The organism is Rhizobium hidalgonense (genome assembly GCF_002914525.1).
In the GTDB taxonomy this organism is placed as follows: Bacteria; Pseudomonadota; Alphaproteobacteria; order Rhizobiales; family Rhizobiaceae; genus Rhizobium; species Rhizobium hidalgonense.
This window is the reverse complement of the sequence record NZ_LODW01000033.1, coordinates 1-55,545: the sequence shown is the minus strand read 5'-3', so window position 1 is coordinate 55,545 and position 55,545 is coordinate 1. Positions and strand designations below refer to the sequence as shown.

The following is a 55,545-nucleotide window of genomic DNA, read 5'->3' as shown; positions in this document are numbered from 1 at the left end:
ATTTCCTGAACGGGTTAAACTGTTCAAGGACTTGGCAAATCAGCAGAACCCGCGGGCTCTGTTCATTTCCTGCTCCGACAGCCGCCTGGTGCCTGAACTGGTTACCCAGCGCGAGCCGGGCGACCTCTTCGTCATCCGAAACGCCGGCAACATCGTCCCGTCCTACGGCCCCGAGCCGGGTGGCGTTTCCGCCTCGGTCGAGTATGCCGTCGCGGCGTTGCAGGTCTCCGACATCGTGATCTGCGGCCACTCCGATTGCGGCGCGATGACCGCCATCGCGACGTGCAAGTGCTTGGACCACATGCCCGCCGTGGGCAGTTGGTTGCGTTACGCAGACTCTGCCCGCGTCGTGAACGAAGCCCGCCAGCACAAGGACCAGCCCGCAAAGGTCGCATCCATGGTGCGCGAGAACGTCATCGCCCAGCTCGCCAATATCCAGACCCACCCATCGGTGCGGTTGGCCCTCGAAGAGGGGCGCGTCGCGCTGCATGGCTGGATTTACGACATCGCGAGCGGCCTTATCGAAGCTTTTGATGGCAGCAGGGGCGCCTTCGTCTCCCTTGCGGACAATCCCGACGTCCAGGCCATCAAATATCAAGCCAGGCGCGTTGCCTGAACCCTGCATCCCAGGAGACAATACCAATGCTACAGTCCCAAGCCACACAGACCACTCGCCAGGACCTGACGGAAGTCATCCTCGCATCGAAGCTCAAGAAAGACCTGACCTACGCCCAGATCACTGAGGGCACCGGCCTGTCGGAGGCCTTCGTCACCGCCGCCCTGCTCGGCCAGCATCCGCTTCCGGCGGACGCCGCCAAAACCGTGGGCAAGAAACTCGGCCTTGACAACGACGCCATCGCCCTGCTGCAGACAGTTCCGGTCCGCGGCAGCATCGGGAACGGTCTGCCGACCGATCCGACCATCTACCGCTTCTACGAAATCGTGCAGGTCTATGGGACCACGCTGAAGGCCCTGGTCCACGAGAAGTTCGGCGACGGCATCATCAGCGCCATCAACTTCAAGCTGAACATCGAGAAGGTTGAAGATCCGGAAGGCGGTTCGCGCGCCGTGATCACGCTGGACGGCAAGTACCTTCCGACCAAGCCGTTTTGACCGCGCTATGAGGCAGCCCGGCGCCTTGGAGCCTGTGGGCTACCCCTTCCAATTCTCGAAGCCATATGCCCCAACCCACCCCTTCTGTACCAATCGGTACGGATCGATTGTTTGACAGGCAGACTCGTATGAACCGCCGCACTTTCATTGCCGCCCTCCCCGCTGTGGCCCTTGCGGGCTCAGCGCTTGCCGAAACCACTCAATTCACGAAAGGAAAAACCATGACACGTCCCCCTCTCCCCCCGTTCACCCGCGAGACTGCCATCGAAAAGGTCCGCTTGGCCGAAGATGGCTGGAACAGCCGCGATGCCGCCAAGGTCGCCCTCGCCTACACCGTCGACACCCGCTGGCGGAACCGCGTCGAATTCGCGAACAACCGCGAAGAAGCCCAGGCATTTCTGGAGCGCAAGTGGAACAAGGAGCATGAATACCGCCTCATCAAGGAGCTCTGGGCTTTCACCGGCAACCGCATCGCTGTACGGTACGCTTACGAATATCGCGACGACAACGGGCAGTGGTTCCGCGCGTATGGTAACGAGAACTGGGAATTCGCAGAGGACGGCCTGATGGCACACCGCCACGCATCCATCAACGAAATGCCGATTGCTGAAAGCGATCGGCTGTACCATTGGCCCCTCGGCCGCCGTCCGGATGACCATCCCGGTCTCAGCGATCTGGGTCTCTAATCATGGCCCGCATGGTCGCTGAAAGATCCGACGCCATCGCCTCCTTGGCCGAAGTATTTCGCGAACATGGATACGGAGGTGCAAGCCTTGCCTTGATCGGCAAGGCCACCGCCTTGGCAAGGGCAGTCTGTACCACTTCTTCCCGAATGGGAAGGAGGAGATGGTGCAGGCTGTGCTCGCCGAGATTGAGCAATGGTTCGAGGATTCCGTCTATTCCCCCCTGCGAGACGGGACCAGTGCGGATGCCGCCATCGCTGCAATGCTCGATGAAATTGCGAAATACTTCAGGTCGGGCAGGCGTGTCTGTCTCGTCGGGGTGTTGGCCGTCGCCAACACCCGAGACCTCTTCGCGCAGCACATCCGGGGTTACTTCGTAGCCTGGGTGGACGCGTTGCAATCAGCGCTCGTCCGGCAAGGCCGTGACGCTGAGCAGGCGCGCCTCCTCTCGGAAGACGCCGTTCTCGCCATCCAGGGAGCGATTGTTCTGTCTCGGGCATTGGACGATCCGGCAGTCTTCCAGCGTGCCATCGACCAACTCCGTGCGCGATTGTTCGTCGAAGGATAGGCGAACCACAACGAGCGCTCCACGCGCGAGTTGCCTTGAAACCGCGTCACCCCGTGGCCCGACCGAGACGAAATCGCCTCGCGACTTCCGACGCTTGGTGGCAGTTGCTACCGAATTTCGCAAAGACGGTTGCACCATGACCGTCCTCCAAGGAACTTGGACGTAAAATATGGTTTTGCGACCGATGGGACACAACGTTGTTCGCAGTACGATCTCGTGGCCGCGCGCGAACGGCGAGCCATATTCCTCGCATTTTACCGATCCGGTTACCGGCCCTGAAAGGTACAATGTCGTATGGACGTCCCGAAAGGGGACACTCCGCATGGCCGACATCGATGCAAAGGCGCAGGCGCTTTCCGCCGCCCGGAACCGCATTCTGCAGCTTCAGGAGCAGATGACCGACAAGGTTCTGCAAATGGCTGCCGAGGTCGAGAAGCTGATGGACGTCGTCCCCATGTCCGAAGCGAAAGCCTTCCTCAAGGCCCGGTGCAATTTTCCCGCAACCGAACTGTCGACCTACGTGGGATTCGCAATGACGTTGAAGGGATCCGAGGATGTCCTGCGGGAAGCTCGCGTATCCTTTCCGGTCGTGAAGGCCCTCGTCGGCGCGAATGCCTACGCCAGGAAGGAAATCATCGAGCGGATGGAGATCGGCGCCCAGATTGACACGAAGGACGTCGCCTCGATCCGCAGGAGGCTTGCCGCAGCGAAGCTGACGGCGGCCGAGGCGTTGACGGCGGAGAACAAGAGGATCGTGGCCGCTGCCGCACGCAGGCAGGCGAAGAAGGCGATCTCCGAATACGAAGCGAAGATGTCGGCTTTCAGCGACGAACTGAGGCTTCATTTCCGGAAAGGACAGGAGGACCATATCGTAGCGCAGGCCGGTCTTCGTCACCGGGCGGGACGTCTTCTCGAAGAGTTCGAATCCTTGTTCGGCGGCGAGCATCCTCCCCTCACGACCTTACGACGGATGTCTCCACAGTACCGGATCGCGCACGCACACAAGGTTCTGGGCGACCTCGTTTCCGGCCGGCTTTCGGAAATCGGCCCGGTGCAAACGAGCGCGCTGCAGGCGTTCGCAGGCAGGGCCAGGATTTCGTTCGACCCCGGCCGACCGAAGCCACTCGCCGACTTGGCTTCTCTTTCATTCCGGCCGCGGGTTCTCGAACTGTGCGCAGGTGCCGGAGGTCTCGCTCTTGGTCTTGAACGCGCAGGATTCGAGCATGTCGCGCTCATCGAGTTCAACAAGCACGCGGCGGCCACATTAAGAAGGAACCGGCCTGACTGGAACGTCGTCGAAGAGGACATCCGGAAGGTCGATTTCACCGAGTACCGCAACAGAGTCGATCTCTTGGCGGGCGGCCTGCCCTGCACGCCGTTCACGACGGTTGGCGAGAAGAAAGGCAAGCGGGACGAGAACGACCTGCTGATGGAAGGCGTGCGTGCTGTGCGCGAAGTCGAACCCAAGGCATTCGTCTTCGAAAATGTGGAAGGCCTGCTTCACGCGCGGCATGCCGACTACTTGGCGACCCTGCTGCGCAAGCTGTCGAGCGCCGGATATCAGACGGAAATCCATCGCATCAACACCAGGGACTACGGGGTCGCCCAGGACCGGTCACGCATCATGATCGTCGGGTTTCGCAAGGACACGGCGGGCATCTTCCGGATACCGCCAAAGTTCCCGGAGATGGCCAGGAACATGGGCGACGTCCTCGCGGACTTGATGGGCGCAAACGGCTGGAGTGGGGTGGACGACTGGGTCCGGACGATGCGCGAGCGACCGGAGTTCGACAGGTCGGGAGCGCAGATCGCCGTCGGGGCGTTGTCCGACACGATCAGAGGATATCAGGGCAGCGCTCAGCAAGGGGAAGCTCGCCGCGCATTGAAGAACGGCGTCTCCTATGCGCCTCCGGCGAAGGCCGCCCCGACGAACGAGGAAGCTTCGAGGGAAGGATTCGTGCCCGGCCTCACGAACCGGATGCGCGCCCGGCTGCAGGACTTCCCGGATGTTTGGGAATTCGTCGGTGGCCTGGGGAGCGTCGCCGATCAAATCGGGAATGCAGTCGCGCCGGCTGTCGGGCAGGCGATGGGACTGGCGTTGCTGGCGGCCTTGAAGGAGTGGGAGATCGACTGGAAGGCGATGATGGTAAGCCCCAACGGTCGTGTACGACGTCGGATTGTCTCCCCACCCCCAATCATGCCAGAGATGGCGTATCCCGCTGAGTTCGAAGACGCGGACTGAACGGAAAATAAGCGAATGACGACGATCTGCGAAGATGGCACCCGGTAGCGACGAGAAGGCCGTCATAGCGCTTTACCGAAAGCCTCCCAAGAGCCACCGTGGCATCGCCATCCCCAATAGGCAGGCTAAAGCCGGAAATCTTCCGGAAGTCGTCGCACGGAATACTCCTCGTCAAGCTCGAGCTCCATCACGACCACCTCTGGGACGAGGGTCTGCGCCGGCCTGAAAAGCTGCTCGGACCGGACTGACCGGAACCATCGTCACTCACCGAGTGTTTTCTAGAGCACGCTGTTTTCATACGGAAGCATAGCCTGAGTTTGTGAGATAGTTGGCGCATTCGGCCGGCGAGAATGCGTCGAGCAATTCACCGGCCTTGCGCCATGTTGCTTCAACGGTCCGGGGGGCTGCTTTCCTGATGAGATGTTTGAGCTTGGCAAAAACCTGCTCGATAGGATTGAGATCGGGGCTGTAGGGCGGCAGGAAGAAGAGATGTGCACCTGCGGCCCTGACGGCACGGCGCACAGCTTGTCCCTTGTGACTGCCGAGATTGTCGAGAATCACGATGTCGCCTTTGGCGAGGGTGGGCACGAGGACTTTCTTGACATAGAGGGTGAAGAGCTCGCCATTGATCGGCCCATCGATGACCCAGCGCGCATCGATCCGGTCGCAGCGCAAGGCGGCGATGAAGGTCAGGGTTTTCCAGTAGCCGTGCGGGACGGGCGCAGCGAGCCGCTGGCCGCGCGGCGCCCAGCCCCTGAGCGCCGCCATATTCGTCTTGATCCAGGTTTCATCGAGAAAGACCAGCCGACGAGCTTCAATCCGCGGCTGATGGGTCTTCCAGCGCAGCCGCTTGCGGGCAATGTCGGCTCGCGTTTGCTCAGCCGGCAGAACCGTTTTTTTTTGAAGCTCAGGCCTTCGGCCCGAACAAAAACCCAAACTGCTCGGCGGTCGGTCTTGATGCCACGTTCGGCCAATTCCGCCACCAATCCTCGTGTCGTGAACGGGCCGGATCGGCAGCGTTCACGCAACCAGTCGGCCCGCTCGCCCGACAAGGTTCGCTTCTTGCCTCCGCCGACGCGGCCAGGCTCAAACGAGCCGGTCTCAGCAAGACGTCGCTTCCACTTCGAAACGCAGGAGGGAGCAATTGAAAGTGCGGCCGCGATCGACCGCGTCGTCTCCCCGGCACTCAATCGGACCAACGCACGCTCGCGAAGGTCTGCGGAATAGGGTCGCGTCATCCATGCCGGCCATCCTTTCCCGGCATGCACAGGGAATCACATTTCCGCTGATTTGCGAATCCCCGATTCCGGAAAATTGCAGCACGCTCTAATGCCGATCGCGCAGAGGGCCAAGCCCCTGCCACCCCTGCACCATCCTCAACAAGGCGGCTGCGGAGGTTCTGTTTTTGCAAGTGCTGGACGAAGACGAATTCACCGTCCTTTTCACAAAACGGATTTGGGAACTGTCGGCTGAGAAAGGCTTGCCGTTTGGCAAGGAACCCTCCGAATATGCACGGGCCGTTGCGCGGGCTTACTGGCTATCGCTCCATGCAGAAGGCTTGAGCCCTGAAGAGTGTGCCGACGAGGACGCCTCGTATTGGCCCTGAAGCACTTTCATCGTCCGTAAGGTGCCGATCTGCGCCCCTAGGATCCTAAGCTTTCTTCCGCAGGGGGCACGTAATCATCCGAAAGCGTACAGGAACCTAACGGACCGTCTATCGTTATGGCATCGGGACCGCGCGCGAGAGTCCTGCGCCCGCAAGCCTCTCTACATCGCCCGCCCCCGCGCGGTCTCGTCCTTTCCCTCTTTCAGACAATTTTCCCCGTTTCGGCGGGGCTATTTTTGTTGCGGTAAGAATCTGCGGCGCGGGAACATCTGGCGATGAATCAACCAACTTCGGCGGCTTTCCCGAACATCAAGCTTTGGCTATGTGCCGCGCAGCGACGGACGCGCGATCCCGGATCACCTCCGGTTCCGGCCGAAAACTTAATGTACTGTAGCTGACGGAGGGCTGTTGACCCTAGTCGACCAGAGGCCGAAACGGAACGGGTCTTCCAATCAGCAACTCTGTCGAATGGTGTCGATCTTTTGAGATCGGAACGGCGGTGAGGAGCAAGATGGTCGGCCGGGCGGCGGAATTTTTAGGCAACCGACGCCGACAAAAAACATTGGGCCCTTGTCGAGAGCTGATCTCCTCGTAGGTCTATTACAAGTGAGGGCGCCGAACACCATCTGGCACGCCCTTCAACTTCCGAAGGTGGCCGAAACTGGTCGGATAGCGAAACGGTCGTAATGGATTCAGGGAGCAAGCACATGGACATGAGCGAATTGAAACCTGCGAAGGAACTAGCCACGAAACGTGTGAGCAGGTTCATGAACGAAACTGCGGACTACGCCGAGGCGAGGACGGCCCTGCTGGCGGAGGAGATCGAGGTCCGACGACATCTCGCCAGACTTGCGGAGCAACGCCGACGCCTGCCTCCCGGCCCGCTCGTACAAAAGGATTATCGCTTCAAAGACGAAAACGGTGAGGAGCTCGGTCTGGCAGACCTTTTCGGGCATCATGATACCCTCGTAACGTACTTCTGGATGTTCGGCCCGCAGCGGGAACGGCCCTGTCCGATGTGCACGAACTTCCTCAGTGGAGCGAACGGCAATGGCGCCGACGTCAAACAGAGGGTCGCATTCAAGATTATCGGTCGCAGCGCGGTGGAGCAGCAACGTGCGTTCGCTCTCGAACGCGGCTGGCGTGACCTTGATTTCGTCCAGGCCGTGGGCGACGACTACGCCCGAGACTTGGGCGTGCTCGACGACGAGGGATCAGAGTATCCGGGATTCACGGTCTACCAGAAGGATGGGGACGACGTTCGCGTCTTCTACAATGGCGAGATGCCGGCCGAAGCGGCGGATCCCGGCCAGGATCCAAGGGGGGCGGTAGATATCGCCCCGCTCTGGAACATTCTGGACATGACGCCGACCGGCCGCGGCACGGATTGGTATCCCAAGCTCAATTACTGAACTCGATCGCGGTTCGGGGCCGACGCCGCTGTCTGCTGTGGAATGCTCTCATCGTAGGTGCTCCTAGTCGGGATCGGAAGTGCGCCTTTGGGCACCGCGGGATCAGGGGCCAGCCGATCGAACAGGAACCCAGACCCGAGCCGCTGCTGGATGGCCTGATGACAGGACCAGGCTGCCGACGATGGCGACCATGGCAATCAGGATGACGATGATGGGAAACGCGAGGCCGGACGGCTTATCTTCATGATAGATCATTGATTGCTCCTGCGGCCCGGCGGCGCATAGGACGCCGCCGGGAAAAACGCGTGTTAGGCCTCGATGATGTAGACGATCGTGAGAGCATCGGGATCGACGATGACGATCCTGCCATCCGCGAGGATGAAGAAGCGGTAGCCTTCATACTGCGGAACGATCTTCACGATGCGCGTCGGCAGCCGTTCCAGCCGGACCTTCTTCGGGATTTTCGTTCCGACAGAGACGGTGAAGTCGACCTCCTTCACAGGAGCAACGTGAACCTCCTTCACCACCGTTCGAATTTCGGTCTGCTGCTCGACCGAGATGCTGACGTTGGTCTTGATGTTAGTCTGGTTGTTCGTCGTGGTGTTGTTGTTGGTTTCGGACGAACTTTTGTTTGTGGTCGTCGTATTTTGATCGGTGGACTGCTTGGACGCATCGCCGCTTTCCGTAGTGCTCTTCGTGCCTGTGGTGGATGAGCCGGTGTTATCCGTGGTGCCGGACTTGGCGGCGGGTTTCTGTTCTGTCTTGGTGCCACCGCTGGCGTCCTTCGATGCAGGCGTGGTTTCTGTCGAAGTCTTGCCGGACGCACTTCCGCTCGTCGCGCCATCGGTCGAAGGCTGCTCGGCACTCTTTTTCATGTCCGAGCCCTGACCGGATTTCTGCTGCGATGACTGGCCCTTGCCTGGGCAGGCTCCCGAAGCGTCGGGGGTGCAGTCGGTGCCAGTCTTGGCGGAGCCCGCCTGCGAGCCGGCGTCCGTGCCGGACTGGGCCTGGCCATTGCTCTTGGTGTCCTGCTGGGCTTCGGCAGGGAGTGTGGCAAGCGGCGACACGCTCAGGGACAGAGCTGCCACGAGCACGGCGAAATGGTTGCTTTTCATGATCGATCTCCGAGGTTTGGGCATTATACGACGCCCGCGCATCTATGCGGTGCGAGCATGCCCTCATGGCTAGAAGAGGCGGCTAGAGCCGCCCGTCGGTCATTGGATGACCTGGATGACCTTCCGCGAGGAAGGTTCGACGATCACACGCTGATCGTTGACGATCGCATATGCATATTTCGGATCATCGGGAATTGGCGTCACGACGACGGTCTCCGGCAGGGGCTGGCCGACGACGACCTTCTCCTTGACGACGACGCGTTCGGTGGGGGCCGGGGCCTGCTGAACATAGGTGACAACCTGCTGCGGCGGCGGATCGATGACGCTGCCTGCCACGCCGCCGACGATGCCGCCGACAGCCGCGCCGACCGGGCCACCGACGATCGCACCCGTTGCAGCGCCACCAACGGCGCCTGTCACAGTCGACTGCTGGGCAAAAGCGGATGTCGATGCCAACAGGACACCCGCAGCAATACCTACAACTTTGATAATCATATGTTTTCCTCCTTGGATGCGGTTGGTTCCGCTGCAGAGCGAAACCGTCGAGTGGAGGAAGTGTTCCAGTACCGGGACTTCGTACCGGGCCTGCGCCGGACCTTGGTCCTAGCCTCTGAATTGCCTCTCGCTACTGCGTGGGGAAGCGGCTTAGCATCCGATCCTGGACGTTCTCGTGGCCGACGATCATCCCCGCAAGCGAGATGGCTTTCTCGCGGTCTGCGGCGTTCGTTATATAGCCTTCGAGCAGGATCACTGGGCCGAGCATCCTGATCTCGATGGCACTGCTGTCGATATTCTGATCAGCGGAAAGCGCCGCTTTGATCGTCGCGATGGTCGAGGCTGAACTATGGCCTTCGGAGCAGCGCTCCTCATGGCTGGCGTTGTCGGGGCCGAATTTCATGTCGTCCTCCTGTTCCGTCCCTCCACGGAGCTTCAAGCCTCATATGAGAAGCAGGTACCGGGGCGGCCAGTCCGACTTAGGTCCGTCTTCCCCTCGGCGCTATCTGGCTTAAATTTTCCTCTTCCTTGTTGAAAGGACACCGGGGAGGTTTTAGCAATGTCGCTGTATCCAGTCAGAACCTCCCCGGCGAAGCGCTGTCGATCAATGTCCGGCGTCGTCGTCACTTACGAATAAAGGGCGGCTATTTTTGCGAGCGGGCGGTATAGTGGATTGGCACAGAAGCGAAGATTTCGCTCCTCTGGTGCTTATGGTGAGCGGTCAAGAAAAGCATAGGCTGATCCGATCGCTCCGCGAGGTTGCCGAGGCTCTTGTCGCCGTATGGCCGACCAACGATGGCAAGGAATACATCGCGGCCGTAAAAACCTGCCTGGATGCCATTCAAGATATCCCCGCAAAGACAGCGCGTGCCGCGCTCATTCGCGCGGCGGAGGAAGCCGGAATTCCCGTGATTGCCGCCGTCAACTGACAGAATGCCCTACCCGCTTCAAACAGTGAATGTTCGCTTCCCAGTTCCGTTGAACAAATCGATCATGGCCGCGCGGGCAAGAGGCCGGGAGATCAGGAAACCTTGGAGGCTGTCGCACCCAAGGGCCACTAAAGCGTCGCTCTGTTCGTCCGTTTCCACTCCTTCAGCCGTGGTCTTAAGACCTTTCGCTCGGGCCATATTGATCATCGCCTCGATCAGCGGCTTGCTGTCTCCTTGCACTGCATCGATGAACGACTTGTCGATCTTGATCCTGTCGATCATGACATTCTGCACTCTCGAGAAGGATGAGTAACCCGTTCCGAAGTCGTCGATCGCAATACGCACCCCCGCATTTCGGAGCATGGCAATGTTCCGATCGCTGTGTGCTTCTCCACCAAAAGCCAAGGACTCGGTGATTTCTATCTCCAGCCTCTTTGGATCGATGTTCCATTTCGCCAATCTGGACAAGACACGAAGAGGATAACCGTCTGAACAGAGTTCCAATGCAGAGGCGTTGATCGCCATAGAGATTAAAGGAAGGTCTGCCATGACACTGCAGGCATCCTCGAGCACTTTGGCGCCGAGTTCGTGGATAAGGCCTATTTCCTCGGCAATGGGGATGAAGATGTCGGGAGCGATGAAGCCTTCTTCGGGATGCTTCCAACGAGCGAGCGCTTCCATAGACGACAGGCCCTTGTGCTCCGCTGAATATACCGGCTGATAAAAGGCCTCGATCTGAGATCTCGTCTCGAGCGCCAGCCGAAGGTCGTGTTCAAGCTTGCGACGCCTGCGCAGTAGCTCGTCCATATGCCCGCCGAAGATCGCAAAAGTGTTCCGACCCGCAGCCTTTGCGTGGTAGAGAGCTATATCGGCCTGACGGGTGAGTTCCGACGGATCCGCACGGCCGGCGGCAACCGCAGCTCCGACACTTGCACCAATGACGATGTGGGCGCCATCTATCTCGAAAGGCTGCCGGAGACGCTGCACGATCTGTTGGCAAACGGCGGTGGCCACTTCACCGTCCGCTTCTTCGAGAAAGACGGTAAATTCGTCACCTCCGATGCGACCGATGAGCGCCGCGGGCATGATCTCATTCATGCGCTGGCCCACGAGCGAGATGACCCTATCTCCAGTCGGGTGCCCGAAAGTATCGTTAACCGCTTTGAACCGGTCGAGGTCGATGAACAGCACGCAGTGGCTCTGGTTCTGCGAGGCCGCGCCGAGGCGGGCGGCGAGTTCGTTGCTGAAATGAGCGCGGTTGGAAAGGCCGGTCAGAGGATCGCGCGAGGCGAGATGCTGGAGTTCCTCACGATTTGAAGCGAGCCGAGTCGAACGTCTCCAGATCGCATGCCCGCACAGACTAGCCGCGACGAAGATGGCAACGGCGGCCAGGCCGACCGCCGGCAGGGTCGCTTCCATCACGTTCGCACCAGGACGAAATGGGCGCCAGGTGAAGTAGCCGATAGCGGCGCCCGCACGAGACTTCAACGGAACGAATGAGTGCTCAGCGTCCGTAGGAGCGTCATCCGAAAACTTCATTTCGGCAAACTGGTAGTCCGCTCCGATCTCGGATACGAAACTTCGATCGAGGAACCTCACAGCGACATGGAGATTTTGCTGCCCCGGCGGTTGCTCGATGTCGCCCGTGTCCGAGACGATTGGCTTGACGCTCACAATCGCCGGTCGCCGCCCTACATATGCAAGGTCGCTTTCGCCGATCGAGAGCACCCGGTCCGTAATCCCTTGAGCGTCGCCAGCAGCAAGTCGTTTCTGCAAAGCATCCGCCAACGGCTCATAAGCGAGGCGGAGATCACCCAGCGTCAAAGCGTTGTCCGAGGGCGCAATGAACTCGTAGATCGGGCTATGGTCGGCCGAAAGTACGATGGCCGCGTCATGCCCGAAGTAGGTTTGCATCCATTCGCCGAGGTTCGAGCGAAGCCATTCCAGATCCCGCGCGTCGGTTTTTCGAACAGCGTCGTCCCAGACTGTCGCGCTTTCCTGATCATGAGCAACGCTAGCCTGCATCTTCGAGACGATCAGTTTGACGAGATCCCGCTGGCGAGCCTCCGCAACCATATCGGTCTGCCCTGCGGCCCATTGGAGGGTACCAAAAAGAACGCACCCTATGATCAATGACGCGGCTGCCGGGAGAACCCATTTTAAAACCCACTGCGACCGCGCCTGCCAGTTCATCTGCGTTACGTCCTTCTATGTTCGCAGACCGTAAAACAGCGATCGTTAAAGCACGCGGAAGGGGATTGGTTAGCACTTCCTTTCTGTCTTTCGGCGGCGGCTGACATACCTCCCCATCCTACGAAAGGAGAGGGTCTACCTCAGACCAAAGTCCGTTTGCGCCCGCACGACGAAGTTAGAATGTAGGCATGTTGAAGGAGATCTTCCAACATTGTCGGCGGCTGGGCTTTGCCCGCTTCGAACTGAATGTAGGAGAACGGCAGAAAGCACTAACGCAGTCCCTTCCATCTGGTTGACGTGGCGAGAGATCTGCAATGATTTCAGTTACAGATGACGATCGACGAAGAGCCCTTAATTCTGACCAGCCTTTGGTCTCAGTGGTCATCCCGGCCTTCAACGCTTCCACCTATATTGAGCGCACGCTTCGGTCCGCTATGCGCCAGACTTACACCGCCTTGGAGATTATCGTCGTCAATGACGGTTCCACGGACGACACGGCAAAACTCGTCGAGCAGACAGCGATGTCGGACTCGCGCATCAACCTCCTGTCTACGCCGAACCGCGGTGTCGCGGCCGCAAGGAATACTGGGATCGAAGCATCATCAGGTCGATTTGTGGCATTCCTCGACGCCGACGATCTCTGGCACCCCACGAAAATCGAAAAGCAGGTGAACGCTCTTAAGCGCTTGTCCTCGCGGTGGGTTGCGGTCTACGCGCTGCACTACGTCATTAACGAGGACGACGAGATCATTCGCCCTGGCAGTTCCGACGTCGCAAGAGGGTATATCTATGCCCGGCATCTGAACCTTAAATATATCGGCAATGGAAGCGCCCTTCTCGTCCGTCGGGACGTTGCGCTTAAGATCGGTGGGTTTGATAGCTCGTATGCAGCAGCCGGCATTGGAGGCTGCGAAGACCTCGATTTCGAACTCAAGCTGGCCGCTCGCTACTTCATTGAAGTCGTTCCGGAACGGCTGGTGGGATATCGAAAGCATCCCGGCAGCATGTCGTCCAATCACCTGCGAATGGGCAAAAGCGCCTTGGAGGTCGTCAGGCGTTCGTTGGCCGCAAACCCGGTTCTCCCCCGATACGTGATCGGAAGCGCAATTGACGCCACTCGCAAATACGCGTTTTGGGAATTCCGACAAGCTCGGCGAGCTTATTTGTCGCTTGTGACCATTTTGCCGATATTGCGAAGCGACCCGCAGTTCGTGGTTCGGCTTCTTCTCGAGAAGAGCCTGCGTTTGATGCAATACCTTCGTCCCGCGTCGGTCATAGCAATCGGTGAAGATTCACTGCGAATGAACAGTGTCAAGTTCGACGATCAGGTTGTGCCTTCGTTTCTGGACTGCCCCAGCGAGACACCTCGGTTTCGACGTCACCTGGTGCGACTGGCTGCGGTGGATGCAAGTCTGAATTCACTCTTGCACCCCGAGTGGAAGAGATTGTGATGAGGACGAAGGTGGAATGAGGAGGAACCGCGGGCCATGGACGCAGGCCCGCGATTCTTTCAAGCTATTGGACGACTTCGATTACCGCGCGGGTCTTCGGATTGACGAGGACACGCTTCTTGTTGACGACCACATAGCCGTAATCAGGTTGATCGGGGATGGTGTGGATCTCGACTGTGTCAGGAAGCGTGGTGCCGACTGCGACGTCGCCTTCGAACGTGACGGATGGCGTTTCCTGTTTCATGACGTAGGTTTTGACCTCGCCGGGAACGACGACCGTCGTCGTCTGCGCGACCGCCGCTCCGCCGAGTGCCAGAAACAGCGATGCCGCAGAGATGACCAGTATTTTCATGTTATCCTCCAGGATCTTGAGTGTCACGGCAAAACGCTACCGGCAGGATATGGTTCCTCCGTCGGAATGACTGCAGGGACGTTCGGACAGTCGGTAGGCGACCTTTGCCAGCATGATCTGCAGAATGTCCGATAGTTGGACGGAGACCGCGCTCAAGGGAACATCACGGCCTCGATGGCAATACGGCGATGTCAGGTATAGTATCGAGAACATCCGCTCGTGGCTTGATGGATCCGATGCAACATGGTCATGAACCCCTTTTCCAATTCCAGTCAGGCCAGGGAACGCTTCCTCGAAGCCATCCTCCAGAGCGCCATCGAATATGCGATCATCTCCGTCGATCTTGATCACAGGGTGACCACATGGAACGAGGGAGCGCGCCGGATCCTCGGATGGGACGAGAGTGAAATCATTGGCCAGCCCATCGGCGTAATCTTTACGCCGGCGGACCGCGAGACGGGGGTTCCCCAGCGGGAAATGACCGCTGCTTTGATCGAGGGCCACGGAGACGATGAGCGCTGGCACGTTCGAAAGGACGGCTCGTTATTCTGGGCGTCGGGACAGTTGATGGCGCTGAGGTCGGATGACGGCGAACTCGAAGGTTTCCTGAAGATACTCAGGGATCGAACCGAGCAGCGCGAGAATGAGCAGCGACAGCGCGTCCTGATGCACGAACTCTCGCACCGCGTAAAGAATACGCTGGCCGTCGTGCAGGCTATTGTCAGCCAGTCGTTGAGAAGCGCCGGCAGCATGAAGGATGCGGAGCAGTCGATATCGGCGCGCATCAACGCCTATGCCCACGCGCATGAAATTCTGCTGCAGAAGAAATGGCTGTCTGCGACCATGGACACGATCGTCGAGGCGGCCGCAGTCAATCTCGGACTTGGGTCGGACCGCCTCAGAGCAAGTGGCCCGCCAGTCACGCTCAACCCCCAGGCCGCGTTAACGTTCGCCCTGGTGCTACACGAGCTTGTCACCAATGCAACGAAGTACGGCGCCCTATCGGTGGCTTCCGGAGTGGTCGAAATCGATTGGAGCCTGCGTCGAGAAGCGGGCGACGACCGCCTCGACGTCCGTTGGCGAGAGCGCGGCGGCCCGGCTGTGGAAGCTCCGAAAAGGAGGGGCTTCGGCTCCCGGCTCATCTATTCCAGCCTGGCTGCTTTCGGAAATGTTTCTGTTGATTATGCCCCGACAGGACTCATACTCAGCCTAGATGCCTCGCTCCAAAACCTGCAAGATCAAAATTGCTCCGACTCTCCGACATAGAATAGTGCGGCCCCGGCCCTGCAGATACAGGTTCCGCGCAGGCGAGAACGATGACGCCGCCCCCTGCGGACTACCGATGGGAATTCTGCGGCGTAGTGTCTGGCAAGACCGTTCAGTGGAAGGTGGGCCCGCTCGCGACGCGATGCGTTCTTGCGCGGGCGTTTTTGGCTGCCATGGACAACGCGTCCGCTATTCTTTCGGGCTTCGTCGGCTTGGCGACGACAGGTCGCCCCTTAGGGTTCTCGATAAGGCCGGGGTTCACGGTGAAATACACCACCCCAAGTCCGAATCCAGAAAAGAGGGCACGGGCGATCGACGGCCCGGTGAGTCCATCCCCCAGCCGGACGTCGATGATGGCGATGTCTGCTTCCGCGCCGAGATCCAGAGCCTCAGACATGTTTCCCGCGATTCCTGCGATTTCGAATCCGGCGTCGATCGCGACATCCTCGATCGCCAGAGCAATTCCCAGTTCGTCTTCGACTATGAGCAGGCGCATGTTTCGTCTCCGAGGATGGCTCCAAAATCGGGCACGGCACCCTCTGGCGTCGCCAATCGAAAACACTTCCCCACCACATCCGGTTCCACGCGTAAGACTTGAGTCGCAGCCATCCCCCAACATAGGTCCGAGGTCGTCCGGGATCCCGCGACGACATGCAGGCGGCGCACCATGAGGCATGTTCATTTATAAGAATTCTGATATCTTCCGCGCTCGAACGGGAGTGAGCGTCATGTTTACCGCGAGTTTGATTCCGGAAGCCTTTTACTGGGCGCGTTCAGCGAAGCACTTCGACGGGAAGCTCACCGTAGTGCAAGTCTCGACTGTCTTCGGAGCAGATCCCAACTACTGGTCCCTTGCACTACTGGGCACAGACCAGCACGCAATGCCTTGCGATTTCGAGATCATCGGACCATTGGTGCTCCCGGACGAGAACCCCGTGCGGCAAGCCGCCGAGTAGTCCTGATGGTTGCCCGAGAGTCGCCGTCGTGCCAGACGAGCGCTTCATCCACGGCTTCGGTCGCTTCGATCGTCGTTCTTTGGGCAAGTCTGTTTGTCCCCTCCAGGAGATGTGCAGCAGGTGCATCGTTGTGGTGGACAGGCTTTGTCGCGGGCCCGTTCATCTAGTCCGGCGCAGCGCAGCCCGGAGAGCGCAACTAACGAAACGAGTCGCTTCAACGTCGCTTTAGCTTTTTCACGGTGTCGTCCGCGACGCGTACCGCGCCCAGAACCTACAAAGGCTAGAGGACGTCGTCGTCCTCCAAGGTTCCGGGGAGGATCGCCCATTCCGCGACCGAAATCTTCGCGCCCTTCTCAAAACGGACAATGAACCTGCCGTCATGTTCAAGGACCGTCTGCGGCGCCTCCCGAGCCTCATCGAGCAGAGCCGCGATGTCCGCTTCCGCTTCCTTACGGTTCCAGACCTTCTCCATCCGAATTCCTTGTATACCTCAACTCGAGCCGCCCACATTGACGCCAACGTCAATCTACTGTTTCTTCGGTCCGAGAGCAAATCTGGTTTTGAAATTACACATGTCCAGCCCAGGAAATAACATCTCCGCGGGAAGACCGCGGCTGTTGCTGGACACGAACATCGTCAGCGCCCGAGCGCGCCGGAGACCGCCAGAGGGACTTCAGGCCTGGCTGCAGGACGTCTCCGAGATTGCCGACTTCTGCCTCTGCTTTCCAGTCATGATCGAGATCAAGCGCGGCCTCAGAATGACGAGCGATCCGGCCGTGGCGGCAAGAGTCCGGGCCGTGGTCGAGGACCTTGACCGTGCCGACTTCATTTACTTTGGGATGGGCAAGGCCGTCGAGGACGTGCTCGCAGGCATGATGGCGAACCGAAAGCTGAAGAACTTCTGGCAACCGCAGCCCGACAGCCGCAGCGAACGGGTCAGCCACGACCTGATGATAGCCGCGACCTCGATCGCATACGACACGTGCATCGTCACGACTGATGGCGACTACGAGGTCATTGACCGCTATCACCCGCTTCCCGGCGTCTACAACCCGCTCAAGGGAAGATGGCTCGTCGAACCGGCGGCTTCCATCGAGCTTCCGCCAATCCGTCCGACCCTCCAAGCCTTCTGACCACCGCGCCGGGGTCCGGAGCCGGGCAGCGCCGAGCCGCTTCGGGCCGATTCAGTAAAATTGTAGCGAATCCCTTTCTGGTACGGAAATCAACGTCTGCTACGCGTGACCTACAGGGAGCGCGAAGATGGACCGTACGAAACTGCTGGACGAGAAACGGATATTGGAAGCCGCGGACGCGCTCGGCGACCTGGTCGAGACCATGGCCTCGGTCGTGGCGAAGTCGGCGCCGATCGTGGAGAAGCTGGACGCCCTGGGCGACCCGGAGTTCGTCAACTCTTTGCTTAGAACGCGAGCCAGCCTCGGCCACCATGAACTGGAGGCGTTCCGGGCCTTCGGTCGAATCCTTAAGGAAAGCCCCGAGCTTCTGGCACAGGGCGCGCTTCCGCCCGCCGCGGCCACGGCGCTGGCGGGCGCCCCCAACGAGGTCCGCCGGGCCGCGCAGGTCGTTCTCCAGAGCGGCCGTCAACTGGACCGCGACACGGTCGACCGCCTTGAATCCTTTGCGCGTTTCACTTCAAAAACCGAGTCCGAGCGGATGGAGGAAAGACGCTCGGCCTGCCTCGAATCCATGATAGCGAAGGCGTCGCCCACCGCGATCCGTGCGATCGAATCTTTGGTCGATGCCTTGCTCGAAGCGATCGAACAGTTCCGTTGGGACCACCTTCCGCGAGATCCGTCCGAGGCGTTCGAGCCTTTCGTCACCTGGAAGGAATTTGCCGCCGACCATGCCCACGTTGTCAGGCTCGCGCGGGCCGCGCTGCTCGAGTTCGAACGGTACCTGGGACCGGTCGAATCCTTCGATGAGGTCCAACCGGGATCGCACGAAGAGGCCGTGAAGCTAGCCGGGACTGCGCTCGAAAGGTTTGCGTCGGGCGCATTCGCGCATCGCGGCGGGTTCGCGTTCGAAGCCGACCCTCCCGCCATGCTGTCGACGGAACTGACCGACGCGCTTTTCTATCTCGCCACGAACGCACCCTCCGCTTCTGAGAACGGACCCCTTCCGACGCGGCCGTCGAGAGAGCTGCGCGCCCTGGAACTCTGTGCGGGCGCGGGTGGCCAGGCCATCGGACTGATGTCGGCCGGCTTCAGGCACGTCGCCCTGTATGAGAAGAGCTACAAGCGAGCACGGACGCTTAGGAAGAACTGGCCTGCATGGAAGGTGCGCCGGGCGGACGTCAGGAAGATCTCGGACGAGGAGCTCGCCAGATACCGAGACGTCGACCTTCTTGCCGGCGGGCCGCCATGTGAACCCTTTTCGCAGGCCGGCAAAGGACCCGGACGCCACCACGACAAGAACCTATTTCCGGAGATGATCAGGGCGGTCAGGATCGTCCGCCCACGCGCGTTCATGTTCGAGAACGTGCCGGGCATCGCGAACGATGCCCACGCGGCGTATTTAGCAAGCATCTGTGCGGAACTGGCGGAGCTGGACTACAAGGTCGACGTAGCCACCCTGAACGCGGTCGATTTCGGTCTTCCGCAGGAACGCAAGCGATTGGTGATCGTCGGAATTCGCAACGACGTCGAGGGGACGTTCGTTCCACCGGTGATGGCGCAGCCGATCCGCAGAGGCGTGGCAGAAACCCTGGGACCGCTGGTCATTCGCCATGAGACCCCGGCGCATCTCAAACATCTAGTCCCGCCGGACAGCGCCCAGGCGCGTTACGATCAATGGGCCGATTCCTGGCGCATCGCGCATGCCACGAGCTCGCTGCCGACGATCACGAAGACGTCGTCCGAGACCCGCTCCTCCCACCTCGACCGATGGCGTGTGGAAGGATTCGACCTGTCCTCGTTCGCCGACGAACCTCCTTCTGTAGCCGATGCCAGCCATTCGGACTTCAAGCCCCGGTTCACGCTCGAGATGCTGGCCTGCGCTCAAGGATTCCCCTCGAAATGGGGCTTCCACGCGGAGGGCGGGGGCAACTTCGACATGGTCGGCGACGCCTTCCCGCCGGTCATGGCGAAGGCGGTCGGCCTGGCGATATACACCGCCCTCACCGGCGTGCGCTTCGATCTCGACGCCGCGCTTGCCGAACCTCTTCTCGACGAAGGCATGATCGGCGTCAGGTCGTTGCGAGGCAGAACTCCGCGCTCGTGGCAGGAGACGGTCGGCGCCGATAAAGCCCACCGCATTCTTGCGGGAGAGGCGATAGAGGACGTCGAGCCGAACCCGAAGCGGCGCCCCCTGCTCCGTCAGGTCGTTGCGATCCTCGACGCGGAGGAGCAAAGACTCGTCGTGCCTACCGTCCTGTCGGAGGTCGGCCTGGCAGGTCCGATTTCCGAAGGTCATTTCCGGAGGAAGCGACTGTCATAGTTGCAGTCACGCAAGGCGAGAGCCATCCGGAGTATGTCATCTTCGAAATGCGTGTTGAATTCGACGACCTTTTCGCCGTCGACATGGGCTTCGCCTTTCCCGCTGTCACCAGAAAATCGAAGTCGGACTTCCCGACCCTGGGAATCCTCGAAGACGATACTTTCGACGAATCCTTTCTCCGTGAGCTGGCGATCGATGCCCAGTCCCTCGATGCGGGAATACTCGGGCAGCCCGTCAAGCTTGTTGAAAGCGTCTACGAGATGTTCGCTCTGAATCTCCGTTGGGTTCCTTTCCATGGTGATGAACGGCTGCTCTTGGAAGTTCTGCTCGATGAACGCCCACATCGTCTCCGGGTCGTCAGGAAGGTCGAGAAAAACCGCTCCCCAGAACCGGTGGTGAAACCATCCCGTGTCACCAACGGGTCGCGGGGCGTGCTGTTCGATGCGCAGGTATGCCCTGTCCCAGGCCGCTTCCTTCAGATTCGTCTCCTCCCGATCCTCGAACACGAGGGAAACGGAGCTGTGAGAGAGAAAAGGATCGGCCTTCTTGTCCCGGACGACAAAGTAGACCTCGATCCCGGCGTCGTTCTTCTGCGTGCAGGCCCGAAGGTTCAGTTCCTTCAGGAGCGGTGCCATGCGGTCGCGGAACTCAATCATCCGATTTCTGATGTACCTCATGCGCCTTCCTCCGGTGTCTCCGAAGGAAGGATTGCGGTCGGTCATGCATGCGACAAGCAACCGCCGCTCACGCGCTCCCATACGCGCGTGGGCGCCATTGGACGGCGCCGAGGGCAGCGGCGTCAATACCGTCGGTATTTAATAAAATCGTGGACAATTTTCGGTTCAGCGGATACCGAATCACTTCATCGGTCAGGTTCTTCTCGGTGGAGAGACGACATGCACATGCGCACCCGAATAGCCATACGGACGTTGCCGCTGTAAGCAGAGACCGTGGAGCTTTCCGCCGCCGTCCGGTCTCCTTTCACTCGTCGAAACCGGAGACCATCATGCGCGCAGATACCTTTCCAGCATCACGCTTATTTCGCTGCCAAGACAAAAAAACGAGTCGCCGGCCCCTCGCGATCGATTCCCCGCTGACCGCCGAATCGTTTTCGGTTATATGATCAAAAAACCGGAGACGAGACGCATGATAGACCAGCATGCGGCGCCCGCGATCCAGCGGCGCTGATCTAACTCACTGAAAAACCGAACGCTTCCGAGCCTGCGGCATCCGTCGCGGGATCGGAGACGCTCGTCCAGAACGGAAAATTTCAACGTGGCGACCTTCGCCGCGAACGCACGAACGCGCCCAGGAGACGCCAGATGGAAGACATCATCACGAGACTGAGCAGGACGCAGCCGCACTGCGCCCAATGGATGCGAAACCTGACAAACGACCCCCTCGGACTGGCCTTCCAGTTCGCCGTCGTCGACAAATGGCGACGGGCGCACGCCAGCGACGTCGACGCCTTGTACGTGCGGCTCTTCGAGGAGATCGCCGTGTGGGTGGCCCGCACCGGACGCCACCTGCCGATCCCGAGCAGGGAAGAATTCGCGGAGACCGTGAAGCTGTATCTTCCGATGGTCCTGGGCGTCTCCTGGCAGCGGCTCCGCAATCTTCCGTCGCCGCCCAGTCTCGAAGATATGCGCGCCCGGATCAAGCGCTCGCGGTAGCGCCGCCGCCGCCCCCTAAAGTGCCGCGGGGGCGGTCGACAGACATCGGTCGGAAATGAACGGCGAAGGCGGACCCGCGCGCTCCGTCGCCCCCGGCCCCGAGATCAACCACCGAGAAGGAGACCTCGATGAAGAGGAGAAAGACCATAAGCTTCAGATTGCCCGGCGACGATCCGGCGGAGATCGCGAGGTTCGAACGAGAAACGAGCGCCCTGCGGATCCCTCTCGATCCGGATCCGGAAACCGCCCGTGAAATGCGGCTCCTGTATCTGGTTACGCGCCTCGGGCACCCATCGGCAGATCCGACATCGTGGTCGTCACGCCCGAATCCTGGAGGCTGTCGGTGAGACTTCGACCGGCGACCATGCGCTCGATCCACTAGTCACCGCCTCGTCGCCAGCCGGCGGGGCGCTTCCAGTCCTCCCACATCAACAGGCCGCCGAGCCGCGTCGTGAACGCGGACGGCGAAGCCATGCCCGAATACAGGAGAAAGCCATGCAACCAGTAGTCCGAAAGCTTGCAAGCGTAGGCGCCGACGTCGCGTTTCTTGCCCGTGCTTTGTCATCGGTGCGATCCGAGAGCGACGACGAACAGACATGCACCAGGTCGCCCCACTGGCCCGACGATCACGTGCCCGACGTAGTGGAGTTCGTCGACGCCTCCCTCAAGTCTCCCGTGGACGAGGGAGGAGCAAATGCTTGAGCGTCGCCTGATCGCGCACATGATCCGCAAGGAGCGTGGCACCCGTCCGGCGGATGGAGGACACCATCAGGTATGCGGTCGCCGGCTACCATTTCGAGACCTCCATCCCCCGAACCGACGTCTCGGCGCCTGACATCCGTCTTTCCAGCCCCCTACCGCGGCCTCACGGCCTAAGCGGAGGCATTCCCGCGTCCAAGGAGAACAAATGACACGCATCAGACAGATCATCCGTTACATGAAAGAGGTGGAGTCGGGCTTCGACCGCACACTCCTGCCTCTGCCTAGTGAGACCTTCTTCCTCAAATCAGACGGCCCCATCTCCGGAAAATACCTGCCGCTGGAGGCGGATGCCGACGACGAGGAGGACTACTCAGGCCTCGCGGACCTTCCGTGGGTCTGGCAGCCCACCTTGGAGCCGACCCCGAGCAGGTGGTATCCGGCGCGGACAAAAGGCCATTCACGAGGCAGCATCGTGAACCCGAAGACGAGGAAGGGACTCACGCACTCGAGCACGTACGAGATGAACCTTGCCTATATGCTCTGCGCCTCGCGGCACATCTCGCTCGTCGAAGATCAGCCATCGGCCGTTCCCATCATTCAGGAAGACGGCACGCAGAAGCATACGATCGACTACCGTGCGACGATGGCTGAAACCGGCACCAGCATCGTCGTTGCCGTCCGCCCCACCTGGCTGTTGGACAAGGACGGTCTCCCCTACACCATCGACAGCATCAACCGCCATTCGCTCGAGGGCTTTGCCGACGAAGCGACCATCATGACCGAGCGCGAGATTACCCACGACCGAGGATGGAACGCTTACTCCATCCTCCGCGCCTTGAAGCACTCCGCGGCGGACGACAACGACAGGCTCCGCGATTACGCGTCGAAATTCCACGGCACCGTTTCCTTGCGCTCTCTGATCTCCGTGTTCGAGAACCCGGCCTGCGCCTGGAATGCGGTGTGGTGCCTGGTCCACGACGAGATTCTGCTGCCGATACGCCCGGATCTGAAGCTGGTCGACGCTCCGTTTGTCAAATTCAACCACAATCATTGAAGGTTCACTATATGCAGGATCATCTCCGCGCGGCACTCGCCCTCCAGCACGCCCCCGCTTCGCTTCCGTTCGTCCGGCTTCCCGAGGATGCCAAGGTCACCGATCTCGGCATCGTCTACACCGTCTTGTACTGCGACCGGCAAGGCGCGGTTCTCAAGCGGATGGACGAGACCAACGCGACCGTCAGCTTCACACAGGCCGAGCTCAACCAGAGCCTGAACCGCAGACCCCATCCGATGACAGTGGAGTTCGGCTTCTATTCGCAGCGTAAGGCGAAGGCCAGGCTTGGCGGGTCCGCCAGCCTCAGCGCACTGAGCCCTGCCGATCAGCAGGACGTGATCCAGAAGGAGTTCTTCGTCCGTAAGTATCTCGAATTGCGGGCTGACTACAAAGAGAAGCTTAGGCGCGCCCGTATCGACGGCCTGCCTCCGCCGCCACCCGTCAGCACATCCCCAGACGTCCTGCAGCGCGTCGTCCCGATGATCGCGCAGGCCTGGCGCGATCTCCAGCTCAGAGCACAGGGAAATTCGGCCGCCACCTACAAGACCAAAGCAAAGGTAGCTCTCTTCGAACCGAAGCCGTCAACCCTGAAGGGGTGGATCGCGAGGATGAAGGAGAACGACTTCGATCCGCTCTGCTTGAAGAACAACTACAGGCACGATCGGCCAGAGTACTTCACGCCAGAGGAGTTTTCCTACCTGAACGACGCCGTGCGCGCAGCCTGCTCCAGAACCGATCCCAACCTGGCCGCCATCCATCAGGACATGATGAGGAAGATGGAGGCGGCCAATAAAACGCGCGGGCTTGCAGACCAGCTCCGGATCCCAGTCGAAGAAACGCTTCGGAACCGATACAACGCGCTGCCCGAAATGTGGCGCGATCTCGGCCGCGACGGCAAGGAGGCCGCGCGACGCGAATGGCAACCGGAACATGGCGGCATCGACGTGATCCGCGCCCTCGAACGTGTCGAATTTGACGACCATGAGACCGATCTCCAGACGATCCTGGTAAAAATCGGGATCTGGAAGACACTTTCCCGAGCCGAAAGGCGGGGGATCAAGCGTATCCGGCTCTGGATCTCAGCAATGATCTGCGTCGCGTCAAGAAGCATCATCGCGTTGCACATCAGCGCGGAGCCGCCGTCGAAGAAGTCGGCGATGACCGCGCTCGAGATGGCGACACGCGACAAAAGCGACATGGCCCATCGTCTCGGATGCCTTTCACCATGGATCCAGGGCGGCACGATGGAAATCCTCGCCGTCGACAGCGCCGTCTACTTCGCGCACCGCCCGTTCCGTGTCGCCGTCAACGACGCTGGCGTGGATCTTTTCCTGCCCCCGGCCGGCGAGGCTTCGATGCGTGGCTTCATCGAACGGTGGTTCCTGACCTTCGCGACCCAGATGTTCAATTACTTCGACGGCAAGACTTGGGGATCCTCGGCCGAGAAGGGCGACTACGATTCCGAAGGTTACGCTGCGACCGTTGCCGACCAGGCGGCAGAATGCATGATCCGGTGGGTCGTTGATGGATACCACAACGCTCCGCATTCAGAGCTGAACGGCGCGACGCCCAATAGTCGGTGGCTGGAGCTCGCGAGGGACTACGGCGTCCAGCCCGGCCCCACGGGCTCCCTGAGAACGCACCTTTTCGGAACCTACGTCGAAAGGGTCATCAGCAAGAAGGGCTACCGCACCGCCGGTCTCTATTTTCAGAGCAAGCAGCTCCAGCAGCTTCGTCGGAAGACGAAGAAGGCCAAGGTCATCGGGCGCGTCAACAACCACAATCTGGGAGGCATCTCGGTTTTGACCGAGAACGGATGGATCGAAGTTCCGTGCGTGTTCAAAGAGCTGGAAGGCGTCAGCATCTGGCAGTGGCTGGCGGCGACCGAACGGCTGAAGCTGTTCAATTCGGAGAACGCCAAGGCCTCGCGCCAGATCCTCCTCGACACCTTCGCGTGGCTGAAGGAGCAGGCCGACATGGCGCGGCTGGAGGCCGGGCTCGTCAACCCAGTGCTGACCGACGACGACTATCAGCGCTTCGAGAAGAAAATGGACCGCGTCTTCGATCTCGTCGACAGCCCCGTGAAAGGCGAGCGCCGGCCGGAAGGCGAGTGGCACCCGTCCGACGAACTTTTCGCGGCGCTACGCATCGAGCCGATCGTCTACGCGAAGAAGAAGCAGAGTGTGAAGGCCGTCCGCGAGGAGGAGGACTCCTGGGGCCGTCCAGCGCTCGGCACTCCGCCGAAGTCCTCAAGCCATGAGGAGCCGGACCAAGAAAGGGAGGCCTCGGTCGTCCAGCGCATCAGCAACGACATTTTCGACAAGGATTAAGGAGTGACACCATGACCCAGTTCCAAAAAGACTACGACGCCAAGCGCAGCCAGGCCGCCATCGATCGTGTCCGTGGCCTGATCGGCGATAACCGTCTCGCGCTCGCCGATCGTATCGCAGAACTCTATGACAAATATATCCCGCTCGACCGCGACGTGTTGCTGAGGGAAGCGCTGATGGCATCTGTCGCGAGCTTGACGACGCCGATTACAGGAAAGCCCGATAAACGGCGCATCGTTGCGGTATGCGGTCGCTCGGGAGCCGGCAAGACGACCGCAGTCGCGAAACACGTCGAGAATATCAAGGCAATGCAGTCGTACATCGACGACGACGGCGTGGAGGTCCACCCAGTGATCTTCATCGACAATCCCTCCCCGAGCACTCCTCGTCTGGCGGCCATCGCAGGTTTGGAGGCACTCGGCCATGAGCCCCGCGACGAGATTCGCGAAAACGAAGCCTGGCGGCTGTTTCGCCGACTGCTAAAGGTTCACAAAGTCAGGTGGGTCGTCATCGACGAGGCCCAGCATGCGATCGAGGAGGCGACGATCCGTGAGGCGAAGGTAATCGGGAACGCATTTAAAACGTTGACGCAGATGCGGGATTGGCCCGTGCGACTGATCCTCATTGGTGTTCCGCCCCTCGCGAGTTTTCTTGCGCGCAAGCAGCTCTACAATCGTCGAACCGTCGTGCCATTCGACTCCATCGACGCCGATGGTAGCACGGAGGTCATCCGTAGCGTGCTCGAGACGATCGTCCGCGAGCACGCGCGAATGGAAATCCGCATCGACTTGGAAGAACCCGGCGCCTCGCGTGCGGAGGACGATGATGATCCCGACCCGAAGAAAAAGTACGAATTTCTAAAACGGCTGATGCATGCATGCGACGCTGAATTTGGTTCGGTCGTCCAGATGATCCGGGCAGCGGTCGAGGTCGCGATTCTCGCCGAGAGGGAGCATGTGACTGTCGAAGACTTCATGAAGACCTATGCCTCCTTTTCTGGATGCAGGCCGAGCAAGAACGTGTTCAAGGCGGACAACTGGGAGGAACTCGAGCCCTCGACCGCGCTGCTGCGCGACGACGACAGGGCTTGGGAGGAAGCCCGTCTGAAATCCAAGGGCAAGAGCGCAACGAAGTACGGAGTGCGCCCGCAATGAACAGGCTTGCAGAACTCCTACCGTTCAACGCTGGCGAGACGATCGCCAGCTATTGCTCCCGCCTCGCCGCTGCATGCGGCTATCGCCACGCACGGTCGTTCGGCGCTGATCTTGGATTTCGCTTCCATGGTCTGGTGGTCGGGGATGAAGCCGACGTTCAAACGTTCGCTGGGATGCTCGGAACATCCGTCGCATCACTGTCCCCCGGTACGGTCGTGACCCGAAATCGCATGACCACCGTTTTAGGGCAGCAGCTCAGCAAGACTCTCGTAGAGCGCCAGAGACTTAGGTTCTGCCCGTTCTGCGTCCAGGAAGACGAGAAGCATTTGGAGGGACGACGTGGCTTCAGAGCTTACGGCCGCGTTCTGTGGCTGGTAACGCCCATCCGTATGTGCAAGCGCCATGGCGTCGGCCTAGTGACGTCCGGCCACAACCCTGCCTCAGCGTTCGTCCACGACTTCGCAGCCAATTTGTCGGTCGAGAAGAAAAATGTCCAAGAACTTCGATCCGACGCAGCACCGTGGGAATCCGACAACCTTCAAAACTATGCGGAGGCACGGTTCGCAGGCTTGAACACGGGCGCGGCCTGGCTTGATACCCTGCCTTTCTACGTCGCTGTCCGTTTGTGCGAAATGGTCGGCGCCGCCGAGAGGCACGGTGTTCGGTTTCGGATGGCGACAATCGACCGAAGGGAATGGTCGGCATGCGCAGGAACAGGATACGATCTGCTACGCGGCGGCGAAACCGGTTTGCGCGAACTCCTTGCGACCCAACTTCAGAGGTTTCATCATGGAAAAGGCCCTCCCGGCGGTCGCGCGCTCTTCGGCCGCATTTACGAGTGGCTGGCCCACGAAACCGATGACGAGGGCTATGAACCGATCCGGAAGATCATGCGGGACGTCGCGATCAGCAACCTTCCGCTCGGCCCCGGCGATGAATTCCTCGGCCCCGTCACCGAGCGGAGACTTCATTCGGTGTGGTCGGCCTCGGCGGAGTTTGGGATGCATGTGAAGCGCTTGCAAAAACTGGTGGTGAACGGCGATCTCGTCCCGGTCGAAGACCAAGCTAGGACACCCGACAGGATACTCCTCCCAGCCGACATCATGCAAAGACTTGCCGTAGAGGCACGTGAGAGCCTGGATATCCACGAGGCGCAGAATCATCTGGGCATCAACGAACGTCAACTCGCTGCACTCGTCAAACGCGGCATCCTGACGCCTCACGGAGGAAATTGCTTCGATGCCCAGGTTCCCGTCTACCGGCGGTTCATTCGGAGCGACTTGGACGCGTTCCTGGGTAGCCTCCAAGCGGTCGTCACCTGCGATGACGATACAAGGCTGAGTCACATCGGGGCGGTCTCCCGAAAATTCAACCGCGCCTTCGAGGAGATCGTCGAGCTGGTGCTAACAGGAGAGTTGAAGACTGTCGCATGGGCCGTCGATAACATCGGCACCGCCGCCGTTCGGATCGACTCCGAGGAGATAAAGGAAAGGCTGCTCCGCGAAGGACATAATTGCTTCACGTTCCGCGACCTCGAGAAAATGATCCCGGTATCATACAGGGTCATCCAGGCGTTGGTTGGAGACGGCCACCTCGCTACGGTCAGCCGACGCAGCCCCGTAAAGCGGACCTGGCACACCGTCGTGAAACCGGATGTCTTCTCCGCCTTCAGAAGAGAGTTTGTTCCCCTCTCGAATCTTTCAGTAATCCGGGGATGGAGCAGCAGAAAGCTGAGGCTCCATCTCGATCAGGCAGGATTCGAGCCGGCATTCACTTCGGGAAACATGCCGTTTTATCGGCGGCCAGAAGTCCTCCACCTCTTTCCATCAGAGTAACTGACGTCCCTTGGAGCCGGATTCCGATCCGGCTTTTACTTTGCCTCCGATCATTGGCCAGTTTTGACTTCAAGAATGGCCAGTTGTCGGTGGTTTTTCCGGAAGGTGGGTGGTGAATATCAATGAGTTGCGAGTGAGTTGGCCAACACTTCGGTGGTTTTCTCATCTGAAACATCGTGGAGGTCCGGGCAACCGGGCCTCTCATGCTTTTATGGGCGGAACGTACCTTCGATCCGCCACTCCGCGCATTGACCGAGGCCTGCCTCGGTGGGCCGCCCCATCGGACTTGCAAAACATTCCTGGCGATGTTCAATGAGGATCGTAAAGGCGGGGCGAATCGATGCGTTACATCGCGGCTGAGTTGTTGTTTCTATGCGCATTTCCTCTGTCTGCAGCAGAGATCACGCGACAGCCGTTGGAGAATGATACGGACCTGATCTCCGTCACGGGCATCTTGAACGACGGTGACGAAATCGCCTTCAGAAACCTGGCCGCAGCCTCCAGCAAGGCCCTTGTTTTTCTGAACAGCGAGGGCGGGGATCTCAAAGCCGGGATCGAGATCGGGCGTGCCATCCGCCTTCGAGGCTTTGCGACGGCCACTCCGCCGGGGACCTTGTGCGCGTCGGCTTGCGCCCTCACCTGGCTTGCCGGGTCGCAGAGGTTTCTTCAGCCCGAATCCAATATCGGCTTCCATGCCGCCTATCGAGTGGTAGACGGCAAGGCCAGCGAAAGCGGCGTCGCCAACGCACTGGTCGGAGCTTACCTCAACCAGCTGGGATTGTCTGACACTGCCATCGCCTACGTGACGTCGGCACCGCCTGAAGGCATCGCGTGGCTGACGGCCGCCAAGGCGCAGGCCGTCGGCATCACCTACGACGCGATTGACGAGGACGGACCTCCGGCATCCGAGGCGGGCAAGACGTTTCCGCACGATCCGATGGGCGCGGTGACGGCCTTTTACTCCGCGCTCGCCGCAGCCGATGGTGAAACCGCCTCGGCCCTGGTCATTCCGGAAAAGCGCGGGAAGGGCCCTTTCAACGAGGCGTCGATCCACGCCTTCTACGGCGCGATGTCGCAGCCGTTCAAGCTCACCGGCACGGCCCTGCGCGGCGATGACAACGTCCGGGTTTCCTACGAATACGTCACCAATGACGGCCGTCGCTGCAAGGGCCGAGCCGATGTCCAGACCACCTATGTGTTTGGCAAGACCCTGGTCTCGAGGATCAAGGTGCTTGATGGCTGCTAGCCAGATGCCTTCGCTTTGAAGCAGTCACAGCCCCCCGCTCTTTCCCTCGGGCAGACTGCGGCACCTGCGGTCGCTGCCTCCGGACCGGCGCTGCTTACTCGTCATATCTGCGGGAGTTGGCATCGCATTTGTGCCATTTCATCTCCATGCCGGCTTCGTCCTTATGGCCATAACACCAGTCGACGCGATCGAGTAGCGGACCGAGCTCGTCGCGCCTTTTGCACGCCCGTAGCGTCGCGGCGCCCTCGCGATCGGTGCTACCGCGGCAGATGTCGTCCAGCCCTATCCACTGATCAATCAATCGATCTGGCGCCTTGGCACCCTTGTCCGTGGCGATCACCTTTCCGGTCTCGGATTCGATCTGAAGGGAGGCCGTGTTCCACACGTAAGAGAATTCCGCCATCCCGGCGGACGTCTTACCCGTGTCCTTGTTTCGGGCAAACCACTCGACAATTCCCGACATTTCGCATTTTCCGGCACAGCTCGCAGTCACCGAGCCTGGCTTGACGCTGTAGATGCGCTCCGGCCAGCGTTGGGCGAAGGCTGCCTTTTCCTTCAGGACGGCGTCGTTGGCGACCGAGTTTCCGAAGAAGGAGACCTCGTCGGCATAGACGCCCTTCATGAAGGCCAATGCCGAGGCACTGTCTTTCGACCATTCGTCATTGTATCGGTTGACGAAATCAATCGCCTCCGTGGTCAGGTCGCCGGGTTCGGATGTGCCGGCCTCCTCGGAATCACCGGGGTCTGACGCCATGTCGGCGGGTGCTGCGCTCTCCTGCGGTGTTGCGCCTGGCGGTGGCGACGCGCTTTCCTGTGCCGAGGGCATATCCTCGGGCGTGTTGATGTTCCAGTCTCGCATTTCCGCAGCGGTGAGGTACCTGATGTCGGTGCTGTCGATCGACAGGCTGAGCTGCAGCAGATTGGGGCTTACCCCCATGTCGGTAAGATAGCCGATGATCTCGCCGGTCAGCAATTGAACGGTCGAGACTGCCAATGTGTTGTCCATGGGGACATCGAGGGAAACGCGGTGCACGCCGATGGAGCCCGGCTCGGCAAACCTTTCGACGCCACCGACGAAGGCGAAGGCGCAAGCCGATGCACATTCCATGGCTCTGATCTGGAGCGTTCTTGCATTCAGTGCGCGGATGGCGCGGCCGAAGCCGATCGCGGTCACCACGTTCCCGCCGGGCGAGTCAAAGCTGATGTAATCCGCTTGGGACTGCTTGTATTCGTCGACAAGCTGAGCTGGGTCGTCCGAGAATTCAAACACGCCCTTTATCACCAGACCACGCTCTCCCGGAGCGCCATCCAGGCGCTGGTAGGAAATGGCCGCATGCGCCTCCCCGGCCAGGGCGATCAACGCTAATAGCATCGATATCAATGAGACGAATTTCCGCATCCTACTCCGGCCCTTGAGCACCCGTATTTCTCCTGTCGTCACGCGCAGCATATCTTGCTCACTTGTTGCCAGGCTGATCACCGAATTCTTGGCGTCAGCCCGCTTCAATGCGACCCAGGCTCGTGGCGATCGCGATTGCAAGATCAACAGCTTTGACGAGAATATTTCACCCCTGCCCCACCAGCATCCGATCAATGCACAAGGGGCGATCTTCTGGCAAGCGGCACAATCAGAAGTGATGAGACAGGGTAAACGCCGGTTCCTCTCGGCAATCGCGAGGTTCCTGTCCGCACCGTGGGAATGCGCCGGCTAAACGTCGGCACATATGCATGAAACCAGTCTTATCAGTGCCCAAGCTGCGGGCGCTGTAGACCGATGCAATGATTGTCGATTATGTCGCCTGCATCGAAGCATTTGACCCGTGAGGCAGTTCGTGACTTTTGCCTATGACAATCACGCCCTCGATCTGAGGAGCGATGCCGATTTCTTCCTCCTCCTCACCGGAAGTTACCTGCGTATCACCGGCCGTCATCTTGTCCAGGACGGACAAGGGCCGGACTGGCTCTATAACGATGCGGCTTCCGTGGTCTTGCCCACAATGCCGAGCCGGATCCGCGCTTCGTCTACGCCAACTGCACGGCGCAGAAGTGCTTCGAATACAGCTGGGATGAATTCATCACGCTGCCGTCGCGGCTTTCGGCCGAACAGCCCGATCGCGCCGAGCGCCAGCGGCTGCTCGATGCCGTCACGCGTGATGGTTTTGTCGACAATGGCCGCGGTGTCAGGGTCGCGAAATCGGGCCGCCGTTTCTGGGTCGACAACTTCACTGTCTGGCAGCTCATCGATGAAGCGGGCGAGCGGTTGGGCCAGGCTGCGATATTCTCTTCGTGGCGGGACGCGTAGTTTCGCCGTCCAGGGCGGGGAGCGGCAAACGTAGCTTAGCGGTTCTTGCTGTATACTCCCTACTCCCTCATTCCTGTGCCTGTCACAGGAATGAGGGAGACCGGAGAGGCCGACTCTGCCTGATGAGTTTTATCGCAATGACGTTACGGTTTCACGCGGTCGGGATGCGCCGCCTGGAAGGCGGGCAGTTCGGCGCACCTGGCGTCGATGTCGGTGATGCGGCTGAAACACGTGATATCAACGCCCCAGCGGCGGGCGTTGTAGAGCTGGGGAACAAGGCAGAGGTCGGCCATCGCAGGCCTGTCGCCAAAGCTGAACTTTCCATCGGCCTCGCCGATCATGGCCTCCACTCGGCGAAGCCCGTCGGCGATGAAGTGCTTCATCCATTCCTCACGGGCATCGGCCTTTTCCGTCAGCGTCAGCAGATGCGAGACGACATGCAGGTTGCAGATTGGATGGATGTCCATGGCGATCGCATAGGCCAGAGCGCGGACTTTCTGGCGATCGGCGCTATCGGAAGGCAGCAATCCGCATTCCGGCCGAAGCTCGGCCAGATATTCGATGATGGCAAGCGACTGCGTCAGTGTTTTCCCATCGATCACCAGCGTCGGCACGAGCCCTTGCGGGTTGAGCGCGAGGTAGTCCGGCATCCGGTGCGCGCCGTCCAACAGGTTGATCGGCACGGTCCGATAGTCGAGACCCAGGAGGTTGAGCGCGATACGGACGCGGTAGCTCGCCGACGATCGCCAGTAGTCGTAGAGAACCACCTCGTTCATCCCTCGTCGGCTCCCTCGTATTTTCCAACCGTTTGCTCGATCGCCCCGAAAATCGAATGGCCGGCCTGATCCTTCATCTCGATGCGGACCTGGTCACCGAATCTCATGAAGGGGGTCTTCGGCGCTCCGCTCTCGATCGCCTCGATCATCCTCAATTCGGCAATGCAGGAGTAGCCGTCTCCCCCCTCTTCCACCGGCTTGCCGGGGCCGCCGTCGAGCTTGTTGGAAACCGTGCCGGAGCCGATGATCGTTCCGGCCGTCAGATGCCGGGTTTTGGCGGCATGGGCGATCAGCCGGCCGAAATCGAATGTCATGTCGATGCCGGCATTCGCCTTGCCGAATGGTCTGCCGTTCAAGCTCACCAGCAGCGGCAGATGCAGTTTGCCGCCATCCCAGGCGCCTTCGAGTTCGTCCAGCGTCACCGCGACCGGCGAGAATGCCGAGGCCGGCTTGGACTGGAAGAAACCAAAGCCTTTCGCCAGCTCCTCCGGGATCAGGCCGCGCAGCGACACATCGTTGACGAGCATCAGCAGCCGGATGGCGCCGCGGGCAGCTTCCGGGCTCGCCCCCATCGCGACATCGCCGGTGATGACGGCGACCTCGCCCTCCATGTCGATCCCATAGGCTTCATCCGCCACGATGATCGGCTCTCGCGGCGCGAGGAAACCGTCCGAGCCGCCTTGATACATCAGCGGATCGGTCCAGAAGCTTGCCGGCATCTCGGCGCCGCGCGCCCTGCGCACCAGTTCGACATGGTTGACGTAGGCAGAACCGTCGGCCCATTGATAGGCGCGCGGCAAGGGCGATGCGGCGTCATGTTCGTGAAAGCGGATCGTCGGCTGCGCCCCGGTCTCGATGCCTTCGGCAACCAGTGCAAGCCTCGGCGCCACATGCTCCCAGTCGTCGAGCGCGGCTTGCAGGGTGCGGGCGATGTGACCGACTTCTGAGCAGCGGGTCAGATCGCGGGAAACGACGACGAGGCGGCCGTCCCGGGTGGAGTCCTTCAAGGTCGCAAGTTTCATGTCCGAATTCCCTTGCCGGAGGATGCCGTATCAGAGGGTGGCCTTTCAGAGGGTGTTGGGCCGGTGCTCATTTTATGCCGGGGGTTCCGTCGAATTTGCGCTCCAGGCCGTCCCAGCATTCCAGGTAATCCTCCTGCAGCGTTTCGAGCTCGGCTGCATATTTCGTCAGTTGCTGCGGGTAACGGGTCTCGAACATGAAGGCCATGGTATGATCGAGCTTCACCGGCTTGAGCTCGGCATTGGATGCCTTTTCGAAGGCGAGCGCATCCGGCCCATGCGGCAGCATCATGTTGTGCAGGCTCATGCCGCCAGGCACGAAGCCCTCCTCCTTGGCGTCATACTGGCCATGGATCAGGCCCATGAACTCGCTCATGATGTTGCGGTGATACCAGGGCGGACGGAACGTGTGGTCGGCGACCAGCCAGCGCGGCGGAAAGATCACGAAGTCGACATTCGCCGTGCCGGCATCTTCGGTCGGCGCCGTCAGCACCGAGAAGATCGACGGATCGGGATGATCGAAGCTGATGGCGCCCACAGGCGAAAACGTCCGCAAATCGTATTTGTAGGGTGCGTAGTTGCCGTGCCAGGCCACCACATCCAGCGGCGAGTGGCCGATATCGGTGACATAGAATTTGCCGCACCATTTCACATGGACGCGGCAAGGCGTTTCCTTATCCTCGAAAGCGGCGACAGGCGTCTTGAAGTCGCGCGGGTTTGCCAGGCAATTGGCGCCGATCGGCCCGCGGTCCGGCAGCGTGAATTTGGCGCCGTAGTTCTCGCAGATATAGCCACGCCAGACCGTCTGCTCGTCGCCCTTCATAATCTTGAACATCATGCCGCGGGGGATGAGGCAGATTTCCAGCGGTTCGACATCCATGATGCCCATTTCGGTGAACACTCTGATGGCGCCGAGCTGCGGTACGATCAGCAATTCGCCATCGGCATTGAAGAAATAATCGTCGATCATGTCCTCGTTGAAGACATAGGCATGGGCCGACATACCGACCTGGGTCGCGGCATCGCCCGCCGTGGTGATCGTCCGCACCCCTTGCAGAAAGGTGAGCCTCTCCTCAGGCGCGGGGATCGGGTCCCAGCGGAGCTGACCGAGAGGCAGCGAATGTTCGTCCAGGCAAGGCGCGGTTTTCCAGAGCGGATAGGAAGCGTTCGAGAAGCGGCGGGTGTGACGCACGCTCGGGCGAATGCGATACAGCCAGGATCGTTCATTCGTGCCGCGCGGCGCGGTGAAGGGCGAGCCGGAAAGCTGCTCGGCATAAAGGCCGTAATTGCATTTCTGCGGGCTGTTCTGGCCCTGCGGCAGGGCGCCGGGCAGCGACTCCGTCTCGAAGTCGTTGCCGAAGCCCGGCATGTATTTCAGTATGTTTGCCGCCGCGGCTTCCGCGTCGGCAGGCTGGATCGATGTCTGGTCCATGCTCAATTCCTCCCAAAGCTCACAAGCGCCGCGCCTGGAGTTTACTCCGCCGCAGTCCCGATGACACCACGCTTAATCTGATCGGCCTCGATCGATTCGAAGAGCGCCCGGAAGTTGCCTTCACCGAACCCTTCGTCGCCCTTGCGCTGGATGAATTCGAAGAAGATCGGGCCGATGACGGTCTTGGAGAATATCTGCAGCAGGATTTTCGTCATGCCGCCATTCACCACGCCTTCGCCGTCAATGAGGATGCCGTGTTTCTTCATGCGATCGACCGGTTCGCTATGGCCGTTCACACGTTCATAGGACATGTCGTAATAGGTCTCCGGCGGACCCGGCATGAAGCGCAGCCCATTGTCGGCAAGCCGGTCGGTGGCCCCGTAAATGTCCTCTGTGCCGACGGCGATGTGCTGGATGCCCTCGCCCCGGTACTTCTTCAGATATTCCTCGATCTGGCTTGTGTCGTCCTTCGATTCATTCAGTGGAATGCGGATCTTGCCGCAGGGCGAGGTGATGGCGCGGCTGACAAGGCCTGTGATCCGCCCGTCAATATCGAAGAAGTGGATCTGCTTGAAATTGAACAGGTTGCGGTAGAAATCCCACCACTTGTCCATGTTGCCGCGGAAGACGTTGTGGGTGAGATGGTCGAGATAATAAAAGCCGATCCCTTCAGGGCGCGGGTTGCGCTCGCCCAGCCAATCGAACTCGGCATCGTAAGCCGATCCCTTGGCGCCATAGGTCTCGACGAAATAGAGCAGCGAACCGCCAATGCCTGTAATGGCAGGGACGTCGAGCATCTTGTCGTCGCCTTCATAGGGAACAGCACCTTTCGACACCGCATGGTCGAAGGCGTGTTTGGCGTCGACGACACGCCAGGCCATCGATGCGGCGCAAGGGCCATGTTGCTCCACGAAGCGGGCTGCGTGGCTGCCGGGCTCGGCATTCACGACGTAGTTGATGTCGCCCTGGCGCCAGACGGTGATGTCTTTGGTCTTGTGCCTGGCGACGGCGACATAGCCCATGCGCGTGAAAAGTTCGCTGAGCTTTTCTGGTTCGGGATGAGCGAACTCGACGAATTCGAAGCCATCGGTACCGGCCGGATTGTCGGCGGTGATTTCGGATGGCGGTGCATCATGCGGGAAAGGACCCATTTTCTCCTCCTGAGAAGGTCGGACTTCGACTGTGCAAATTGTGGTCCAAAACGCGCGCAAAATCCTTGCATTCTCTGTGTCATAAGAAGATATTATGCACGATCTGTGAGTGTTATTGGAGTTTTACGCAATGGATGAGCCGCTCGATAAATTGGATTTGCGCCTGCTGCAGGAACTGCAAAAAGACGGCCGGTTGACCAATAACGATCTGGGGGAGCGGATTGCGCTTTCACCGTCGCAATGCTCACGCCGGCGCACGCGGCTGGAGGCCGAAGGATTTATTCGCAGCTACCGGGCCCACCTCGATCGGGAAAAGCTGGGGCTCGATATGCTCGTGGTCATCTCCGTGACGCTTGCTACCCACAACAGGGACAATGCCCGCAGATTTTCCCAGTTGATCAACGGCCTGCCGGAAGTTCTCGAAGCCTATGCACTCACAGGTGAAATGGACTATCACCTGACGGTGGCGACCCGCGGGCTCGCCGACCTCTCAAAATTCGTCAACGACGTTTTGTTGCCGCACGAGTCGGTCCAGCACGTAAAGACGTCGATCGTGCTCGATACGCTGAAGACATTCGAAGGCTTTCCGGTGCATATGCCGGGTAGCCGGCATGGAGACAGCACCCGATAAGTTTGACGGCATCCCCTTGCGTCTCGCCGTCACCAATCGGTGACCACCTTGGCGAGACGTGTCAGATCGGCAGTTCGGTCGAGAATTTCAGCTCGCGCAGCACGAAGCTCGAGACCACAGTGCGCACATGCGGGTTGCGCAGCAGGTAGCGGGTCATGAAGACCTCGTAGCTTTCGACGTCCCTCGCCCGGATCTTCAGCATGTAGTCGAAGGCTCCCGACAAGGCGTAGCACTCCATAATCTCCGGTCGCTCCAGCACCACCGACGCAAAAGAGGCGACCGCCTCTTCATGGTGATCCTCCAGCGTGACATGCGCGATCACGCAGAGCTTGAGATCGAGTTTGCCGGGATCGAGCAAGGTCACACGCTTGCGGATGACGCCGTCGGCTTCCAGCTCCTGGATCTTCCGCCAGGCCGAACTCTGCGACATGCCGGCCTTTTCTGCGAGATCCGCCAGCGACAGACTGCCGTCTGCTTGGACGAGCTTCAGAAGGGTGCGGCGGAAATTCCCAGCTTCTTTCATTTTTGGCGCCATTTTCGGGAACATTTGCCACCATTATGGCAATGACCAGCACGAAAGAAAAGAAAATCCTCCAATGCTGGAGGATAATGGTAGGAATATCGTCATGCGCCTGCGAGGATCAGCATATGACCAAGGAAAGCAGCTACACCGCCAAACTGCCCGGAGCCGACGGCCTCTATGACTATACCGCCGATGAAGACGCGATCTGGGGCGAACTCTACCGGCGTCAGATGAAGATCCTGGCCGATACGGCCTGCCGCGAATATCTGGACGGCGTCAAAATGCTGGGGCTCAAGCCGGAGAAGGTGCCGCAGCTTCTCGACGTCAATAGGCGCCTGAACGAGACCACCGGCTTCGGCGTCGAGGGCGTGCCGGCGCTCATCCCGCCCTCGCGCTTTTATGAACTTCTGTCGCAAGGCAAATTCCCGCTCGCCACCTTCCTGCGCCGCCGCGAACATATCGACTATATCGAGGAACCGGACCTGTTCCACGAGGTCTTCGGCCACTGCCCGCTGCTGACCAACCAGAGCTATGCCAATTTTGTCCGGCATTTCGGCGAGGCGGCCGTCCGCCTCGGCAAGGGCTATTCCTGGCATCTGTTCCGGGTCTTCTGGTTCACCGTCGAATTCGGCCTGATCAACACGCCTGAGGGCCGGCGCTGCTTCGGCGCGGGTATCGTCTCCTCGCCAAGCGAAGCGAAAGCGGCAATGGAAGGCAAGGCCTGCGAGTTTCGGCCCTTCGATCTCATGAGCGTGCTCAGAACCCCCTATCGCATCGATATTCTTCAGCCGATCTACTATGTCATCGACGGCTTCGCCGATCTGGAGGCAATCGTCGAGCAGGACATCGAGGGGATGATCCTCAAGGCGAAATCGCTGGGTGATTTCGCCCCCGCTTTTGAGGCTAAGGCGTCGTAATCGTTGGGACCGCGGGGAAGATGGCAGCACTGCAAGGTGCTGCGTCTCACTTCGGCGTGGCTGAACTTCGATTGACGAAATCCACCAGGACACCTGGCTTTACCATGCCGGCCAATTCTTCGGCGTCCCAGTTGGTCAGCCGCACGCAGCCATGCGAGCCAACCTTGTCGATGAGTTTCGGCTCCGGTGTCCCGTGTATTCCATAGGTTGGCTCGGTCAGGTCGATCCAGACGGTGCCAACCGGGCCATTCGGTCCTTTCGGAATGGTCAGGACCTTGTCGTTCTTTCCCTGCTTGAAGTTGAGCTTCGGGTCATAGCGGTAGACCGGCATCCTCGCGACGCCCTTGACCTTGTGCTTGCCCGACGGCGCCGGATTGTCTTCGCTGCCGATCGTCGCGGGATAGACGGCAAGCAGCGCTCCGTCCCCGGCATAGGCCAGCACCTGCCCCGCCTTCCGATCGGCCTCTATCCGCTTGACCTTGCCTTGCCTCGGGACGCCGGGGCTCACCACCCACACCGTATCGCCGGGAGCAAATTTCGAAGCCGGGTTGAGCGCGTTGACAAGATCGATACCCATGTGGAAGCGCTCCGATAGTTTTTCCGCAACGCTGGTATATCCCAGGCTCTGCATCTTTGCCTTCTCGCCATAGTCTTCGGGGATCTCGTCGACGAGACCCTTGGCGTCCTCTGCCGAGACGACGTAGCTCTCGACGACAGGAGTAGTATTGCCTTCCAGGCGAGAGGCAACGTCCGGATCCACCCTGCCATCGACGGGAAGCTTATTCATAGCTTCGAAACCGGCCACCGCCTTGTTGACGTTCTCGCCGGCGAGCCCGTCGATGACGCCAGGCGATGCGCCGGCACGGTCCAGCAGGACCTGAAGGCGGACGACTGCCGGATCCGGATCTGCGGGCGCAGACTTTTCTGTCCCAATGGAGGCGATCGAAGCTGCGTTGATGATGTCAGGTTTAAGTTCCCGCGCGGCGGCGCCGCCAACGGAAATGGAGAGAGCGAGCAGCGACATCGGCAGGGCTTTTTTCATGGACGACAAATGGCTGGCGGCGCAACTTGTTCCACTGGGCAAGAGTGCCCCGGTCACGACATCCTGGCCTGCCTCCTGGCTTCGCGCGATTTGGCCGTCCGGCGAGCGGGCCTCAGTTCCTCGATCGTCGGCAGCCACCACGCTGCGTCCCCATCTGGAGACATCTTCACAGGCCAGGTGCGGACGAGTTCTTCGAGCGTCGGCAGCCGCCAATATCCCCAGACGTGATCTTCGGTCACATCAGGATAGGCGTCGGCTACGACATCCGGGGCGACCAGTTCGCCTGATATTTCGGTAAAGACGACGATACCATAGGCGGTGGCCACCGGCCGCCCGATCGGCGGCAAGTCGTGGCTGAGAAGCGGGTAACGACGGCGCTTTCGTTCTGCGGAGCGGCGCTTGCTGCGGATGTCCTCTTCGCTCCCCTTGCGCTCTTCGGCCCGGCGCCGTCTCTCCTCCGGCTCGTTTCTGCGGGCGGCCGCTTCGATGTCGGGCCATTGGCGTCTGAGGTCTTCATAGGATCGGAAGGGAACGTGCCATATCCTGAGGTCGCCGTCCCAGCGTGAGAATGGCACTTCGTGCAGCTGGTCGACGACGGTCTTCGAATAGGGCGTGCGGATTCGAAAGCCTGCCTTGCCGAGTTCAAGATACGGACTGTCGATCGGATCGAAGGCGAAGGCGTCGCGTCCCTTCGCATCCGCATGGGCGTCGGCTTCCGCCTCCAGCTCGGCAAGCCATCGCCCGATGCGACGGGAGGCCGTTCTGCCAGGAACGAACCAGGCTTTGCGGGCATCGCTCCAGCGGGCGCGCGGGAAACGCCTTCGGAACTGCTCGACGGTCATCCGGTCGTAAGGGAAAGCAATATCGGCGCCGGGCTTGGCGTCGTCGTCGCCGGGCGGCGCCTCGTCGTGGTCAGCGTGGGTTTTCGCTTCGGTCATGGAAGGAGAACGCTCTTGCGGGGTGACGGTTTCCGCTGAGGCAGTCGGCGCAGTGACCTGATGACGCCGCGCAGCTGGACAAGGTCGCAGGCGATCTCTGCTCAGTGAACAGTCTTCGCCGACGTCTCCGGATGCGAGATGGTCTGGAGCGTCGCCATAAGCTTTTCGAATTCAGTCAGGACACGATTGAACTCGACGTCCTGCATATTGGCGATTTCCGCTATCGTCGAGGAAACGGATGCGATGAGCCTGTCGATCCACATGCAGCGCTCTGCCGGCACATTGCCGAGCACCTCCTGCCGATGCGTCTTCAGCTCGTGCAGGATGCGTATGATAAGGGCTCCCCGCTCGGCCCTGCTCAAGAACCGGAGTCTCGTCTGCGCCCGTTGAATTTCCGTCACCAGTGTCGTCGCCATCCCTGATCTCCGACCCAATACTACCGGGTATCACAACCCCAGCGTTTGTAATACGGACTTTAGTCTGACTGCCACGCAGCGCAGCAGCAGGCACCGGCTCCAATCAATTATTCCTGGCAATGACGACCGGTACGTCGCAGCTGCGCCGCGGCCCGTCCCATGGTTGATAGCTATTATCTTCCGGTCGATACGACCTGTAACGAGCAGCGCACCAGCTAGCCGCCTGTGTACTTACCTCCGGGCCGACGCCTTCACCGGTCTCGGCGAGATTTTGCTGGAACGGCGAAGTGCAGGCGCGGATCTCGCCGCTATAAGATCGATAGCTGTTTGCCACCGGATCGAAGGAACGATAATGCTGCGCGCACCAGGCAAGGTGCTCGGGCGACAATTTCGGCTGCGGCGCCTGAGCTGCGGCTGAAGGATTGGCGGGCTCCGGCTTCGCCCGTGCCGTCATCACGGCCGGCGCCTCGGTGACGTAGCTGGAATAGAGAGGCGCAATCCGTTCGTAACTTTGCCGCCGAGCGTCGACTTTCACGGGGTGCGCCGTCCATAGGTCGGGCGCGGCAAGGTCCTGGAAGGCATGAGGTTCTGAATCAGCCACAACATGGGAGGCAACGGACGCAGCAGCGATGCAGGCCCCGACCGAACTGACGATGCCAAAGGCGACGGATGCGACGGCGTTCATCTTCCCGTCCCCTGCTGTTGAGGCTGCGGAATGGAGACGTGTCCGCCAGCGCGGTTTTCTCCCCCGTCGGTCGCGGCGAGCATGGCGAGAATGCCGGCGATAGGGATTGCGATCGGCGGCACGGCCAGACCAACGGATTTCACTTCTGAATGGATCATGTTCCTCTCCTCACGCTCGGCGATGACGCCGCCTCATGACGGTCTCTCTGCTTAGGCCGCACGACGACATCGCCGTCCGTCGTGCGGCTGTTCTGAACGATGATTTCCGGATTAAGCCGTGGCCCGGCAGGGGCCGCGAAGGGGGGATCAGGTTACTTGATAACCTGGATCACCTTGCGGGATGACGGTTCGACGATGATGCGTTGATCATTGACCACCGCGTAGGCATAGGTCGGGTCATCCGGAATAGGCGTCACGACGACGGTCTCCGGCAAAGGCTGGCCGACGACAATCTTCTCTTTCACGACCACGCGCGCCGATGGGGCCGGAGCCTCGCGGACATAGGTGACGACCTTCTGCGGCGGCGGATCGATCGCTGTACCGACGACTGCGCCGGCAACGCCGCCGACGGCGGCACCCACGGGACCACCGACGATCGCTCCGGTCACCGCGCCACCGGCCGCGCCGTTGACGGTCGACGATTGAGCGAATGCGATGCCGGACATAAGGGTCACGGCAGTTGCCGCGCCGACGATAAGTTTGGAGAGCATGTTTTCCTCCTTCTGTTTTGAAGCGGCCCTGGTGACCGCTGCCAAACCAACCAGTTAGCAGCGGGGTCGTTCCACGCCCCGGACCTCAGTCCGATCGATCCCGGCCTTTGGTCCTAAATCCATGTCAATGTCGGTTGCCGGCGCTATTTTCGGATAGGAAGGTCTTATCGGTCCGGGCTTAGGAGGAGACTGACGGAAATGGCGCGATCCAACCGCAGGGAGGCGGGGCGCAGACGCCTGGCGATGCGGCTGCCGGAGATGCGGAAGCTGATCATGGAAGCGCGCGACCCGTGGCAGCTCGAGCTCTTCGAGGCCTATCAGATGGCCGTCGAGGCACGTGACGCTGTTCAAAGGCGACGGGTCAGTTCGAAGCTGGTGCAGGAACATGACGAGACCTGTTTCGAGATCGAAAAACACGTCATCCGCGCCATACACGAATCTACTTACGCGAACGAGCAGAAGGCCGGCGAGCCGTCATAGCCCCAGGCAGACCTTTTTGAACCATTTCATTTGCAGCAACCCTGTAATTGGCACACCGGCCATCGCTGAAGGCGATTACGCAGCGCGGCCGGCGACGACCAACGCGCTCATGCTGCCGCTGGGAGAAGCTCCGTGCCGCGCTTCCACTCGCTCGGCCACCTCGTCGACAATCTCGGACATGCGTTCCGGCGCCCGCCATTCGATCTCCCCCCGCAGTGGCGTGCCTTGGCAAAAGGCGCTTGCCACGTCTTGCGCGGTAGCCGCGGCTGATATCAATTCGAGCCGATCGCAGGTCACTGCCTTAAATCCCGCCGATGACATCTGTGCTTTGATCGGACCGGGATCGAAGTAGGAGTATGGTAAGCGCCTGAGAAAATCCGGCGGATCGGAGGGGAAGATGCCTGCCAGACATTCGTCCACACATCGCGCGAAGTCGTTGACTGAGAGTGAATCCCACGTCGAGAACAGAAAGCGGCCTTTGCCGCGTAATACTCTTTCAGCCTCGCTATAGGCTTTTACTTTATCCGGAAAAAACATTGCGCCGAACTGGCAGATGACGAGATCGAACATTTCGGGGGCGAATGGGAGATTTTGCGCATCGGCGTGCATCCAGTGTGTCCGCGACAGCGTCACCGATGGCGCGCCGATATCGATCATCGCCTGGCTGAGGTCGGTGGCAACGATCTCCGTCGGTGGATCAAGCGTCGTGCGCAGAGCGCGTGTCAAGGCGCCCGTCCCTGCCGCGAGCTCGAGAACGCTGCCTGGTTTCGACCGGTCGGCAAGGATTGCCATCTCCGCCGCATAGGGCGCAAAGAGGATCGGCACGAGGAGGGACTGGTAAAGCTCCGCAACACTTTCCTCGAACGGAGGCGGGGCGAATGCGGCGTGGGCGCCGTTTTCGATGTTGGCAGAAATCGTCACTGGAAAATCTCCAAACCCTCGAGCCATTCAGTGCTGAAATATGCCTGAATCCGCTGAGGTCCACGGGGGTCGGACCTAGGTCCCAGGCCCGTCAGACCGAAGTCCCGGCGGTGGAACGCGCGTCCCATCGCGTCGTTTCGAAGGGGTGAAGGAGATCCCGATATGGCTCAGACTAACAGATCCCGTGTCAATGACGCCTGCAACCTGTCCGTCATCGCCCTTGTCGTCGTTCTGGCTGCTCTTCTCTATATTTTCGGTGCAGCCATGTCAGGCGATACGCTCCAATTGACGAAAAGCATAAGAGGCGCCGAAATCTTTGATACCAGAGATCTGCCCTGATGCTGTCTGGAAAAATTTCGAGGAAGCGATAGGTTAGGCGGCAAGTCTCTTACTGGTATCACAATGAATTGGCTTCGCCGCTGGAATGCCCGCTCACTCGCCTCCCAGTTCTTCATCGCGGGTGGATTGATCTCGATTGCCGCCATGTTCCTCGTGGGGCTTCTCGTTACCCATCTCATAGAGGAGGCGGTCATCCACAATTCCGGTGCTGCGACGGCGCTCTATGTCGACAGCGTGGTCGCGCCGCTGCTTCCCGACATGCAGACGGCATCATTCCTCGACGAAGGCACCGCACAGGCTCTGGACGAAACGCTTGGTCAGGGCGCACTCGGCAGGCGGCTTGTTTCGTTCAGGCTGTGGCGAAGCGACGGCACCATTCTCTACTCCAACGAAAAGGCGCTGGTCGGCAGGACATTTGCGGTCAACGACAAGCTCCAAAAAGCCTTCGCAGGATCTCTCGTTTCGCGCTATGAAATCGCCGACGATCCTGAAAGCGGCAAAGAGCGCGCACTCGGCAAGCCGCTGATGGAAATCTACAATCCTGTACTCCAGCCATGGTCCGGACAGGCGGTCGCCGTCATTGAATTTTACGAGTCGGCAGAAGGGTTGAGCGACAGTCTGGCGCATGCCAGGCTCCAGAGCTGGGCCGCCGTCGCGGCTTTGACAGCCATCTTTTTCCTTATTCTCGCCGTCTTGGTGTTTCGGGTCAGCCGCACGATCGAAGCGCAACGGAAGGATCTCAAAGAACGGGTCAGCGACCTGTCCGCGCTGCTCGCGGAAAACCGCGCGCTGCAGCGGCGGCTGCAGCGGGCCTCCCAGCGCGTGGCGGCGCTGAACGAAACATACCTGCGCAGCATCGGCGCCGATCTGCACGACGGCCCGGCCCAGCACATTGCCTATGCCTCACTGCGGCTGGACAGCGATCTATTGATCAATGCGTCGACCCCGCCTGAAACGCGCGAAAAGGAACTCGCGTGGATACGCTCGAGCCTTGCCGAAGCGATGACCGAGATCCGTAGTATCTGCAGCGGACTGGTACTGCCGCAGATCGAGAAATCTTCGATTACCGAGATCGTAACCCGGGTGGTCGAGGCGCATCAGCGCAAAACCGAAACCCATGTCGAAACAGTTATCGACGATGATGGACCCGAACCCGCGCCTGCCGTAAAGATCTGTATTTATCGCTTCGTTCAGGAAGCCTTGAACAACGCCTATCGCCACGGCGGCGGTATTCAGCAGACGGTAAAAGCCGTCTCGCAGGATGGTCACGTTCATGTCGAGGTCAGCGACCGCGGCGATGGCTTCGACCCGATCGAGGTGAGGCCGACGAGCCTCGGCCTGGTGGGGCTTCGCGAGCGTATCGACAGCCTCGGAGGTTCCTTCGACGTCAAGACAGGTGAAGGAGGGACCACGGTGACCATGACCTTCGAGCCTATGGAAGTGGGAGATTAAAGATGACATCCATCACCATCGGCGTTGTGGACGACCACCCGCTTTTTCGCGAAGGCGTAACGCGCAGCCTGTCGGAAATCACAGGCTTTGCCGTCGTTGGCGAAGGCGCCAGCAGCGATGATGCGGCAATGATCGCGTCGACCAACCGTCCCGACATCATGCTCCTCGATGTTTCTATGCCCGGCGGCGGGCTGTCGGCGATCAGCGACGTGCTGACACTGAGCCCGGCAACGAAAGTGCTGATGTTGACGGTATCCGAGGAGGTGGACACGCTGATGGCAGCCCTGCAACGGGGCGCAATGGGCTATGTTCTCAAAGGTGTCGGTTCGCGTGGTCTCGCTGAAGCGATCCAGACGGTGCTGAGTGGCTCACGCTACATCTCGCCGACCATGTCGACGAAGGTCATGGAGAATTCGCTGAATGGCGGCTCCGCCCCCGACAAGAACAGTCTGACGCCGCGGGAACGCGAGGTGATGGATCTGGTCGCCCAGGGCTTGTCAAACAAGCATATCGGCTTGCGTCTCAATCTGCAGGAAAAGACGGTGAAGCATCATATGACACAGATTCTGAGCAAGCTCGGCGTCTCGAACAGAACTGAAGCGGCTCTGCAATGGCGCGAACAACACTAGATCAGAAATTGTCAGCATCGCACCCGCTTGGCGGCCTCAGCGAAGGTAGCGGCCCAGCCGGCGGGCATCGTTTGCCGTCGCTTCCCGGCTTATGATCGTCCGGCCTTTTCCGTCCTTCATCACGTAGCGGCCGCGCCGCAGGGTTTCGGTAATGCCGTTCGCGTGGCGGACGTCGATCGAACCATCGGACGCTGCGGTCGCTCGTGCCGCCGATCCTTGCGAGGTCCCCGTGGCAGAGGAAGAGGATCGGCCACCATTGTTGGAACTTCCACCGCCGCTGTTCCCCGAGCCGCTATTGCCGTTGCCACCACTATTGCCGTTGCCGCTCCCTCCCCCGTTGCCGCTCCCTCCCCCGTTGCCGTTACCGCCGCCGTTGCCGTTACCGCCGCCGTTGCCGCTACCGCCGCCGTTGCCATTTCCTCCCCCGTTGCCGTTGCCGCCACTGTTACCGTTATTGCCGTCCTTGGCCTCAGCGCGATCTACTGCCAGAACAGGAAGGGAGCCGTCGAGATTGAATGTGGCCGGCGATGCGGCAGCGACGAGGGCAACGGCCGCGCTGCCGCCCAATCTCAGGAAATCGCGTTTCGAGAGTATCATCGCCTCGTCCATTCTTCGCCATCTCTTACGCATTATAGATGCGCGGCAATTTTCGCCGTTCCGGCGACCAAATGCAACCGGACCTAGGTACCAGATCAGGCAGGACTTTGGTCCCGCCCCGCCGGCTTGCCGAGGCGATGAGCGAGGAAATGTCCGAACGATTATTGCCGGCACCGGATTGCGCGGCGAGCCATTGGCGATATTCGCCTTCTCGTCAATACATCACCGCATAAGGAGGATGGATTTTTCTGGAACTTCTTTCCTCGTCGCCGATTTTGGTTGTCGAAGAGCAACAGAGGAAAACCCCGATGGCAAACCCCCACGAATCCCCCGCAGTCCAGTCCCTGCGAAAAGAGCAGGCAGAGCAGCAAAGAAGGGCTCGAAAGGGTGAGCTCGACAGAGGTATCGAGGGCACCTTCCCGGCCTCCGACCCAGTGTCGGCCACCCACACCTCGATTCCGGCCGGGCGCAGCGATGTCGAGGCGGCTGAGCGCGTGAAGCGGGAGCCCGATCCTACCAGCCTCGACGAGGGTTTTCCGCTCGTTGACCAAGCCCTGCGCTCGACCGGCGAAACCGGCGGCGGCTCCGAAGGCTTCGATGTCGATCGCGGAGAAAGACGCGCGCTTCAGAAAGAAGCCGGCCGAGTGGTCGAAACCGCTTCGGAGCTGGCTTCCGGAACAGCCCGCCTGGCAAAGGCGGAAGCGCGCAGCTTGGTCCAGGAACTCGAAGATCGCATACGCCGGCAGCCGCTGACCGCGGTTGCGATCGTCGCCGGCATCGCCTTCGTCTTCGGCGCGACGCGTTGAGCACCCTGGTCGTCCGAGAACCCCGTGAAAATCGCGACCTATAACGTCAACGGGATCAATGGACGGCTGGCCATCCTGCTGCGCTGGCTGAAGGAGGACGCCCCCGATGTGGTTTGCCTCCAGGAACTGAAGACCGACGACGCCAAGTTTCCGCGAAAGGAGATCGAACGATCCGGCTACGGCGCCATCTGGCACGGACAGAAGTCCTGGAACGGCGTCGCCATCCTGGCGAAGGGCAAGACACCGATCCTGACACGGCGCGGTCTTCCCGGCGATCCCGATGACAGCCACAGCCGATATATCGAAGCTGTCATCGATGGCATGGTGATCGGATGCCTGTATCTGCCGAACGGCAATCCGTTCCCCAGTGTCAAGTTCGACTACAAGCTTCGCTGGTTCCGCCGCCTGCACGACTACGCCGCCGAACTCCTCGACCTCGAAGTGCCGGCCATCCTGGCCGGCGACTTCAACGTCATGCCGACGGAGATCGACGTCTACAAGCCGGAGCGCTGGCTGGACGACGCGCTTTTCAGGCCGGAGGTCCGCAAGGCCTATGCCCATCTCGTCAGCCAGGGCTGGACCGACGCCGTCAGGCACCTCCATCCGGAAGAGCGCATCTATACGTTCTGGAAGTACTGGCGCAACAGCTTCGAACGTGACGCGGGGCTGCGGATCGACCACTTCCTGCTCAGCCCGGCCGTCGCGCCATGGCTACGATCGGCGACGGTCCGGAGAAAGCCGCGAGGCTGGGAGCATACGAGCGACCACGCGCCTGTCATGATCGAACTCGACATTCCCGAACAGACCGACGGTTGAGCCGCGCGGCCCGGGCGCTACGCCCATAGGAGCGAGGGAACCTCGCGATATCGCCGGGCGTTTCCTTGCAAAGGGAAATGGCCACTATGAACGAGAGCAAGAATTACCTGAACACCGATGAAATCCAGGCCGACGACCAGTTGTCGCCGAAGCCTGTCGAAGGAAAAGATCCGCCAAGACGGGTGCGCAGAAGCGAGGAAGCCATCGCCGAAGGCTCCGACGACACCGAGCGCGTTCGGGTTCCGCCCCCGGTTGCCAATCCCGATTGACTGCCCATCGCGTGGAGGTCTCAGTTATTCGCGTCGAGATCATAGATGCGGCCGGTCAACCAGGCCGGCCAATCCCGCTCGAAGAAGGACCTGGCGCTTTCATCAAAAGTGCGGTTTGCACGGGTCGCCAGCCTGATCTCATCGCCCTCGAGCCGGACGACGATCTGCGCGTCCCGATCGGCTTGCCGTTCTGTGCGGAAGCGATATTCCTCTAACGGGCCTGCGCTCGCCAGCGGAAGGGATTGGCCTTCGGCGTCACATATCGCCCGTGCTCCACGGCTGCCGCCGCCGTTGCGAATGAAGAAATCGAGAGCGCCGAGCACCGCTTCCGAGGCGAGCGCCATGTGCCGCCATTGCACGCCTCGGACCGCCTCGGCCGCACGCCCGTAGGCGACGCCATGGGCGCGAATGTCGGCGTTAAGCTTTTGCGCGTCGAACAAGGCCTGGCCGACGCTCTGCTGATCGCAGATGATGCCGGCCTTCTCGCTCATTCGCGCCTGCACGTCTGAGCGGATCGATTTGACGGTCAGCGGGCTCTCGGTGCGAAGAACCGCGAGGAGTTCCGTGATGCCGGTCTCTGCGACGCCTGAGATCTCGCCCGTGGCGGCCTGTTTCGCCCTGCCGCTAGCGCTGATATGCTCGGCCACCCGGGTGCCGAAGACTTGCCCGGCATTGAGCGCCGCGCCACCGGGCCTCGTCACGCCATGTGTGCCGGCCGCTTCTCCGACCGCGTAACAGCCCGCAAGATTGCTGCGGCCCCAGGTATCGACCATGACGCCGCCATTCATGTGCTGGTTGTTAACGGCGAATTCCAGCGGCTCGGCGGCAATGTCGATCTTGTAGCGGCGGTAAAGCTCGATCGCGAGCGGGTTCATGTGCTTCAGCCGATCGATCGGCATGTCCTGGCTGGCTCCGGCCTTGCCGAGATAGAGGCGAACGTCTTCATCAAGCCTCTCCAGGCTGAACGGCAGGTCGCCCGGCACCGGCAGCGGATTGCGATTGAAATCCATGAAGACACACCGCCCGGCGGCTGTCTCGCTCGATATGGCGAGATCCACCAGGCTTGAACCGAAATCGAGCGTGCGGGTCGCATGAAATGGCCATTGATAACCCTTGCGAAAGACGTTCGAGGCCAATTCCTGCGTGCTGCGGTAATATTGCGCCAGGAAGTAGTGTTCTACGCCATCGGCATCGACCGAGTAGATATGCGGGATCGCTTGGACGTAGGTGCCCGACAGATTCCACGGGAAGCCTTCCCTGCGCGTTCCGATGCCGAACTGGCTTTCTGTGAGGTTGACGAGTTCGACGCCTGCCTCGAGCGCCAGGCCGAGAGAGCCGAAGCAGCCGTTTGGATAGACGCTGTCGCGATAGAGCTCGCCTGGTCCGCCGGCTGCAAGCACGATGACGTCACTGACGAACAAGGCAATGCCCAGCGGATTCTCTTCCGTACGGTCGGCGGCGCGCATGGCGAGTATCCCGACGACGTGACGGTCCGCTCCCTCGCCTTCAGTCAGGATCTTGACCGCGGTGGCCTGGTTGTAGAACGGCACGGCGAGCCGGATCGCCTCTTCGGCCAGTACCTTGACCATCAGGCGCGAGGTGCGCGGACCGCAGCTGGTGGCGCGGCCGACCTCGTCATGGTCGGTCTGGTATCGCAGCGTTCCCCCGAGCGGATCCTGTGGCAGCGGCAGCCCTAAGAACTGCAGCGACGCCATCATCCGCGACGAGCCCACGGCCTCGACATAGGCGGTGTCCTCATCCATCGCGCCGCCGCTGCGGATGGCGCGGGCCATCGCCTTGTAATTATCGCCCTGGTCGGCGGTGTTGGCGGTATGCAGGGTCTGCTTATCGGATCCCGAGCAGGCCGAGGTTCCACCCCAGGCGCTTTGGCTCATGATGACGACGTCGTCGCCGCGCCGCTTCATTTCCACCGCCGCACGCAGACCCGCGGCACCCGATCCGACGACGACGCAACCGGCGCGATAGACCGGCACCTCGACGCCGGCGAGCCGAACCGCTTCCGAAGGGCCGGCTTCGGGGGGAAGCTTGGGCATATCGACATCGGTCAGTGCGTCGAGAATTTCCTGCGGAACAGCTGTGCTCATCGACGTTCAGCCCAGCGGGATGTCGACCCAGCGCTTCAGCCGGGAGGACTCCATGCATGCATCGACGATCTGGCAGATGTGATGGCCCGTATCGAAGGTCGGCCACATCGGCCTGTTTGCCACGATCGAGCGGATCACCTCGGCCGCCTCGATGATCTTGCTTTCGTTGTAGCCGATGCCGAAATTCGGCAGGGGAAGGAACGCCCGGAAGGTGGCGTTTTCCGGCCCGACGTCGATCTCCCGGAAGCCGCGCCGCCCGGTGCGGTCGTCGTTGGAATAGAAGCGCAGCCGGTTTATCTCGTCATAGGTATAGGCGATGCTGCCTTTCGTTCCATAGACTTCGTAGGTCTGCATGAACTTGCGGCCGGTCGCGACACGGCTGAAATCGACGATGCCGCCGGCGCCGTTGGCAAAACGGCAAAGCAGGTTCGTGGCGTCGGGGTTGGTAATGTCGGCCCATTCCTCGCTGCCTGTCAGTTTCACCTCTTCGCCATAGGCAAGGCCCTCGACGACGGGTCGGCGCGGCGTCACGATGAGATTGTCGGCGATCAGGGAACTGACGCGACCGACCAGGAAATCCATGAAGCTGAAAATGTGCGAGCCAGTATCGCCGACGATCCCGGTCGGCGCCAGCTTGCCATCGGCGCGCCACATGAAGGGCGCTGTGGGATCACCATACATGTCGACATGCTGGCAGCCGCGAAACAGCTTGATCTCGCCGATTTCGCCGGATTCTATGATGTCTTTCGCCAGATCATGGACCGGATTGCGGGGAAAAGCATGTCCGACACGGGTAATCACGCCCCTTTCTCTGGCGATCTCGGCCAGTTCGCGCGCTTCGTCGGCAGTGTTGGCCAGGGGCTTTTCGCAATAGACATGTTTGCCCGCCAGCAGGGCCGCCTTGGCCACAGGATAGTGCAGATGGTCAGGCAGGCAGATATCGATCAGATCTACCTCGGGATCGGCGACCGCCAGCTTCCAATCCTGATAGATCCTGGCGCCCGGCGCCCTGTTGCTGATATCCTCGGCTTGGTCAGGGTTGCTATCGACAAGCGCCACGATCCGCGCCGTTCCGTCCGAAACGCCGAAGAAATGCGGAAAAGTCTGATAGGCCATGGTGTGGATCTTCCCCATCCACCCCGAGGCACCAAGCACTGCAACTCTCACTTCAGACATTGTCGTTACTCCCTAGCGGATTTTGGCGCGGGCCCGAGGCCTGGTATCGTTGCGTTCATAGGCGAAGATTGCCGACGGCAGCGCCGGCAGGCCCCTGATAAGATCCGATCCCTTTTCGCCGACCATGATCGTCGGCGCGTTGGTATTGCAGGATGGCACGCGCGGCATGACGGAGGAATCGCAGACCCTCAGGCCTTCGAGGCCATGGACCTTGAGATCCAGCCCGACAACCGCATCGGCCCCCGTTCCCATCTTGCAGGTGCCCACAGGATGATGGTCGGTCTTGGCATTGGCGCAGCCGTAGTCGAACAGCTGCTCGTCGGTCATGACCTTCGGCCCAGGGAGCCTTTCGGCCATCACATAGGGCTTCAGCGCCGCCTGCTGCATGATCTCGCGGGCGATCTTTAGCCCCTCTATGGACATTTTTCGGTCGTGCGGATCCGACCAGTAATTGGGGTCGATCATGGGCGCAGCACCCGGGTCGGACGATGACAGACGCACTGTTCCCCGCGAGCGCGGATGCAGATAGGCGGAGTTGAGCGTCACGCCCGCATTCTTGAGCCGCTCGACACCGGCTTCGATGCCCGACCCGAGCCCAAGGTGGAATTGGATATCGGGAGAGCGTGCATCGGGATCGGCATACCAGAAGCCGCCGGTCTCAAAGAGCGACGACGCCACCGGACCGGTGCGGAACAGGACATATTGAATGCCGGCCCAAAGCGTGCGGTGAAGCTTGGCGACGCCATCATAGGTGTGATCGCCGGTGCATTCGGCGATGACGAAAAGATCCAGGTGATCCTGGAGGTTACCGCCGACACCAGGCAGATCGTGGAGCACCTTGACGCCCACCGATTTGAGATGATCGGCCGGCCCGATGCCGGACTGCAGAAGAAGCTTCGGCGATCCGATTGCGCCTGACGACACCAGGACTTCACGTTCGGCGCGCACAATCTCCGCGCCATGCGCAGTGGCGATCTCGACGCCGACGGCACGGCTTCCTTCCAGCACGATGCGGGCGACACGCGCGCCCGTCCGGACCGTCAGGTTCTTCCGGTCCCTGATCGGCGAGAGATAGGCGAGCGATGCCGAGGAGCGGCGGCGATTGCGCTGCGTCAGCTGATAAAATCCGACGCCCGCCTGCCGGCGGCCATTAAAATCGTGATTATAGGGAATGCCGAGCTCCTGCCCTGCGCGGATATAGGCATCGCAGATCGGCAGCGCTGCCGCCGGCATCGAGACCCCCAGCGGACCGCCATAAGCGTGATAGTCGTCGGCGAAGCGCTGGTTGTCCTCGGCGCGCTTAAAATACGGCAGGATCGAACGGTAGTCCCAGCCTTCGCAGCCATCTTCACTGGCCCAGAGGTCATAATCTGCAGCATTTCCGCGCGTATAGAGCTGAGCGTTGATCGACGAGCCGCCACCGATGACCTTCGCCTGGGTATAACGAAGCACCCGGCCGTTCATGTGCTTCTGGGGAACGGTTTGCCATCCCCAGCTGGCCACGCCCTTGGTCATCTTGGCAAAGCCGGCGGGCATGTGAAAAAGAGGGTTCCAGTCGCCACCGCCCGCTTCAAGCAGGAGGACGCTGATATCGGGATCCTCACTCAGCCGGCTTGCCAAGACGCATCCCGCGGGACCCGCACCGGTGATGATATAGTCGAATGTCATCTTACTGTCCTATTTGGGTCCGGCGCACGCCAATGGATCCGTTGATGCCTGCAGGTCTTTCGATGCGATGTGGTCCGCGACCCTCAGCGCCTGGCTGGCGACGGTGAGTGCGGGATTGACCGCGGCCGACGTCGGCAGGAAACCGGCGTCGACGACGAAGAGGTTCTCGTGATCATAGGAACGGCAGTAGGGATCGAGCGGCGCCGTCGCGGGGTCGTTTCCGATGCGGACCGTTCCGCACTGATGGGAGGGCGTGCGCTTGTCGAAAGGCCGCGACAGCACGATCGGAAATCCGATCGACTTCAGAATCGCCTTCAGCCTGGCGACGAGCGCCAGATGCGGATCCCAGTTGGTTCGCTGCCATTGCAGAACGATCCGGTCTCCATCGACCATGACGCGGCTCTCGGGATTGGGCACGTCCTCGCTCATCGCATAGAAGTCGATGGCATGATTGGTGATGAAACGCAGCAACCATTCCGGAGCCTGCGGCAGGGAACCCTTGAGAACCTTTTCGGAAATACGGCCAAGGAGCTGCACGTTGCCGAGCGGCGGTCCACCCTCCCCGTCCGAGAGATAGAAGTCGTTGAAGGCAAAGGTCTTCTGATAGACGGCGGTGTTCCTGAACCGTGGAGAGACGCCGATGACGGCGGAGGCATTGTGGTTCATGAAATTGCGGCCCACCTGATCGGAGGAATTCGCCAGGCCCTTTGGAAAGCGGTCGTTTTTCGAGCGCAGCAGAAGCACCGACGACTGTACGGCGCCTGCCGAAAGGATGACAATCTCAGGCGAAACCGTCAGCGTCTGCCCGTTCTTGACATAGGTGACCTGGTCGATCCGGTTCCCCGCCCCCGTGTCGAGCCTCGTCACACGCGCATTGGTTTCGAGCCGCACGTTTACGTGCTTCAGCGCCAGCATAAGCGCCGCGGTCTCGGCGTCCATCTTGCCGTCCCGTGCGTTCGGATGCGCATCCCATGGTGTGCGTGCCTTGGAGAGCCAGGCGTCAAGGTCGAGCCCAAGCGGCAACGAAGACGGATGCAGGCCTTTCTGCTTGAGACGCGCCCTGATATCGGCGATCGGCGCCTCGTCGGGCACGGGCGGGTAGGCGTAATCAGTCGAGTGGTATGGTTCGGTCGGATCTTCGCCCAGGCTGCCGCGAACCTGATACATCTGCTCCGCCTTCGAGTACCACGGCTCCAGTTCCTCATAGGGAAACGGCCAGGCCGGTGACACGCCTTCGCGATGCCGGATGACGCCGAAATCCTCTTTGCGGTAGCGCGACAAGACGGCGCCGTAGAATTTCGAATTGCCGCCGACATTGTAATAATTGCCGGGATTAAAGCCCTTGCCGTCTGCCTCGTACCAGGTTTCCCTCGGGCGAAAATGCCCCCGCTGGAAGATCGCGCGCTGATCACGATTGACGGGAAGATCGGCGATATGATCGCCGGCTTCGAGGATCAAGATCTCAGCGCCCGTCGCTGCCAGGCCGGCGGCGACCGTGGAGCCGCCGACGCCCGAACCGATGATGACGATGTCTGGGGAATTGCTCATATCAGCACCGGGCCGTCACGCAATCCGCACCTGGCTTTCGGGATCGAAGAACACGGCCTTGTCGAGATTGAAGGCAAGGCGTGTGCTTTGTCCGGGAGCGATACCGGTATCGGCGCGCAGGCGGGCGACGACGGATTTGCCGCCGAGCTTGGTGACGGCGAAGGTGTCGGAGCCGGCCGGTTCGACCACTTCGATCAGGCAGTCGCCTTCGGTCAGCGACCGCGCCTTGCGGTCGGCGCCGTCGGGATCGGTCAGCGCCTCGGGGCGGATGCCGAAGATCACCGGCTTGCCGGTATAGCGGGTCAGGCCGTCATTGCCTGCGATAACAGGCAATCTCAGCGGTGCGCCATTGGCCCGCTCCAGCGAGACC

56 protein-coding genes and 2 pseudogenes (1 of these 58 only partly in view) are annotated in these 55,545 nt (G+C 60.6%); 29 read left to right on the top strand and 29 right to left on the bottom strand.

From position 1 onward, the window contains the following. The 5 genes and pseudogenes from ATY29_RS02840 to ATY29_RS02820 form a co-directional block, all read left to right on the top strand. Positions 1 to 616 carry the 3' portion of a carbonic anhydrase gene (locus tag ATY29_RS02840; protein WP_097535042.1) on the top strand. The gene continues 44 nt to the left of window position 1, outside the view, so the window shows 616 of its 660 coding nt (coding positions 45-660); its start codon lies off the left edge, out of view; its stop codon occupies positions 614 to 616. 26 nt (positions 617 to 642) lie between these two features. Beyond that, complete coding sequence (gene cynS, locus ATY29_RS02835) at positions 643 to 1,113, top strand: cyanase (protein ID WP_097535040.1); 471 nt, start codon at positions 643 to 645, stop codon at positions 1,111 to 1,113. Positions 1,114 to 1,334: 221 nt separating this feature from the next. Further along, positions 1,335 to 1,799 carry a nuclear transport factor 2 family protein gene (locus tag ATY29_RS02830; protein ID WP_097535214.1) on the top strand — a complete coding sequence of 155 codons (465 nt, stop codon included), beginning with the start codon at positions 1,335 to 1,337 and terminating at the stop codon, positions 1,797 to 1,799. 2 nt (positions 1,800 to 1,801) lie between these two features. After that, positions 1,802 to 2,364 (top strand): annotated as a pseudogene (locus ATY29_RS02825) (TetR/AcrR family transcriptional regulator). Positions 2,365 to 2,686: 322 nt separating this feature from the next. Continuing rightward, the gene (locus tag ATY29_RS02820; RefSeq protein ID WP_165779387.1) at positions 2,687 to 4,606 is read left to right on the top strand and encodes a DNA cytosine methyltransferase; all 1,920 of its coding nucleotides are present in this window, start codon (positions 2,687 to 2,689) and stop codon (positions 4,604 to 4,606) included. A 294-nt stretch (positions 4,607 to 4,900) separates the two neighbouring features. Here ATY29_RS02820 and ATY29_RS02815 read toward each other — a convergent pair. Beyond that, positions 4,901 to 5,844 (bottom strand): IS630 family transposase gene (locus tag ATY29_RS02815; protein WP_106425908.1). Its coding sequence is split into 2 segments (ribosomal slippage): positions 4,901 to 5,506 and positions 5,509 to 5,844, totalling 942 coding nucleotides; the frame shifts between segments, so codons are not numbered across the junction. Between the two features lie 173 nt (positions 5,845 to 6,017). Here ATY29_RS02815 and ATY29_RS02805 point away from each other — a divergent pair. Together ATY29_RS02805 and ATY29_RS02800 are read left to right on the top strand one after the other, a co-directional pair. Beyond that, positions 6,018 to 6,212, top strand: a complete 195-nt coding sequence (locus ATY29_RS02805; protein ID WP_244597342.1) for a hypothetical protein — start codon at positions 6,018 to 6,020, stop codon at positions 6,210 to 6,212. A 707-nt stretch (positions 6,213 to 6,919) separates the two neighbouring features. Beyond that, positions 6,920 to 7,624, top strand: coding sequence for a DUF899 family protein (locus ATY29_RS02800; RefSeq protein WP_097535212.1), 705 nt, complete (start codon positions 6,920 to 6,922; stop codon positions 7,622 to 7,624). A gap of 102 nt (positions 7,625 to 7,726) precedes the next feature. On the opposite strand, the gene ATY29_RS36690 is transcribed toward ATY29_RS02800, so the two are convergent. The 4 genes from ATY29_RS36690 to ATY29_RS02785 all read right to left on the bottom strand — a co-directional run bounded on the left by ATY29_RS36690 (position 7,727) and on the right by ATY29_RS02785 (position 9,637). Beyond that, a complete protein-coding gene (locus tag ATY29_RS36690) occupies positions 7,727 to 7,879 on the bottom strand; it encodes a hypothetical protein (protein WP_165779386.1) in 153 nt (50 codons plus the stop codon). 53 nt (positions 7,880 to 7,932) lie between these two features. After that, positions 7,933 to 8,739 (bottom strand): DUF1236 domain-containing protein, encoded by an 807-nt coding sequence (locus ATY29_RS02795; protein ID WP_097535031.1) that lies wholly within the window; start codon positions 8,737 to 8,739, stop codon positions 7,933 to 7,935. A 99-nt stretch (positions 8,740 to 8,838) separates the two neighbouring features. After that, entirely contained in the window at positions 8,839 to 9,234 is a 396-nt protein-coding gene (locus ATY29_RS02790; protein WP_097535029.1) for a DUF1236 domain-containing protein, read from the bottom strand. Between the two features lie 130 nt (positions 9,235 to 9,364). Next, positions 9,365 to 9,637 carry a BON domain-containing protein gene (locus ATY29_RS02785; RefSeq protein ID WP_097535027.1) on the bottom strand — a complete coding sequence of 91 codons (273 nt, stop codon included), beginning with the start codon at positions 9,635 to 9,637 and terminating at the stop codon, positions 9,365 to 9,367. 307 nt (positions 9,638 to 9,944) lie between these two features. Here ATY29_RS02785 and ATY29_RS02775 point away from each other — a divergent pair, with 307 nt between their 5' ends. Then, positions 9,945 to 10,163, top strand: coding sequence for a DUF982 domain-containing protein (locus tag ATY29_RS02775; RefSeq protein WP_425299267.1), 219 nt, complete (start codon positions 9,945 to 9,947; stop codon positions 10,161 to 10,163). Between the two features lie 18 nt (positions 10,164 to 10,181). Here ATY29_RS02775 and ATY29_RS02770 read toward each other — a convergent pair whose 3' ends face one another. Then, a complete protein-coding gene (locus tag ATY29_RS02770) occupies positions 10,182 to 12,356 on the bottom strand; it encodes a putative bifunctional diguanylate cyclase/phosphodiesterase (RefSeq protein ID WP_097535023.1) in 2,175 nt (724 codons plus the stop codon). 314 nt (positions 12,357 to 12,670) lie between these two features. Between ATY29_RS02770 and ATY29_RS02765 the strand changes: the two genes are divergently transcribed. Beyond that, positions 12,671 to 13,807, top strand: coding sequence for a glycosyltransferase family 2 protein (locus ATY29_RS02765; protein ID WP_097535021.1), 1,137 nt, complete (start codon positions 12,671 to 12,673; stop codon positions 13,805 to 13,807). A 64-nt stretch (positions 13,808 to 13,871) separates the two neighbouring features. Here the strand turns inward: ATY29_RS02765 and ATY29_RS02760 are convergent, their stop codons facing one another. Further along, complete coding sequence (locus ATY29_RS02760; protein ID WP_097535019.1) at positions 13,872 to 14,159, bottom strand: DUF1236 domain-containing protein; 288 nt, start codon at positions 14,157 to 14,159, stop codon at positions 13,872 to 13,874. Between the two features lie 243 nt (positions 14,160 to 14,402). On the opposite strand from ATY29_RS02760, the gene ATY29_RS02755 reads away from it, so the two are divergent. Continuing rightward, on the top strand, positions 14,403 to 15,425 hold the full coding sequence (locus tag ATY29_RS02755; RefSeq protein WP_097535017.1) for a sensor histidine kinase: 1,023 nt from the start codon (positions 14,403 to 14,405) through the stop codon (positions 15,423 to 15,425). Between the two features lie 112 nt (positions 15,426 to 15,537). On the opposite strand, the gene ATY29_RS02750 is transcribed toward ATY29_RS02755, so the two are convergent. Beyond that, on the bottom strand, positions 15,538 to 15,921 hold the full coding sequence (locus ATY29_RS02750; RefSeq protein ID WP_097535015.1) for a response regulator: 384 nt from the start codon (positions 15,919 to 15,921) through the stop codon (positions 15,538 to 15,540). Between the two features lie 232 nt (positions 15,922 to 16,153). On the opposite strand from ATY29_RS02750, the gene ATY29_RS02745 reads away from it, so the two are divergent. Continuing rightward, a complete protein-coding gene (locus ATY29_RS02745; RefSeq protein ID WP_097535210.1) occupies positions 16,154 to 16,381 on the top strand; it encodes a hypothetical protein in 228 nt (75 codons plus the stop codon). A gap of 280 nt (positions 16,382 to 16,661) precedes the next feature. Here ATY29_RS02745 and ATY29_RS36685 read toward each other — a convergent pair whose 3' ends face one another. Next, a complete protein-coding gene (locus tag ATY29_RS36685) occupies positions 16,662 to 16,853 on the bottom strand; it encodes a hypothetical protein (RefSeq protein ID WP_097535013.1) in 192 nt (63 codons plus the stop codon). A gap of 100 nt (positions 16,854 to 16,953) precedes the next feature. Here ATY29_RS36685 and ATY29_RS02735 point away from each other — a divergent pair, with 100 nt between their 5' ends. Together ATY29_RS02735 and ATY29_RS02730 are read left to right on the top strand one after the other, a co-directional pair. Further along, entirely contained in the window at positions 16,954 to 17,514 is a 561-nt protein-coding gene (locus ATY29_RS02735; RefSeq protein WP_165779385.1) for a type II toxin-antitoxin system VapC family toxin, read from the top strand. 127 nt (positions 17,515 to 17,641) lie between these two features. After that, positions 17,642 to 19,834, top strand: a complete 2,193-nt coding sequence (locus tag ATY29_RS02730) for a DNA cytosine methyltransferase (RefSeq protein WP_097535008.1) — start codon at positions 17,642 to 17,644, stop codon at positions 19,832 to 19,834. On the opposite strand, the gene ATY29_RS02725 is transcribed toward ATY29_RS02730, so the two are convergent. Further along, on the bottom strand, positions 19,807 to 20,511 hold the full coding sequence (locus tag ATY29_RS02725; RefSeq protein WP_097535006.1) for a hypothetical protein: 705 nt from the start codon (positions 20,509 to 20,511) through the stop codon (positions 19,807 to 19,809). The genes ATY29_RS02730 and ATY29_RS02725 overlap by 28 nt on opposite strands. A 645-nt stretch (positions 20,512 to 21,156) precedes the next feature. Here ATY29_RS02725 and ATY29_RS02720 point away from each other — a divergent pair. From ATY29_RS02720 to ATY29_RS02690, 6 genes are all read left to right on the top strand, one after another. After that, positions 21,157 to 21,507, top strand: coding sequence for a hypothetical protein (locus ATY29_RS02720; protein WP_097535004.1), 351 nt, complete (start codon positions 21,157 to 21,159; stop codon positions 21,505 to 21,507). 907 nt (positions 21,508 to 22,414) lie between these two features. Further along, positions 22,415 to 23,263, top strand: coding sequence for a hypothetical protein (locus tag ATY29_RS02710; RefSeq protein WP_097535000.1), 849 nt, complete (start codon positions 22,415 to 22,417; stop codon positions 23,261 to 23,263). 11 nt (positions 23,264 to 23,274) lie between these two features. Next, a complete protein-coding gene (locus tag ATY29_RS02705; protein ID WP_097534998.1) occupies positions 23,275 to 25,593 on the top strand; it encodes a TnsB C-terminal domain-containing protein in 2,319 nt (772 codons plus the stop codon). A gap of 11 nt (positions 25,594 to 25,604) precedes the next feature. Continuing rightward, the gene (locus ATY29_RS02700) at positions 25,605 to 26,747 is read left to right on the top strand and encodes an ATP-binding protein (RefSeq protein WP_097534995.1); all 1,143 of its coding nucleotides are present in this window, start codon (positions 25,605 to 25,607) and stop codon (positions 26,745 to 26,747) included. Beyond that, positions 26,744 to 28,582, top strand: a complete 1,839-nt coding sequence (locus tag ATY29_RS02695; RefSeq protein WP_165779384.1) for a TniQ family protein — start codon at positions 26,744 to 26,746, stop codon at positions 28,580 to 28,582. Before ATY29_RS02700 ends, ATY29_RS02695 begins: the two co-directional genes overlap by 4 nt. Positions 28,583 to 28,922: 340 nt before the next feature. Next, entirely contained in the window at positions 28,923 to 29,828 is a 906-nt protein-coding gene (locus ATY29_RS02690) for a COG3904 family protein (protein ID WP_097534991.1), read from the top strand. A 94-nt stretch (positions 29,829 to 29,922) separates the two neighbouring features. Here the strand turns inward: ATY29_RS02690 and ATY29_RS02685 are convergent, their stop codons facing one another. Next, positions 29,923 to 31,248 (bottom strand): COG3904 family protein, encoded by a 1,326-nt coding sequence (locus ATY29_RS02685; protein WP_097534987.1) that lies wholly within the window; start codon positions 31,246 to 31,248, stop codon positions 29,923 to 29,925. 412 nt (positions 31,249 to 31,660) lie between these two features. Here ATY29_RS02685 and ATY29_RS02680 point away from each other — a divergent pair. Next, positions 31,661 to 32,130, top strand: a pseudogene (locus ATY29_RS02680) (MEKHLA domain-containing protein). Positions 32,131 to 32,273: 143 nt separating this feature from the next. On the opposite strand, the gene maiA reads toward ATY29_RS02680, so the two are convergent. From maiA to hppD, 4 genes are all read right to left on the bottom strand, one after another. Beyond that, positions 32,274 to 32,906 (bottom strand): maleylacetoacetate isomerase, encoded by a 633-nt coding sequence (gene maiA / locus ATY29_RS02675; protein ID WP_097534985.1) that lies wholly within the window; start codon positions 32,904 to 32,906, stop codon positions 32,274 to 32,276. Next, a complete protein-coding gene (locus ATY29_RS02670) occupies positions 32,903 to 33,928 on the bottom strand; it encodes a fumarylacetoacetate hydrolase family protein (RefSeq protein ID WP_097534983.1) in 1,026 nt (341 codons plus the stop codon). The genes maiA and ATY29_RS02670 overlap by 4 nt, the downstream gene beginning before the upstream one ends. Before the next feature lie 67 nt (positions 33,929 to 33,995). Further along, positions 33,996 to 35,357, bottom strand: coding sequence for a homogentisate 1,2-dioxygenase (gene hmgA, locus ATY29_RS02665; RefSeq protein WP_097534981.1), 1,362 nt, complete (start codon positions 35,355 to 35,357; stop codon positions 33,996 to 33,998). Between the two features lie 41 nt (positions 35,358 to 35,398). After that, positions 35,399 to 36,508, bottom strand: a complete 1,110-nt coding sequence (hppD, locus tag ATY29_RS02660; protein WP_003573705.1) for a 4-hydroxyphenylpyruvate dioxygenase — start codon at positions 36,506 to 36,508, stop codon at positions 35,399 to 35,401. A 130-nt stretch (positions 36,509 to 36,638) separates the two neighbouring features. Here hppD and ATY29_RS02655 point away from each other — a divergent pair, with 130 nt between their 5' ends. Beyond that, positions 36,639 to 37,139, top strand: a complete 501-nt coding sequence (locus ATY29_RS02655) for an Lrp/AsnC family transcriptional regulator (RefSeq protein WP_003573706.1) — start codon at positions 36,639 to 36,641, stop codon at positions 37,137 to 37,139. A gap of 61 nt (positions 37,140 to 37,200) precedes the next feature. Here the strand turns inward: ATY29_RS02655 and ATY29_RS02650 are convergent, their stop codons facing one another. After that, positions 37,201 to 37,662 (bottom strand): Lrp/AsnC family transcriptional regulator, encoded by a 462-nt coding sequence (locus ATY29_RS02650; protein WP_025415945.1) that lies wholly within the window; start codon positions 37,660 to 37,662, stop codon positions 37,201 to 37,203. Positions 37,663 to 37,787: 125 nt separating this feature from the next. On the opposite strand from ATY29_RS02650, the gene ATY29_RS02645 reads away from it, so the two are divergent. Next, positions 37,788 to 38,579: a phenylalanine 4-monooxygenase gene (locus tag ATY29_RS02645; RefSeq protein ID WP_003573708.1), complete on the top strand. Its 792-nt coding sequence runs from the start codon at positions 37,788 to 37,790 to the stop codon at positions 38,577 to 38,579. 46 nt (positions 38,580 to 38,625) lie between these two features. Here the strand turns inward: ATY29_RS02645 and ATY29_RS02640 are convergent, their stop codons facing one another. From ATY29_RS02640 to ATY29_RS02620, 6 genes are all read right to left on the bottom strand, one after another. Beyond that, on the bottom strand, positions 38,626 to 39,630 hold the full coding sequence (locus ATY29_RS02640) for a L,D-transpeptidase family protein (protein ID WP_193550344.1): 1,005 nt from the start codon (positions 39,628 to 39,630) through the stop codon (positions 38,626 to 38,628). Positions 39,631 to 39,674: 44 nt separating this feature from the next. Beyond that, entirely contained in the window at positions 39,675 to 40,559 is an 885-nt protein-coding gene (locus ATY29_RS02635) for a hypothetical protein (RefSeq protein ID WP_097534977.1), read from the bottom strand. Positions 40,560 to 40,660: 101 nt separating this feature from the next. Further along, complete coding sequence (locus ATY29_RS02630; protein ID WP_097534975.1) at positions 40,661 to 40,975, bottom strand: hypothetical protein; 315 nt, start codon at positions 40,973 to 40,975, stop codon at positions 40,661 to 40,663. A gap of 103 nt (positions 40,976 to 41,078) precedes the next feature. Continuing rightward, entirely contained in the window at positions 41,079 to 41,660 is a 582-nt protein-coding gene (locus tag ATY29_RS02625; RefSeq protein ID WP_097534973.1) for a BA14K family protein, read from the bottom strand. Next, positions 41,657 to 41,818, bottom strand: a complete 162-nt coding sequence (locus ATY29_RS36680) for a hypothetical protein (RefSeq protein WP_003573713.1) — start codon at positions 41,816 to 41,818, stop codon at positions 41,657 to 41,659. The genes ATY29_RS02625 and ATY29_RS36680 overlap by 4 nt, the downstream gene beginning before the upstream one ends. 152 nt (positions 41,819 to 41,970) lie before the next feature. Next, entirely contained in the window at positions 41,971 to 42,369 is a 399-nt protein-coding gene (locus ATY29_RS02620) for a DUF1236 domain-containing protein (protein ID WP_003573714.1), read from the bottom strand. A 198-nt stretch (positions 42,370 to 42,567) separates the two neighbouring features. On the opposite strand from ATY29_RS02620, the gene ATY29_RS02615 reads away from it, so the two are divergent. Continuing rightward, entirely contained in the window at positions 42,568 to 42,849 is a 282-nt protein-coding gene (locus tag ATY29_RS02615; protein WP_003573715.1) for a hypothetical protein, read from the top strand. Positions 42,850 to 42,924: 75 nt separating this feature from the next. Here ATY29_RS02615 and ATY29_RS02610 read toward each other — a convergent pair whose 3' ends face one another. Further along, complete coding sequence (locus tag ATY29_RS02610) at positions 42,925 to 43,770, bottom strand: class I SAM-dependent methyltransferase (RefSeq protein WP_003573717.1); 846 nt, start codon at positions 43,768 to 43,770, stop codon at positions 42,925 to 42,927. 162 nt (positions 43,771 to 43,932) lie between these two features. Between ATY29_RS02610 and ATY29_RS36675 the strand changes: the two genes are divergently transcribed. The 3 genes from ATY29_RS36675 (at position 43,933) to ATY29_RS02600 (ending at position 46,190) form a co-directional block, all read left to right on the top strand. Continuing rightward, positions 43,933 to 44,109, top strand: coding sequence for a hypothetical protein (locus ATY29_RS36675; protein ID WP_003573718.1), 177 nt, complete (start codon positions 43,933 to 43,935; stop codon positions 44,107 to 44,109). 63 nt (positions 44,110 to 44,172) lie between these two features. Next, entirely contained in the window at positions 44,173 to 45,561 is a 1,389-nt protein-coding gene (locus ATY29_RS02605) for a sensor histidine kinase (RefSeq protein WP_097534971.1), read from the top strand. A gap of 2 nt (positions 45,562 to 45,563) precedes the next feature. Next, a complete protein-coding gene (locus ATY29_RS02600; RefSeq protein ID WP_003573720.1) occupies positions 45,564 to 46,190 on the top strand; it encodes a LuxR C-terminal-related transcriptional regulator in 627 nt (208 codons plus the stop codon). A gap of 36 nt (positions 46,191 to 46,226) precedes the next feature. Here ATY29_RS02600 and ATY29_RS02595 read toward each other — a convergent pair whose 3' ends face one another. Beyond that, positions 46,227 to 46,787, bottom strand: coding sequence for a hypothetical protein (locus ATY29_RS02595; RefSeq protein ID WP_097535208.1), 561 nt, complete (start codon positions 46,785 to 46,787; stop codon positions 46,227 to 46,229). 308 nt (positions 46,788 to 47,095) lie between these two features. Here ATY29_RS02595 and ATY29_RS02590 point away from each other — a divergent pair, with 308 nt between their 5' ends. The 3 genes from ATY29_RS02590 (at position 47,096) to ATY29_RS02580 (ending at position 48,678) form a co-directional block, all read left to right on the top strand. After that, positions 47,096 to 47,593: a hypothetical protein gene (locus ATY29_RS02590; protein WP_097534969.1), complete on the top strand. Its 498-nt coding sequence runs from the start codon at positions 47,096 to 47,098 to the stop codon at positions 47,591 to 47,593. A gap of 24 nt (positions 47,594 to 47,617) precedes the next feature. Continuing rightward, positions 47,618 to 48,409 carry an exodeoxyribonuclease III gene (xth, locus tag ATY29_RS02585; RefSeq protein WP_003573723.1) on the top strand — a complete coding sequence of 264 codons (792 nt, stop codon included), beginning with the start codon at positions 47,618 to 47,620 and terminating at the stop codon, positions 48,407 to 48,409. An 86-nt stretch (positions 48,410 to 48,495) separates the two neighbouring features. After that, positions 48,496 to 48,678, top strand: a complete 183-nt coding sequence (locus tag ATY29_RS02580; protein ID WP_003573724.1) for a hypothetical protein — start codon at positions 48,496 to 48,498, stop codon at positions 48,676 to 48,678. 20 nt (positions 48,679 to 48,698) lie between these two features. Here ATY29_RS02580 and ATY29_RS02575 read toward each other — a convergent pair whose 3' ends face one another. From ATY29_RS02575 to ATY29_RS02555, 5 genes are all read right to left on the bottom strand, one after another. Then, positions 48,699 to 50,783 carry an FAD-dependent oxidoreductase gene (locus ATY29_RS02575; RefSeq protein WP_097534967.1) on the bottom strand — a complete coding sequence of 695 codons (2,085 nt, stop codon included), beginning with the start codon at positions 50,781 to 50,783 and terminating at the stop codon, positions 48,699 to 48,701. 6 nt (positions 50,784 to 50,789) lie between these two features. After that, on the bottom strand, positions 50,790 to 51,959 hold the full coding sequence (locus ATY29_RS02570) for a Gfo/Idh/MocA family protein (protein WP_097534965.1): 1,170 nt from the start codon (positions 51,957 to 51,959) through the stop codon (positions 50,790 to 50,792). A 12-nt stretch (positions 51,960 to 51,971) separates the two neighbouring features. After that, complete coding sequence (locus ATY29_RS02565; RefSeq protein WP_003573728.1) at positions 51,972 to 53,627, bottom strand: GMC family oxidoreductase; 1,656 nt, start codon at positions 53,625 to 53,627, stop codon at positions 51,972 to 51,974. Positions 53,628 to 53,636: 9 nt separating this feature from the next. Continuing rightward, positions 53,637 to 55,175 (bottom strand): GMC oxidoreductase, encoded by a 1,539-nt coding sequence (locus ATY29_RS02560; RefSeq protein WP_097534962.1) that lies wholly within the window; start codon positions 55,173 to 55,175, stop codon positions 53,637 to 53,639. A gap of 15 nt (positions 55,176 to 55,190) precedes the next feature. Continuing rightward, positions 55,191 to 55,545, bottom strand: a 355-nt coding sequence (locus tag ATY29_RS02555) for a TOBE domain-containing protein (RefSeq protein WP_133118176.1), incomplete at its 5' end; no start/stop codon positions are given.

Excerpts from the sequence above, each read along its gene's own strand:
- ATY29_RS02590 (WP_097534969.1), top strand. The coding sequence starts at position 47,096 with ATGGCAAACCCCCACGAATCCCCCGCAGTCCAGTCCCTGCGAAAAGAG.
- ATY29_RS02705 (WP_097534998.1), top strand. The coding sequence starts at position 23,275 with ATGCAGGATCATCTCCGCGCGGCACTCGCCCTCCAGCACGCCCCCGCT.
- ATY29_RS02785 (WP_097535027.1), bottom strand. The coding sequence starts at position 9,637 with ATGAAATTCGGCCCCGACAACGCCAGCCATGAGGAGCGCTGCTCCGAA.
- ATY29_RS36680 (WP_003573713.1), bottom strand. The coding sequence starts at position 41,818 with ATGATCCATTCAGAAGTGAAATCCGTTGGTCTGGCCGTGCCGCCGATC.
- ATY29_RS02605 (WP_097534971.1), top strand. The coding sequence starts at position 44,173 with ATGAATTGGCTTCGCCGCTGGAATGCCCGCTCACTCGCCTCCCAGTTC.
- hmgA (WP_097534981.1), bottom strand. The coding sequence starts at position 35,357 with ATGGACCAGACATCGATCCAGCCTGCCGACGCGGAAGCCGCGGCGGCA.
- ATY29_RS02600 (WP_003573720.1), top strand. The coding sequence starts at position 45,564 with ATGACATCCATCACCATCGGCGTTGTGGACGACCACCCGCTTTTTCGC.
- ATY29_RS02800 (WP_097535212.1), top strand. The coding sequence starts at position 6,920 with ATGGACATGAGCGAATTGAAACCTGCGAAGGAACTAGCCACGAAACGT.
- ATY29_RS02570 (WP_097534965.1), bottom strand. The coding sequence starts at position 51,959 with ATGTCTGAAGTGAGAGTTGCAGTGCTTGGTGCCTCGGGGTGGATGGGG.
- ATY29_RS02820 (WP_165779387.1), top strand. The coding sequence starts at position 2,687 with ATGGCCGACATCGATGCAAAGGCGCAGGCGCTTTCCGCCGCCCGGAAC.
- ATY29_RS02760 (WP_097535019.1), bottom strand. The coding sequence starts at position 14,159 with ATGAAAATACTGGTCATCTCTGCGGCATCGCTGTTTCTGGCACTCGGC.
- ATY29_RS02645 (WP_003573708.1), top strand. The coding sequence starts at position 37,788 with ATGACCAAGGAAAGCAGCTACACCGCCAAACTGCCCGGAGCCGACGGC.
- ATY29_RS02735 (WP_165779385.1), top strand. The coding sequence starts at position 16,954 with ATGTCCAGCCCAGGAAATAACATCTCCGCGGGAAGACCGCGGCTGTTG.
- ATY29_RS02710 (WP_097535000.1), top strand. The coding sequence starts at position 22,415 with ATGACACGCATCAGACAGATCATCCGTTACATGAAAGAGGTGGAGTCG.
- ATY29_RS02795 (WP_097535031.1), bottom strand. The coding sequence starts at position 8,739 with ATGAAAAGCAACCATTTCGCCGTGCTCGTGGCAGCTCTGTCCCTGAGC.
- ATY29_RS02695 (WP_165779384.1), top strand. The coding sequence starts at position 26,744 with ATGAACAGGCTTGCAGAACTCCTACCGTTCAACGCTGGCGAGACGATC.
- ATY29_RS02765 (WP_097535021.1), top strand. The coding sequence starts at position 12,671 with ATGATTTCAGTTACAGATGACGATCGACGAAGAGCCCTTAATTCTGAC.
- ATY29_RS02830 (WP_097535214.1), top strand. The coding sequence starts at position 1,335 with ATGACACGTCCCCCTCTCCCCCCGTTCACCCGCGAGACTGCCATCGAA.
- ATY29_RS02745 (WP_097535210.1), top strand. The coding sequence starts at position 16,154 with ATGTTTACCGCGAGTTTGATTCCGGAAGCCTTTTACTGGGCGCGTTCA.
- ATY29_RS02720 (WP_097535004.1), top strand. The coding sequence starts at position 21,157 with ATGGAAGACATCATCACGAGACTGAGCAGGACGCAGCCGCACTGCGCC.
- ATY29_RS02730 (WP_097535008.1), top strand. The coding sequence starts at position 17,642 with ATGGACCGTACGAAACTGCTGGACGAGAAACGGATATTGGAAGCCGCG.
- maiA (WP_097534985.1), bottom strand. The coding sequence starts at position 32,906 with ATGAACGAGGTGGTTCTCTACGACTACTGGCGATCGTCGGCGAGCTAC.
- ATY29_RS02790 (WP_097535029.1), bottom strand. The coding sequence starts at position 9,234 with ATGATTATCAAAGTTGTAGGTATTGCTGCGGGTGTCCTGTTGGCATCG.
- ATY29_RS02670 (WP_097534983.1), bottom strand. The coding sequence starts at position 33,928 with ATGAAACTTGCGACCTTGAAGGACTCCACCCGGGACGGCCGCCTCGTC.
- ATY29_RS02560 (WP_097534962.1), bottom strand. The coding sequence starts at position 55,175 with ATGAGCAATTCCCCAGACATCGTCATCATCGGTTCGGGCGTCGGCGGC.
- hppD (WP_003573705.1), bottom strand. The coding sequence starts at position 36,508 with ATGGGTCCTTTCCCGCATGATGCACCGCCATCCGAAATCACCGCCGAC.
- ATY29_RS02700 (WP_097534995.1), top strand. The coding sequence starts at position 25,605 with ATGACCCAGTTCCAAAAAGACTACGACGCCAAGCGCAGCCAGGCCGCC.
- cynS (WP_097535040.1), top strand. The coding sequence starts at position 643 with ATGCTACAGTCCCAAGCCACACAGACCACTCGCCAGGACCTGACGGAA.
- ATY29_RS02635 (WP_097534977.1), bottom strand. The coding sequence starts at position 40,559 with ATGACCGAAGCGAAAACCCACGCTGACCACGACGAGGCGCCGCCCGGC.
- ATY29_RS02650 (WP_025415945.1), bottom strand. The coding sequence starts at position 37,662 with ATGAAAGAAGCTGGGAATTTCCGCCGCACCCTTCTGAAGCTCGTCCAA.
- ATY29_RS02755 (WP_097535017.1), top strand. The coding sequence starts at position 14,403 with ATGGTCATGAACCCCTTTTCCAATTCCAGTCAGGCCAGGGAACGCTTC.
- ATY29_RS02620 (WP_003573714.1), bottom strand. The coding sequence starts at position 42,369 with ATGCTCTCCAAACTTATCGTCGGCGCGGCAACTGCCGTGACCCTTATG.
- ATY29_RS36690 (WP_165779386.1), bottom strand. The coding sequence starts at position 7,879 with ATGATCTATCATGAAGATAAGCCGTCCGGCCTCGCGTTTCCCATCATC.
- ATY29_RS02655 (WP_003573706.1), top strand. The coding sequence starts at position 36,639 with ATGGATGAGCCGCTCGATAAATTGGATTTGCGCCTGCTGCAGGAACTG.
- ATY29_RS02775 (WP_425299267.1), top strand. The coding sequence starts at position 9,945 with ATGGTGAGCGGTCAAGAAAAGCATAGGCTGATCCGATCGCTCCGCGAG.
- ATY29_RS36685 (WP_097535013.1), bottom strand. The coding sequence starts at position 16,853 with ATGGAGAAGGTCTGGAACCGTAAGGAAGCGGAAGCGGACATCGCGGCT.
- ATY29_RS02625 (WP_097534973.1), bottom strand. The coding sequence starts at position 41,660 with ATGAACGCCGTCGCATCCGTCGCCTTTGGCATCGTCAGTTCGGTCGGG.
- ATY29_RS02595 (WP_097535208.1), bottom strand. The coding sequence starts at position 46,787 with ATGATACTCTCGAAACGCGATTTCCTGAGATTGGGCGGCAGCGCGGCC.
- ATY29_RS02750 (WP_097535015.1), bottom strand. The coding sequence starts at position 15,921 with ATGCGCCTGCTCATAGTCGAAGACGAACTGGGAATTGCTCTGGCGATC.
- ATY29_RS36675 (WP_003573718.1), top strand. The coding sequence starts at position 43,933 with ATGGCTCAGACTAACAGATCCCGTGTCAATGACGCCTGCAACCTGTCC.
- ATY29_RS02630 (WP_097534975.1), bottom strand. The coding sequence starts at position 40,975 with ATGGCGACGACACTGGTGACGGAAATTCAACGGGCGCAGACGAGACTC.
- ATY29_RS02770 (WP_097535023.1), bottom strand. The coding sequence starts at position 12,356 with ATGAACTGGCAGGCGCGGTCGCAGTGGGTTTTAAAATGGGTTCTCCCG.
- ATY29_RS02580 (WP_003573724.1), top strand. The coding sequence starts at position 48,496 with ATGAACGAGAGCAAGAATTACCTGAACACCGATGAAATCCAGGCCGAC.
- ATY29_RS02565 (WP_003573728.1), bottom strand. The coding sequence starts at position 53,627 with ATGACATTCGACTATATCATCACCGGTGCGGGTCCCGCGGGATGCGTC.
- ATY29_RS02615 (WP_003573715.1), top strand. The coding sequence starts at position 42,568 with ATGGCGCGATCCAACCGCAGGGAGGCGGGGCGCAGACGCCTGGCGATG.
- ATY29_RS02575 (WP_097534967.1), bottom strand. The coding sequence starts at position 50,783 with ATGAGCACAGCTGTTCCGCAGGAAATTCTCGACGCACTGACCGATGTC.
- ATY29_RS02725 (WP_097535006.1), bottom strand. The coding sequence starts at position 20,511 with ATGAGGTACATCAGAAATCGGATGATTGAGTTCCGCGACCGCATGGCA.
- ATY29_RS02690 (WP_097534991.1), top strand. The coding sequence starts at position 28,923 with ATGCGTTACATCGCGGCTGAGTTGTTGTTTCTATGCGCATTTCCTCTG.